Raw genomic sequence first — 57,671 nt, forward strand, 5'->3', positions numbered from 1 at the left:
CGGGGAGATAGTCTTTCTCATCGGTTTCAAAAATTTTCTTCTCTACTTCGCTCATATATACTCCCTATCGTACAACCTGTGTACCAACACCAGTCGACGTAAAAATCTCGAGAATGATGGCATGCGGCAGGCGCCCATCAATGATATGCGTCTTTGCCGCGCCGCGCTCCAGCGCCGTCAGACACGCCTCTACCTTGGGAATCATCCCGCCCGAGATGATGCCGTCGCGGATGTAGTCGCGCGCCTCCTGCAGATGGATGGTCGAGAGAAACGAACTCTTGTCGTTAAAATCTTTATAGATGCCCTCGATGTCCGTCAGGAGAAGCAGCTTCTCCGCCGCAAGGGCCCCTGCGATCTCCGCCGCAACGTAGTCGGCGTTGATGTTGTAGCTCTCGCCGTCCATCCCTACGCCGATTGGCGCAATAACCGGCACATAGCCGTGATCCAGCAGATCTTCAATTACAGAGACGTCGATTGTTTCCACTGCGCCCACGTAGCCAATGTCCACCTCATGCGCCGCATCGTTCTCGTATACGGTCGCCATCTTCTTACGCGCGCGGATCAGCCCTGCATCCTTTCCCGAGAGGCCGACGGCACGAACGCCGCGCTGGTTCAGGAGATTGACAATCTCCGAGTTGATCTTTCCGTCGAGCACCATCTCGGCGATCTCAACGGTCTCCTCATCCGTCACGCGGAGCCCGGCGACGAAAGAGGACTCCTTTCCGACCTTTTTCAAAAAACCCGTGATCTCCGGTCCCCCGCCATGGACGATGACAGGACGGATGCCGACATACTTCATCAGTGCCACGTCGCGCATGACGTTTTCCTTCAGCACATCGCTCACCATCGCGTTGCCGCCGTACTTTATGACGACCGTCGTGCCCGAGAACTCCTGGATGTACGGGAGGGCATCAACCAAGATCTCCGCCTTGTCCTTATCGCTATACATAGCCCTCACCTCAGGTATGATACTCGCCATTGATCTTGACGTACTCATAGGAGAAATCACAGGTCCAGACAGTTGCTTCCTGTGCGCCCATCCCCATGTCGATGTCAATCACAATATCATGTTCGCCCATGACCTTCTTGAGCGCTGCCTCATCGTAGTCTGCACCGACACCGTGCGCGTAGACGGGGATGCCGCCGAACTTCACAACGGTTGTCTCAGGATTCATCGGAACACCTGCATAGCCGACCGCACAGATCACGCGTCCCCAGTTCGGATCCTCACCGAAGAACGCCGTCTTGACGAGCGGACTCTTTGCCACGCTCATCGCAATTGTCTTGGCATCGGCAAAGCTCTTCGTCCCCGCCACATGAACCGTCAGGAACTTCGTTGCACCTTCACCATCGGAGGCGATGCGCTGTGAAAGACCTTTGCAGATCTCTGCGAGCGTTGCCTTGAACGTCTCGTAGTCCGCCCCCTCTGCCGTGATCTTCGCATTTCCTGCCGCACCGTTGGCGAGCACAACGGCCATATCGTTCGTGCTCATATCGCCATCAATTGAAATCATGTTGAACGAAATTTCAACGACCTCGGAGAGTGCCTTTTGGAGAAGCTTGCCGTCAATCGCTGCATCTGTCGTGATGAAGGCGAGCATCGTCGCCATATTCGGCTGAATCATCCCCGAGCCCTTTGCGATTGCACCAAACCGTACCTGCTTGCCGCCGAGTGTCACCTCCGTGGCACACGACTTGGAGTAGGTATCCGTCGTGATAATGGCGTTGCCCGCACTGGCACTACCGTCCGTCGAAAGTGCGGCAACTGCAGCTTTCAGTCCCGCCTCCATCTTGTCCATCGGAAGATTTACGCCAATCACACCCGTTGAGGCGACGAGAACGTCCTCCGGCGTGCAGCCGAGTGCTGCCGCCGTGATCTCCTGCATCGCGCGCGCATCCTTTTCCCCTTGTGCACCGGTACAGGCATTCGCACAGCCTGCATTTGCTGCAATCGCATGCGCTGCCCCCGTAGCAACGACCTTCTTCGAGGCGAATACCGGTGCAGCGGCAACGGCATTCTGCGTAAATACACCTGCAACAGCCGCCTCCCGCTCTGTATAGATCACAGCAACATCGAGATTGCCGCTCTTCTTGATGCCCGCCTTTACCCCCGCTGCCTTAAATCCCTGCGGGAATGTAACCCCGGCTTTTGCATTCTGCTCGCTGAACATATCAATATCCTCCATTCCCGTTTATGGATACATCGGCACAAGGTCGAGTCCTGTGCGTTCATCCAAGCCAAGCGCGATGTTCATGTTTTGAATCGCCTGCCCTGCCGCTCCCTTGACGAGATTGTCAATCGCGGAAAAAACAATAACACGATGCGTACGCGGATCAATATGCCATGCGATATCGCAGTAATTTGTTCCGCGCACATACTTCGTCGATGGATACGCGCCACGCCCAAGCAGACGGATGAAAAACTCATCTGCATACCGAGCTGCAAACACCGCGTCGACATCCTCTTCCGTTACGCCATCCGCAAGGCGTGCATAGCACGTGGCAAGGATACCGCGTGCTATCGGGGCAAGATGTGGCGTAAAGTTAATCGTAACCGGCTCACCTGCCTGCTCGGAGAGCGCTTGCTCGATTTCTGGGGTGTGTCGATGACTGACTGCGCCATACGCCGTGAAGCTGTCATAGAACTCCGGGAAATGCGTGCTCTCCTTCGGTGTACGCCCTGCGCCGGAAACACCGGAAACCGCATCGACGAGAATTGAATCCATCTGTACGAGATGCTTCTGCACGAGCGGGGTCAGCGCGAGGATACTTGCCGTCGTATAGCATCCTGCATTGCCGATGAGATGCGCCCCTCGGATTGCATCACGATACAGCTCGGCAAGTCCGTAGACCCGCTCTGCCTCCGGATCCGTGTGCGGGACATGATACCATGACTCATAGACCGATGTGTCGGCAAAGCGATAGTCTGCCCCGAGATCGATGATATGCACCGGCAGACCAGCAATCGCCTTGACCAGCTTCATTGCATGTCCATGCGGAAGTGCGATAAAGAGAACATCGCTGTCCTCCGCGATACGGCGGACATCCTCCATCGAATCCAGTATATTGTCATAAATATGCGTTAAGTGTGGATAAAGTTTCGATATTTTCTCGCCCGTATGGCGCTCCGACGTCAGATGTACAATCTCGGCATGCGGGTGACCGTGAAGAAGTCGGATAAGTTCTTCCCCCGCATAGCCAGACGCTCCGATGATACTGACCTTCATGACGGTTCCTCCATCTCCCTGAAAAGATGTTTATGATTATACATCTTTTATGTATATTTTTGCAAGCACTTTCTTAAAAAGATGATACCCCCACTTCCTCTATGGTACATGGAGTGGGGGCATATACTATGATTTTACATTCGCATTCCTGCGATGGAGGACGCGCGCTCCCTTCGTATCGAGACGGAGCTGCAGGGGGCGTGCCTCGATCTCGTGTGAACGAAATGCCTCGCGCATCGCATGGGCGACATCCTCGGTGCAGTTCCGTTTCTCCGGAACAAAGGCGATGAGACAGGGGCCTGCCCCGCTGAGCGCCGCGCCGCATGCCCCCGCCTTCTTTGCAGCGGCAAAGACATCAAACATCCCCGGGATAAGCGGCGCACGGTAGTTTTGATGCAGTGCATCCGCAAAGGCGTTGTCCAAATGCTTCTCAGATCCGCGCGACAGAGCCGCCACAAGCATGGCTACATGGCTGATGTTAAAGACAGCATCCTTCATCGGCACCTCGGCAGGGAGCACCTCACGTGCCGACTTCGTCGAGAGGTAAAAGTCCGGCACCATGACGACGAATCGGAGGAAGATACGCGGCAGGAAGGAAAAGCATTCCACCGTTCCATCCGTCACGGTATTTACCGTGAAACCACCATAGATCGCGGGTGCCACATTGTCCGGATGCCCCTCAATGGCCGTCGCGAACTGCAGCAGAGCATGGCGGTCAAACGGACTGCCAATGAGCGCATTTGCCGCTGTCAGTCCCGCGACAATCGCTGTCGCACTGCTGCCAAGCCCACGCGAGAGTGGAATGCGGTTGCTCATGCGAATCTGTGCACCGCGAAATTCCTCCGCACGCCCTGCTTTTTCCAAGAGATAGCGGATGGACTTCCAGACGATATTGCGCTCATCTCCCGGAATGTAGGCAGCGCCCTCACCACGTGCCGCGATCGACAGCCCGGTCTCGTGCGTCAGTGTCAGGGTCATTTCGTTATACAGCGTACAGGCAAGACCGAGTGCATCAAAGCCGGGACCGAGATTCGCACTCGTCGCAGGGACACGCACGCGTACACTGCGCTCTGTCATAGCGTATCCTCCTGCCCGTCTGCCACACGAATCAGGCTGCGCACCTCACGTACAACAGGCAGTGCTTGCAGCGCTGCAGCAGCGGCAGAGGCATCTGCATGCGTCACGACATGCGTCACAGCGACGATCTCCGCGTCGCCGCTCACCGTCGACCTCGCCTGAATGACCGACCGCAGACTGACCCCCGCACGTCCAAAGGTCGTAGCGATCTCACCGAGCACGCCCGGCTCATCGGCAACAACGAGCCGCAGATAATAAGAGGAGTGCGTCTTCTCCACAGGACAGAGCTTTTTCTTGGTACCAATCCGATACTTCATGCGCCCCGTCGTCCCTGCAACGATATCGCGCGCAACCTCAATGACGTCCGCGACCACAGCGGATGCCGTTGGAAGCGAGCCTGCCCCGCGACCGTAGAACATCGCCTCACCGATCACATTACCGCGCACAAAAACCGCATTGAACACGCCGTTGATTGAGGCGAGCGGATGTGTCTTGGGGAGGAACACGGGATGCACACGGACATCGATCCCCTCCTCCGTATTGCGTCCCACCGCGAGGAGTTTGATAACGTAGCCGAGGTTCAGGCCATACTCAATATCGTCTTCCGTAATATGTGAGATCCCCTCAACAGAGACATCCTCGAACTCGACGATGGTATCAAAGGCGAGTGACGCCAGAATCGCCGCCTTGCGCGCGGCATCCAGTCCATCCACATCCGCCGATGGATTTGCCTCGGCATAGCCCTTTTCCTGCGCACGACGCAGCACGGCATCATAGCTGATATGCTTCTCCGTCATTTTCGTCAGCATGTAATTCGTCGTTCCATTGATGACGCCCATGACCTCGGAGATCTCATTCGCCGTCAGGCACTCCTTCAGCGGCTTGATGATCGGGATGCCGCCGCCGACACTGCCCTCATAGAGGAAATCGACGTGATGCTCATCCGCTGCACCATAGAGTTCCCGCAGATGTTCGGCAATGACATCCTTGTTGGCGGTGACCACGTGTTTGCCCGCACGCATGGCACGCAGCATGTAGTCCTTCGCCGGCATGAGCCCGCCCATCACCTCGACGACAATCGAGATCTCCGGGTCGTTCAGGATCTCCTCAAAGTTGTCCGTGAGGGCAATTCCCTCTGCCTCCGGACGATATTTTTTCGCATCGCGGACGAGAATCTTCTTGATCTCGATGCGTGCGCCACAGCGTCCTGCGATCGTCTCCCCGTTCATAGACAGGGTGCGGATAACGCCGGAGCCGACTGTCCCCGCACCCAAAAGAGCTATCTTGACTGTATTCACAGAATCCCATCCTCCCTGACCACTGCTGCCGATGCACTATCTCAGTCCAAGTATATCATACCATACACACCCAGTATCACAAACGATAGCGTCAGATTTTATTTTCGGTTCCGTGCATCAGCCGTCCGATGTTCTCACGGTGACGGAGAATGACAAGGATCGCCGCCACGGCCGTAAAGAGAACATACTCCGTCGGATACCCGTAAAGTGCCGCAAGAAACGGCGCAAGAAATGCCGCGACGACAGAGCCGAGGGAGACATAGCGTGACACATAGACGATCGTCAGCCAGATGACAAAGATAATAAACGTCACCTGCCCCATCAGCATCGTCAGAACGCCAAGTGAAGTCGCAACCCCCTTGCCGCCGTGAAAACGAAGAAAGAACGAAAAGCTGTGCCCGAGAATGGCGCACAATCCACCGACGACGGCAGCGAGCGGTGTACCGACAAGGAGCAGTCCAAGCATAACGCCCGCCTGCCCTTTCAGGCTGTCCGCAATGAATACGGCAATGCCCGCCGTCTTCCCGAGCGTGCGCCACGCATTCGTCGCACCGGTATTGTGGCTGCCATAGTCGCGCAGGTCCTTATGCCAGATCAGTTTTCCAAGAATCAGCCCACTCGGAATCGATCCAATGAGATAGGCGGCGATGGCTGCAACGAGATACATCATTGTTCTTCCTCCTTGCGTGCGCGCACCACGAGGCGGATCGGCGTTCCCTCGAAGCCGAAGCTCTCGCGCAGACGATTTTCGATAAAGCGCAGATAGGAGAAGTGCATGAGTTCGGGGTCATTGACGAAAATAATGAACGTCGGCGGAACGATGCTCACCTGCGTGACAAACAGAATCTTGAGCTGCTTGCCCTTCTTCGTCGGCGGTGGATTGACCGAAACTGCATCGCGGACCAACTCATTGAGCACACTCGTCTTAATACGCATCGACTGCTGCTCCGCCACATATTTCACGAGCTCCGTCACGCGCTCCACGCGCTGTCCTGTCAATGCCGATGTATAGAGAACGGGTGCATACTGGAGAAAGCCGAGCTTTTCGCGCAGATCATCCGTAAAGCGCAGCGTCGACTTGTCGTTCTTCTCCGGGAAAATATCCCATTTATTCACGACGATGATGACGCCCTTGCCCGACTCGTGCACATAGCCCGCGATCTTCGTATCCTGTTCCAGAATCCCCTCGGCGGCGTTGATGACCATGAGGACGACTCCCGCACGGTCGATCGCACGCAGGGAGCGCATCACGCTGTACCGCTCCACAGGCAGTGTGATCTTGCCCTTGCGCCGCATCCCTGCCGTATCAATGAGGAGATACTTTGCTCCGTCTTTGGTAAAATGTGTGTCAATCGCATCGCGAGTCGTCCCCGGCACATCACTGACGATGACGCGCTCCTCACCGAGCAGACGATTCACGATCGATGATTTGCCGACATTTGGACGGCCGACGACGGCAATAGCGATCTCATCCGTCTCCTGTGCCTCCGCCGGCTCTTCCGGAAACGCCGCTACGACGGCATCCAGCAGATCGCCGAGATTCATTGCATTGGAGGCAGAGATGGGAATCGGGTCACCGAGCCCAAGCGAATAGAAATCGTAGATCAGCGCCTCACGCTCAAAACTGTCGATCTTGTTGACCGCCAGAATCACGGGTTTTTTCGTCCGCCGCAGAAGACGTGCGACCTCCTCATCCGAAGTTGTCAGTCCTGCCCGCCCATCGACGAGAAAGAGGATGACATCTGCCTCCTCCATTGCCAGCTCTGCCTGAGAACGCATCGAACGCAGAATATGGTCACTCTCATCGAACTCGATGCCGCCGGTGTCAATGATCGTAAACTCATGGTTCAGCCACTCCGCATCCAGATAGATGCGGTCACGCGTCACGCCCGGCATATCGTCGACAATGGAGACACGCTTCTTGCCGATCTGATTGAACAGCGTTGACTTCCCGACATTGGGGCGTCCGACCACTGCCACAATGGGTTTGCTCATGATGATTCACTCCTCTCCCTGCATCCTCAGCGATTTCCTGCCACAGGCTTTGTATAGCCCGCATTGCTCTGCCACGTATAACCACCGCTCGCACGCGTACGATGATAATGTACCCAGTCCGAAAGTGCCGCATAGTAGTCCGCACCCGTCGCCACCGGCTCGATGCGCAGAGTAGGAAATTCCGCCCGCAAAGCATCGAGGCTCATATCATCCAGAAAGACATCCTCGCCCTCGCGCAATGCTGATGCGGGAATGAGTACACCGTCAACCGTCTGGGGCATCTTTCGCAGGGCCGCTGCAATATCTGCACCGGTGAGGAGACCTGACACATTGACCATCGCACCGAAATGACGATTTTCAACGGGCAAGACGAAAATATTCTGCTCCAGAGGATCAAGCTCCCGTGCCTTTGCCGCCAGAACGGGAGCAACTGCCGTTCCACTCACGACAGCGAGGCGATCTCCACATGCAGCTCCGCGCTCCTTTGCCGCATCCCATTCCCCGATGAAGCTGCGCGTCAGCCCAATCCCATTGTCGAGCTGCGGAAAACCATCGTACATCGTGGCAGGCGGAACCTCGCGTCCTGCCAGAAAATAAAATTCATCGGCTAGGTAGATGAAGGTACGCCCTTCTTCCGCGCGCATTTTTTCCTGCCACGGCTCAACCTGGTCGATCACGCGCGCCGCACCGTCCCGATCAAACTGAACGAGCGGGAACGGATCCGTTCGATGTTTTGTCAGCCCAACGGGCACAATGGCAAGTGAGAGAGCATGAGGACGCCGCGCCGTAATGTCGCGAATCGTCCGCTCCAGCTCCTCTCCATCGTTCAACCCTGCACAGAGCACCACCTGCGTATGATACTCCACGCCCGCCGCTTCGAGGCGCGCGAGCTGTCCGAGAATATCCCCCGCCCACGAACAGCGCAGCATCTCTGCACGCAGGACGGGATTCGTACATTGCACCGATACATAGAGAGGGGAGAGATGCAGCCGTGCAATACGCGCGTAATCCGCCTCCCCCATGTTGGTCAGTGTCACAAAGTTCCCATAGAGAAAAGACAGGCGGTAATCGTCATCCTTCACAGAAAGGCTGTGGCGCATGTGCGGGGCAATCATATCGACAAAGCAGAAATAGCAGTGATTCGCACATTCACGAATCCCGTCGAATACGGCGCTCTCAAACTCTACGCCGAGCTCCTCGTCATAGTCCTTGTCGAATGCAATGCTCTCCTGCGTCCCATCAGCATGTTCAACGAGAAGCTCAATCTCCTCGTCCGCCATCGCAAAGCTGACGTCAATAATATCGCGCAGCGGCATATCGTTGATCGCAAGGATCTTATCCCCCGCCGCAAGCCCCAGCTCATCGGCAAGGCTTCCCTCCGGCACGCGAAGAATTACTCCTGGATATGCCTTTGCCACATTCCCCTCCCTTTCTCGAAGCAGCTATTTCAAAGTACTGCCAGCATATCCTTCACGCCCTTCAGGTACGTATCCCGCGCAAAGTTCACGAGTTCACCGGATTGGCGAATCTTCACCTCAATCGTTCCATTTTCTATGGTCTTGGGTCCGATCGCAATGCGCACAGGATAACCGATGAGATCACAGTCGTTGAACTTCACGCCCGCGCGCTCACGACGGTCATCGAGCAGTACATCGACACCTGCAGCACGCAGCTCCTCGTAAATCTCCTCAGCGTATGCGAGCTGTTCCTCCACCTTGGCGTTTACTGCCACGACGACGACTTCGTACGGTGCAATCGCACGCGGCCAAATGATGCCATGTGCATCGTGGTTCTGTTCGATTGCCGCCGCCATCGTGCGCCCGACACCGATGCCATAACAGCCCATCTGTAGGGGCTGCGTCTTCCCAGACTCATCGAGGAACGTCGCCCCCATTGCCTCACTGTACTTCGTGCCGAGCGCAAAGATCTGTCCTGCCTCAATGCCCCGTCCGATATGAAGATGTCCCACTCCGCAGGAAGGGCACAGATCGCCCTCTGCAACAAGACGAATATCCGTCACGGTCACTGAACCAAAGTCGCGCTGCGGGTTGACGTTAATATAGTGAAAGTCCTGTTCATTGGCGCCAGAGACCGCATTGTGCATCCGCATGGCCGTCTCATCAACCACGATACACGTGCCCCCTTTGATGCCAATCGGGCTCATAAAGCCCGGGCACCCGCCAGCCGCGCGTATGGCCGCCTCATCCGCCATACGCAGCTCCTGTGCCCCAACGGCATTCGCAAGCTTCACTTCATTGACTTCGTGGTCACCGCGCAGGAATGCGAGGACGAGTACATCCTCATCGGTCTGATAGGCGACTGCCTTGATCGTCTTCTCGACAGGAATCCTGAGATACTCAGCAAGCATGGCAATCGTATGGGCATCGGGTGTTGCCACTTTTTCAAGCGGCAGTACCTCCTCAGCAGCGGTATCGATGGGACGCAGTGCCGCCTTCTCGTCACTCGCAGCATAGCTGCACGCATCACAGCAAGCAATACGCGACTCCCCCTCAGGGGCAAGAACGGTAAACTCCTCGGAGTGCCCGCCGCCGATCGCACCGCTGTCGGCCTCCACCGCACGGAAGTTCAGTCCGCAGCGCGTGAAAATATTCGTATAGGCCACGGCCATCTTGCGATAGGACTCGTTCATCCCCGCGATATCCTTGTCAAAGGAATAGAGATCCTTCATGATGAACTCACGGCTGCGCATCACTCCAAAACGTGGGCGACGCTCATCACGGAACTTGTCCTGAATCTGATAGAGCAGGAGCGGGAGCTGCTTGTACGAACGCACCTCATCACGCACGAGCGCCGTAATCATCTCCTCATGCGTCGGTCCCATGCAGAACTCGCGGCCATGGCGATCCTTCACGCGAATCATCTCCGCGCCGTATGCTCCCCAGCGGCCGCTCTCCTCCCAGAGTTCGGACGGCTGCAGGATTGGCATCATGATCTCCTGTCCGCCTGCGGCATCCATCTCCTCACGGATGATCTGCTCAATCTTTCGGATGGTGCGCCACGCGAGCGGCAGATAGGTATACATCCCGCCGGCAGACTTGCGAATGAGACCAGCGCGGTACATGAGCTGATGGCTCGCAATCTCCGCCTCCGCAGGCGTATTTCTAAGGGTAGGCGCGTACAGATTCGTTGCTCTCATGACCGTTTCCGTTCCTCCAATATCGCATCAATCTCCCGAAAAAGTTCGGGCAGCAGTTCTTCTTCCTTTACCTTGCGAATGACCTCTCCCTTGCGGAAGATCAGCCCCTCGCCATTGCCGCCGGCAATACCGACATCCGCACCGCGTGCCTCACCGGGACCATTGACGACACAGCCCATCACAGCCACCTCGATGGGATCCTCCATGCCGCGCAGACGTTCCTCGACCTTCTCCGCGATGGAGGCGAGATCGATGCTCGTCCGCCCGCACGTAGGACAAGCGACGAGCGTTGGTCCATACTCCTTCAGACCGAGCGCCTTCAGAATCTCATTTGCCGTACGAACTTCGACGACGGGATCACCTGTCAGCGAGATGCGTATCGTATCGCCAATTCCCTCGGCGAGGAGAACCCCGACACCGACAGCAGACTTAATGATGCCCGTCCCCGCCGTGCCCGCTTCCGTGATACCGAGATGCAACGGGTAGTCTGTGCGTTCACTCATCAGACGGTAGGCCGCAAGTGTCAGCGGGACATCATGTGCCTTGAGCGAAATCTTCATGTCATGAAAATCCAGCTCCTCCAGAATGCGCACGTGTTCCATGGCAGATTCAACCAAGGCCTCCGCCGTGACGCCACCATACTTCTTGAGCATTTTATGGTCAAGTGAGCCGGCATTCACGCCGATGCGGATGGGGATCCCCCCCTCACGTGCCGCCGCGACGACCTTTTTCACGCGCTCCGTCCCACCGATATTGCCGGGATTAATGCGCAGAGCCGCAATCCCCTGTGCCATCGCCTCAAGCGCAAGCTTGTAGTCAAAGTGGATATCGGCGACAAGCGGAGTTTTCACCTGGCGAATGATATTGCCGAGGTTCTTTGCCGCCGCCATATCTGGCACAGCGAGACGTACGATATCACAGCCTGCCGCCGCGAGTTCGCGGATCTGCCTTACTGTAGCCTCCGTATCCGTCGTCTTCGTGTTGCACATGGACTGCACGGAGATCGGTGCACCACCCCCGATGGGGATATTCCCAATATGAATCTGCCGCGTGCGGCGGCGTTCAAATGTTGACATGACACGGGTCAGCCTCCTGCAAAAATACGTACGACATCATTCTTCATCGCGAGCAGCATCAACAGAATAATCAGCCCCACACCCGCATTTTGGATATAGTGCATGACCTTCGGGCTCAGTGGCTTGCCACGCACCGCCTCAACACAGAGCGTCAGAAAGTGTCCGCCGTCCAGTGCCGGTACGGGCAGAAGATTGATGATCGCAAGATTGAGACTGAGGAGTGCGGCGAAATTGAGGAGCGGGACAATGCCCATCTCTGCGACTTCTCCCGCCATCTGTGCCACACCGATTGGCCCCGCAAGTTCCGAGCCAGAGAGCTCCAGAACGATCCGATAGAGCGCATCGAGCATCATCACGACAATCATCGCCGTCCGCTCAAATGCCATCGAGATGGACTGGAAGAAGCCAGGATAGGTGCTGGTATAGGCATTCACAATGCCGATGTATCCACGCTGCTGTGAGGCATCATAATGTGGGGTCACACTGACCGTCAGCTCCTGCTCATTGCGCTCCACCTGCATCGTCATCGGAACTGTTCCGTGGTTTGTGCGAATGGCGTCCACCATCTCCTGCCACGTCTCGATGGGCTTACCATCAATTGCAATGATGCGGTCATTCGCCATGAGCCCCGCCTGTGCAGCAGGATTATCGGCAAGCACCTTGCCAAGAACAGGCGCAGGATTCGGCGTCTGCACCCCGGCAAAGAAAAAAATGCCGAAAAAAAGAACGATCGGCAGGATAAAATTCATCGCCGATCCAGCAAGAATCACAATCATGCGGGAGAGAATCGGCTTGCGGCAATAGCCGCGATCACCGGCATCGTTGTCATCTGCCGCCATGCCGGCAATATCATTGAACCCGCCCAGCGGAACCAGACGGATCGAATAGACTGTCTCTCCATAGCGAAAATGCACAAGACGCGGTCCAAAGCCGATGGCAAATTCATCCACGCGCATCCCGGTCAGTTTTGCCGTGATAAAATGCCCCAGCTCGTGCACAAAGACGAGCAGTCCGAAGACAAAGACTGTCGCAGCAATTTTCTCTAACATCCAAGCTCCTTTTGCCCCACTCAGCGCAGGACAATGTATACCGTATAGTAATAGACCAGCGGCGCCGTAAAGAGGACACTGTCAAAGCGATCCCATACACCGCCGTGCCCCGGGATAATCGCGCCCGAGTCCTTGATGCCCGTCTGTCGCTTCATCATGGACTCGACAAGATCACCAAGCGTACCGAGCACGGCAATCGCTGCGCCCAGTGCAGCCATCTGCGGCAGCGGCATTGCGAGAAGCCAGCCAAGCCCCACAATGACAGCAATCGTACCGATCAGGCCACCAAAGAATCCCTCGATCGTCTTATTCGGGCTAATGGCAGGTGCCAGCTTGTGCGAGCCAAACGCACGCCCGGCAAAATAGGCGAAACTGTCACTCGCCCATGTCCCGATAAACATCACCCAGACCATCGCTGCTCCGCAGGAAAACGTCTCAATCGGCGTCGTATAGACAGGCCCCGTCATATTCCGCAGGAGAATAAGCAGTGCAAATGGCATGCCGATGTAGCAGATCCCCGCCACAGAAACAGTCGCATCGTGAACTGACACATCGCCGCGCAGGAGGACGCAGGTCATCAGGGCAAGAATCGAGGAGGCGATCAAGGCAAGCAGAATCACGCTCTCCTGCCCGATGAACGCGCCATACAGCATCCCCCCGATGCCAAGAATACCGGAGAATAGGGCAGGACTGCCTCCACGGTGCGAAAATGCACGTGTATACTCAAACCACGCGAGAGCTGCGAGCACCGCTGCGGCAACCGTAAACGTTGTTCCGCCCGTCTGTATAACATATCCTGCAATGCCAATACCGATAATGCCGGAGATAATGCGTGTAATCAAAGACAGCCTCCATCTTTATTCTTCTGTAGTAAGCCCGCCAAAGCGCCGACTTCGTCCTGCAAAGTCCTCAATGGCACGCTTAAGTTCTTCCGGTGTGAAATCCGGCCAATGCGTCTCCGTAAAATATAGCTCTGCATAGGCAGACTGCCATAGGAGGAAGTTGCTCAGCCGAAGATCGCCGCTCGTACGGATGAAGAGATCCACGGGCGGATCGCCCGCCGTATCGAGTGCATTGGAAAAGAGTGCCTCGTCGATTTCCTCGGGGCGAAGCTCCCCCTCTGCGACACGCGTGGCCAACTTGCGAACAGCACGCACGATCTCATCCTGGCTGCCATAATTCGCCGCCAGATTAAAATGCACGCCGGTATTATGCGCCGTACGCTGCTCTGCATCCTCCATACGGGCAAGGAAACGATCAGAGAAGCGATCCCGCCGACCGATGAAGCTCATACGGACATTTTGCTCATGCATCTCCGTGATCTCCTTCTCCAGGAAAGAATCGAAGAGATTGAGCAGAAAATCGACTTCCCGATGAGGGCGCTTCCAATTCTCTGTTGAAAAGGCATAGACGGTCAGCACCTCTATCCCTATATGCGAAGCGGCACGAACAATACGCTTCAAGGTACGCGCGCCCGCCTCATGGCCTGCTGAGCGTGATTTTCCTTTCCCTTCTGCCCATCTTCCATTGCCATCCATCACGATGGCAACATGACGTGGCAGACTGGCACGATCGAGTGCAAGATTGGAAAGGCTGTGATCGCTGTCGATGTCCGGCGTATCATTTTTTTTGCCGAATATTCTCTTCCACATATCAAATCTTTCCCCTTCTCCTATGCCTTTACTCTTCTACCAAAACACCCCTTCGGCGGATGCCGAAAGGGGTGTCGCGCATTCAGCGGAAATGTTCTTCGTAGGCGGCGACAGTCGGACTGCACAGCGGAAGTTCCGTGAGCGTGACCTGATGCACAGCCCCATTCTGGCGAACACGAATGACATAGGACTGCGTCTCATCGACGGGAAAAAAAGGACGTGATGCACGCGATACCGATATCGTGTAGGATGCGCCTTCGGCATCCAGCTCCCGTCGCACCTCATCCCATGGACGTGCCGAAAAGGAATCCTCCATCAGATCTCCATGACCTCTTTTTCCTTTGCTGCACGCATCTCGTCCATCTGCTTGACGAACTTATCGACGAGCTTCTGCACAGAGTCCTGACCGCGCTTGGACTCGTCCTCATTGATCTCCTTGTCCTTCTCGAGCTTTTTGATCGCCTCGTTTGCATCGCGTCGGATGTTGCGCAGAGCGACCTTCGCCTCCTCCGTCTTCTTGCCGACCGTCTTGATCAGCTCCTTGCGGCGCTCCTGCGTCGGCTGAGGAATCGCAAGGCGAATCACATTCCCGTCAGAGTTCGGCGAAAGACCGAGATCAGACTTTGAGATGGCGATTTCGATCTCATGCAGAATCGACTTCTCCCACGGCGTAATGACGATCATGTGCGGCTCCGGCACCGTCACCTTGGCAAGCTGATTGACCGAGGTCGGTGTGCCATAGTAAGGGACCATCACCTTATCCAGGAGATTCGGTGTTGCACGACCCGCACGCAGCGAAGAGAACTCGCGGCGAAGCGCCTCGATCGCCTTACTCATACTCTCCTCATGCTTTGACAGAATATCCTTGATCATACTGCTTCGCCTCCTACTGTTGTACCAATCGGCTCGCCAAATGCTGCCCGTGCAATATTTTCATGCACATCAATATTAAACACCACCATGGGGATGTTATTCTCCATGCAGAGACTAGTCGCCGTCGCGTCCATGACCGCGAGTCCCTTGTTCAGAATATCAATATACGCCAGTTTCTCAAAACGCGTGGCATTGGGGTTCTTATTCGGGTCGGAATCGTAGATGCCGTCCGTCCCCTTCTTCGCCATGAGAATAACGTCCGCCTCGATCTCCGCAGCGCGCAGAGCGGCCGTCGTATCCGTGGAAAAATAGGGATTCCCCGTACCTGCACCGAAGATCACAACACGCCCCTTCTCCATGTGTCGGATGGCACGGCGGCGAATATACGGTTCTGCCACCTGACGCATCTCAATGGCACTCTGGACGCGCGTGTCAACGTCCTGATTTTCGAGAGCATCCTGCAGGGCGAGTGCGTTCATCACAGTCGCCATCATCCCCATATAGTCTGCCGTCGTGCGGTCCATCCCCTTCGCACTGCCCGCGAGTCCGCGCCAGATATTTCCTCCGCCGACCACAATGGCGACATCGATACCGTGATCGCGTACCTTCTTAATCTGCGCGGCAATTGCCTCGACAACCTGTGGATTGATCCCGAATCCCTGATCTCCCGCGAGCGCTTCTCCGCTCAGCTTCAACACGACGCGACGATATTTCGTTTCCAAGACAACTCCTCCTGTCACGCACATTCTCTGCGCCATTATAGCACATTTTTCCAAAAAAATCCGCAGACCATCTGCAAAAAAGAGCTGCCGTCGGGCAGCTCTCCTCTCTTCATATCATCTTACTTCATCTGAGCAGCGACCTCTGCAGCGAAGTCCTCCTGCTTCTTCTCGATGCCTTCGCCCAGCTGATAGCGCGTAAACGCCTTGATCTCTACCGAGCCGAGCACATCTGCAATCTTCTTCTCCGGATCCTTGACGAATTTCTGCTCAAGCAGGCAGACTTCCTCATAGAACTTATTGATACGCCCCTCAACCATCTTCTCGATGATCTTCTCGGGCTTGCCCTCCTCAAGCGCCTGTTTACGGAGGACTTCCTTCTCATGCTCGATATGATCAGCCGTCACGCCGGCACGATCAATCGCGAGCGGCGCCGCTGCCGCAATCTGCATCGCAATATCCTTGCCGAGCTGCTCATCCCCACCGGAAAGCTCAACGAGGACGCCGATCTTACCGCCCATGTGGATGTACGTTGCCACACGGCCTGCACCCTCATAGCGGGCGAAGCGGCGAAGGGAAATCTTCTCCCCGATCGTTGCCGTTGCCTCGGTAATGAGGGAGGCAACATCCTTGCCATCCAGCGTGCTTGCATTCAGTGCATCGAGATCTGCCGGGTTCGTCTCTGCAATGTGCTTTGCGACCTTCGCACTGAGCTCACGGAACTGTTCATTGCTGGCAGCAAAGTCCGTCTCGCAGTTGATCTCGACAATGACACCGACCTTCGCGTCGGACGAAAGATATGCTGTCACCGCGCCCTCAGCAGCGATGCGTCCCGCCTTCTTCTCGGCCTTTGCAATCCCCTTCTCGCGCAGATAGTCGATTGCCTGCTGCATATCGCCGTTCGTCTCTGCAAGAGCCTTCTTGCAGTCCATCATACCTGCGCCCGTGCGCTCACGCAGTTCCTTTACCATCGCTGCACTAATTGCCATTATCGTTCCTCCTATGATCGTTCCATAAAAAAGGGGTAAGGGGATAATGCTCCCTTACCCCACTGTCTTTGATTACTCAGCCGCTTCCTGTGCGCCGCCCTGATTTCCCTCGAGCACAGCGTCTGCCATGCAGCCCGTGAGAAGCTTCACGGCACGGATCGCATCGTCGTTGCCCGGGATCACATAGTCGATCTCATCCGGGTCACAGTTCGTGTCGACAATCGCGACGATGGGAATGTTCAGCTTGCGTGCCTCGGCAACCGCAATACGCTCCTTGCGCGGGTCAACGACAAAGAGTGCACCCGGCAGACGGCTCATATCCTTAATTCCGCCCAGATAACGCTCGAGCTTCTCCTTCTCGTGGCGCAGACCCTGTACTTCCTTCTTCGTGAGAACCTCGAACGTGCCGTTCTCCTCCATCTCCTCAAGTGCCTTGAGACGATGAATACGACGCTGAATCGTCTGGAAGTTCGTCAACATACCGCCGAGCCAACGCTCGTTGACGTAGTACATATTCGCACGGAGCGCCTCCTCGCGGATGGCCTCCTGTGCCTGCTTCTTCGTGCCAATGAAGAGCACAGTCTTCCCTTCCTGCGCAACGCTGCGAAGGAAATTGTACGCCTCATCCACCTTGCGCACCGTCTTCTGCAGATCAATGATGTAGATACCATTGCGCTCCGTGAAGATGTAACGTGCCATCTTCGGGTTCCAGCGACGCGTCTGATGTCCGAAATGGACACCTGCCTCCAGAAGCTGCTTCATAGAAATGACTGCCATAAAATACCTCCTGTTGTTCTTCCGCGCTTCTCATCCGCTGTACCACCGCGTAAATACGGCACAGAACAGCTATCGAAAACGCGTGTTTTTTACACTAGGGCGTATTATAGCATACCATGGGCGCCAAAACAACGCCCTGCAGAATTTTTTTACAAAAAAGAGCTCCTGCACGAAGACGTTGGTCTTCGCGTAGAGCTCCTCTGTCTATCATTCAGTTGGTCTTCGTCGCTGCAAGTGGGTCCGTCACATCAACACCCTTCGGTGCATAGAGAATGATCGTACTCGAGACGACATGTGCCGTACCATGCATCACATAGCAGGCACCATTCAGGAAGTCACAGACACGGCGGCGTTCCGGCTCGCTCATGCAGTCAAAATTCACGGCGATCGCAATCCCCTGCTTCAGCTGGACAACCGCCGGAGCTGCATCATCGTAACGACGCGGACGATGAATCCGCACGCGCAGTTCCGATACCTTCGTCGTATGTACCGTCAGCGGCGTCGAACTTCCCTCCCCTGTCACAGGCGTACGCGGAGACTGAAAGGAACTGGTGCTGCCATAGGAAGGCGATGAGAATGACGACACCGTTCCCCCATTGGCAACGCGTCGCTGGGAAGCAAAACTCTGTGCTGCCTGCGTCGTCTGAGCAGTCTGTGACGCCTGCTGCGCACGAATCTCCTCTTCCTCTTCTTCGTCCTCAGCAATCGGTATAAATGAGTCCACAACGTGTGAAACCATATCTTTCACACGTGAAAACAAAGATTCCGCACCCATATACCTCTTCCTTCCTTGATCTGTATCATCCGCCGAAAATTGGCGACAAATTCTCATCCTGCTAACGCAGACATACTATCATATTTCTTTCAGAAAAGCAAGTGCACCGACAAGAAAGTTGATGAAAAAACTTTTCAACGTTACTTACGCGCATTCTTCGCCGCGCGGCCGCGCGCCGTACGGTCGAGAATCGCCTTGCGCAGGCGAATATTCTCCGGCGTCACCTCAACGAGCTCATCATCATTGATATACTCCAGTGCCTGCTCCAGACTCAGAATACGCGGCGGCGTCAGGCGGATCGCCTCATCTGAGGCAGAGGTACGCATATTTGTGACATTCTTCTTCTTGCACGGATTGATGTCCATATCAATATCGCGTGAGTTCTCCCCGACAATCATCCCTTCGTAGACCTGCTGGCCCGGCGAGATAAACATCGTCCCGCGATCCTGCAGCGAGAAGATTCCATAGCCTGTCGTCTCCCCCTGCTCAAACGCAACAAGCGACCCATGCGAACGCCCCGTCATATCCCCCTTGTACGGAACATAGCCGTGGAAGATATGATTCATAATCCCATTGCCCTTCGTACTCGTCAGGAGCTCCGAACGGAAGCCGATCAGCCCGCGCGCCGGTATAAAGAACTCCATGCGGATATAGCCCGACAGCTCCGTCATATTCGACAGCTCCGCCTTGCGCGTACCGAGCGCCTCCATCACGGCGCCCATATACTCCTGCGGAACCTCAACCGTCAGATTCTCCATCGGCTCGCACTTCTGTCCGTTGATCGTCTTGTAGACAACCTCGGGCTTGCCGACCTGCAGCTCATAGCCCTCACGGCGCATCTGCTCGATCAGGATGGAAAGATGCAGCTCACCACGTCCCGATACCTTGAACACATCGGCGGAATCCGTCTCCTCGACGTGCATGGCGACATTCGTCTCGATCTCCTTGAACAGGCGATCGCGCAGATGGCGCGACGTAACGAACTGCCCCTCACGGCCTGCAAACGGACTCGTATTGACACCGAAGGTCATGGAGAGCGTCGGCTCATCAATATTGATCGTCGGCAGTGCCTCCGGATTCTCCGCGTCTGCCACAGTATAACCGATGCTCACATCGCCGAGCCCCGTCAGAGCGACGATCTCGCCCATCCCCGCTTCATCGACTTCGACGCGCTTGAGTCCCTGATACACATAGACCTTGCCGACCTTTGCCTTCGTCTCATGGTCGCCGCTGATCACAACCACATTTTGATTGGGGCGCACCGATCCACGAATCACGCGCCCAATGGCAACGCGGCCAACATAGTCGTCCGCTTCGAGCGTCGTCACCATCATCTGCAGAGGCCCCTCCGCATCGCCCTGCGGTGCCGGGATCTCCTTCACGATGGTCTGCATCAACGGCTCGAGATTATCGTTCGTATCCTCCATGTTAAACTTGGCGATACCGTCGCGCGCCGCCGCATAGATCACGGGAAAATCGAGCTGGTCATCGTCCGCATCCAGCTCCATAAAGAGCTCCAAAACCTCATCGTACACATCGTCCACACGCTGATCCGGACGGTCGATCTTGTTGATGACAACAATCGGCTTCAACCCTTGTTCGAGTGCCTTGCGCAGAACATACTTCGTCTGCGGCATCGGGCCCTCAAACGCATCGACGAGCAGGAGAACACCGTCCACCATGTTGAGAACGCGCTCCACCTCACCACCAAAATCCGCATGACCGGGAGTATCCACGATATTGATCTTAATCCCATCATAGAGGATCGCCGTATTCTTCGAAAGAATCGTAATCCCACGCTCGCGCTCGATATCACCCGAGTCCATCACGCGCTCGTTCACCTGCTCGTTCGAGCGAAACACGTGGCTCTGCTTCAGCATCGCATCGACCAGCGTCGTCTTACCATGATCAACGTGAGCAATAATCGCGATATTGCGCAGTTTTTCATTGATCGCCATATATCATATTCCTCCCCATAGTTCCGTTCAAAAGATAGTGTGTCTATCTTAGTATAGCAAAGCATCTTTGTCAACAGGTATTATGAGCAGATGCTACATTTTCCCACGCAAAACAAAAAAGCCGTGACACAAAGCCAATTAACTTCGTGCCACAGCCCCACTGTATGAAAGAGCTTACTTTCCTTTGCTCTGCGCCTCCACCGAACGCTGCCAATTCTTGTAGAACTGCTCAGAAAGCTTGGAGAACGTCGCCACCGTATTCCCATCTGACTTATTTGCACGCACCTCATACGTGTAGAGGAGCTCGTTCGTACCGGCACGGTAAACATCAAAGAAGAACACCGTACGGCTATTATTCGCAACGGTCAGAATGACATAAGCATCCGCATAGGAAGCAACATTATCCTTGAACGCCTTTGCTGCATCACGGCGCGGAAGAGCCTTCAGATCGATCCCCTTGCTCTGCTGGAGATCACTCGCAACCGTATCATAGCTGACCACATTGGCACGCGTCACATTGGACGCATCTGCCTCAATCTGCGTCAAAATATCAATGGAAGGAGCGGTATTCTCAACCTGCACATAAAGCGGAGCTCCGATCGCCAAACGATTGACATTTGTAAGCACCGCGCCCTCGGGCAGCGTAACCTTATCCGTAAAAGGGGAAGCACTCACCTGTACGGCAAGCAACGTGAGACACAAGACAAGCGCCATTTGGACGAATTTCTTCATGGATCGATCTCCTCCTTAAATAGACAGCAAAAGCTCTTTGCTGTTCGCCATTCTACACTATAATGGAATGTTTGACAAGAAAAAGAAGATAAAAGAACAAAAAAAACCGTATCAAATCGATACGGCTGAACCTCAATGGCAGGGGCAGTAAGACTTGAACTCACAACCTACGGTTTTGGAGACCGTTGCTCTACCAGTTGAGCTATACCCCTATGGGGCGACTTATGGGGATCGAACCCATGCATGCTGGAGCCACAATCCAGTGTGTTAACCGCTTCACCAAAGCCGCCATGTCATTTATAAATAGAACTCGTGAACACGTCATTCACGAGTTCTATCCTTTGCGGCAACTACCTACTCTCCCACGTCGTCTCCAACGAAGTACCCTCGGCCTGTGGACGCTTAACTACTGTGTTCGGAATGGGAACAGGTGGAACCGTCCAGGCATCATCACCGCATCTTGTTGAATGAGTCTTGCTCACTCAAAACTTCACAGAAGAAACTTCCTTGCAAATTAAAGCGAAATACTTGCTCTCTACTTAGCGAATCACACGATTGAGCCACGGTCGACATTTGCTGCGCAAACGTCGACTAAGTGACTCACACAAAACTGCTCGTTCGCTTTCGCTCACGCAGTTTTGGTTCGCTACTTAAGTCAAGCCCTCGACCGATTAGTGCTGGTCAGCTGCACACATTGCTGTGCTTCCACATCCAGCCTATCTACCTTGTCTTCTTCAAGGGGTCTTACTTCCTTTTAGGAATGAGATACTTCATCTCGGGACGGGCTTCACGCTTAGATGCTTTCAGCGTTTATCCCTTCCGGACGCAGCTACCCGGCCGTGCCCTTGGCAGGACAACCGGTACACCGTTGGTCCGTCCACTCCGGTCCTCTCGTACTAGGAGCAGCCTCCCTCATGTATCTTACGCCCGCGATGGATATGGACCGAACTGTCTCACGACGTTCTGAACCCAGCTCACGTACCACTTTAATGGGCGAACAGCCCAACCCTTGGGACCTGCTTCAGCCCCAGGATGTGATGAGCCGACATCGAGGTGCCAAACCTCCCCGTCGATATGGACTCTTGGGAGAGATTAGCCTGTTATCCCCAGGGTAGCTTTTATCCGTTGAGCGATGGCAATTCCACTCTCTTTCCACCGGATCACTAAGCCCTACTTTCGTACCTGCTCGACCCGTCAGTCTCGCAGTCAAGCTCCCTTCTGCCTTTATGCTCTGCGCGCGATTTCTGTCCGCGCTGAGGGAACCTTTGGACGCCTCCGTTGCTCTTTCGGAGGCGACCGCCCCAGTCAAACTGCCCGCCTGGTACTGTCCCGAACACGGTTAATGTTCCGGTTAGATCCTTAGCATATAAAGGCCGGTATCCCAACGGTGACTCCAATCGATCTAGCGATCGATCTTCCCAGTCTCCCGGCTATCCTGTACGTTATATGCCAAAGACCAATGCCAAGCTGCAGTAAAGCTCCATGGGGTCTTTCTGTCCAGTCGCGGGTAACCTGCATCTTCACAGGTATTTCAATTTCACCGGGTCCCTCGTTGAGACAGTGCCCAAATCGTTACGCCTTTCGTGCGGGTCGGAACTTACCCGACAAGGAATTTCGCTACCTTAGGACCGTTATAGTTACGGCCGCCGTTTACAGGGGCTTCAGTTCGCTGCTTCATCTCGAGGACTAACAACTCTCCTTAACCTTCCTGCACCGGGCAGGCGTCAGCACCTATACTTCAGCTTGCGCTTTCGCAGGCACCTGTGTTTGTGGTAAACAGTCGCTTGGGCCTCTTTTCTGCCGCCGACAATAGCTCCAACAGTAAATGTCTTCACCATCAGCGGCCATCCTTTTCCCGAAGTTACGGATGCATTTTGCCGAGTTCCTTAACGAGGGTTTTCCCGCGCACCTTAGGATTCTCTCCCCGCCTACCTGTGTCGGTTTTGGTACGGGCGGACGTCTTCTCGTTAGAAGCTTTTCTTGGCAGTGTAGTGCAGCTGAATTCAGATTGACCGTAGTCTTTCCTATCTATCGGTTCTCGGCCTTGTAGTATGGGGATTTGCCTCCATACCAGCCTACCGCCTTCGACGCGCTCTACCAGTCGCGCGCTCAGCTTCCTTCCTGCGTCACTCCATCCTCAAACGAAGACGCCCGGTACTGGAATTTTCGCCAGTTGTCCATCGCCTATGCTTTTCGCCTCGGCTTAGGTCCCGACTTACCCCGGGACGACGAGCGTTGCCCGGGATTCCTTAGGCTTTCGGTGGACAGGATTCTCACCTGTCGTTTCGCTACTCATACCGGCATTCTCACTTCTTACCCGTCCAGCAGTCCTTCCGGTCTGCCTTCGTCCAGATAAGAACGCTCCCCTACCCAGTGTGTACCTTAGTACACCCTGCCGCGGCTTCGGTTCTGTGCTTGAGCCCCGGATATTTTCGGCGCAGGGCCTCTCGACCAGTGAGCTATTACGCACTCTTTTAATGGTGGCTGCTTCTGAGCCAACATCCTGGTTGTTTTCGAAGTCCTACATCCTTCTCCACTTAGCACAGCATTTGGGACCTTAGCCGGCGGTCTGGGCTGTTTCCCTCTTGAATACGGGTCTTATCACTCGCATTCTGACTCCCAGGCTGCCCATATGAGCCATTCGTAGTTTGACTGGGGTCGGTAGGCTTTACGCCCCCTTGCCCGATCAGTGCTCTACCGTCTCTATGGTGATTCGCCTGAGGCTAGCCCTAAAGCTATTTCGGGGAGAACCAGCTATCTCCACGTTCGATTGGCATTTCACCCCTATGCACACCTCATCCCAACGTTTTTCAACACGCACGGGTTCGGTCCTCCACTCATTTTTACCTGAGCTTCAACCTGGACATGCATAGATCACTGTGGTTTCGGGTCTAATCCATGCTACTTCCGCCCTCTTAAGACTCGCTTTCGCTTCGGCTCCGCGTCTCCCGCTTAACCTCGCAGCATAAATTAACTCGCCGGTTCATTCTTCAATAGGCACGCCGTCGCACATGTAAAGTGCTCCGACTGTTTGTAGACATACGGTTTCAGGTTCTATTGCACTCCCCTCCCGGGGTTCTTTTCACCTTTCCCTCACGGTACTTTTCGCTATCGGTCGTTTCGATGTATTTAGCCTTGGATGGTGGTCCACCCTGCTTCCCACCGGGTTCCTCGTGCCCTGTGGTACTCTGGATCCCTGCACGCCTTTCACTCTTTCGTGTACGAGGGTCTCACTCTCTTTGCCGCACCTTCCCAGATGCTTCCACTAAAGTGTCCAGTTTGTTGCAGGTCCGCAACCCCGGAGAACCGAAGTCCTCCGGTTTGGGCTCCTCCCGTTTCGCTCGCCGCTACTCAGGGAATCTCTTTGATTTCTTTTCCTCCGACTACTTAGATGTTTCAGTTCATCGGGTGTTTTCTCCCTACCTCTAGGATAGGGTGACAAGACGTTACTCTTGCCGGGTTGCCCCATTCGGAAATCCATGAGTCACAGCTTACTTGCAGCTCGTCATGGCTTATCGCAGCTTATCGCGTCCTTCTTCGTTTCGAAACGCCTAGGCATCCGCCGTATGCCCTTCTTCACTTGACTTAACGTTCCGCTTCGATGTTAGGGACACCGCATATCCTACCGTCTGCTGTGTCGGCTCAGTCAACGTAGCGAACTACGTTTCCTTGTGCCTCCTTGCATTCGGCAGAATCTTCGGCGTCAATCTCACATTGGCGCAGAACTCATCTTAGTGATTAAGGTATTTTCGCTTTATCCTAATTTGCTTGGGAAAATCTTTCAGTGTGGAAAATATCGTGACATGAGTTCACCATATCTCCCATGTTTAGATTTTCTTGTTTCTTCTGTGCAGTTTTCAGTGAACAATAAGAGCTTCATCGACTATCCAACAAATCGTTGGTTTCCAGTAGATGCGCCCTCAAAACTAGACAATGCAAAACTTTAGCCAAATGACCGACCTAAGATTGTGAACCGTAGTTCATCTTAATCCTTAGAAAGGAGGTGATCCAGCCGCACCTTCCGATACGGCTACCTTGTTACGACTTCACCCCAGTCACCTTCCCCACCTTAGACGGCTGCGCCGGCTTCGGGTGTGAATGACTTCCGTGGTGTGACGGGCGGTGTGTACAAGACCCGGGAACGTATTCACCGCAGTATGCTGACCTGCGATTACTAGCGATTCCGACTTCATGCAGGCGGGTTGCAGCCTGCAATCCGAACTGGGAAACGGTTTTTGAGGTTCGCTTGCCCTCGCGGGTTCGCTGCTCTCTGTCCGTTCCATTGTAGTACGTGTGTAGCCCAGGCCATAAGGGGCATGATGACTTGACGTCATCCCCGCCTTCCTCCGCGTTCTCCGCGGCAGTCTCCTTTGAGTGCCCACCTTTACGTGATGGCAACAAAGAACAGGGGTTGCGCTCGTTGCGGGACTTAACCCAACATCTCACGACACGAGCTGACGACAGCCATGCACCACCTGTTTTCCTGTCTCCGAAGAGAGGGCACTATCTCTAGCGCTTTCAGTCAATGTCAAGGCCTGGTAAGGTTCTTCGCGTTGCTTCGAATTAAACCACATACTCCACCGCTTGTGCGGGTCCCCGTCAATTCCTTTGAGTTTCAGCCTTGCGGCCGTACTCCCCAGGCGGGATACTTATTGCGTTAACTCCGGCACGGTAGGGGTCGATACCTCCCACACCTAGTATCCATCGTTTACGGCCAGGACTACCGGGGTATCTAATCCCGTTCGCTCCCCTGGCTTTCGAGCCTCAGCGTCAGTTGCAGTCCAGAAAGCCGCCTTCGCCACTGGTGTTCTTCCCAATATCTACGCATTTCACCGCTACACTGGGAATTCCGCTTTCCTCTCCTGTACTCAAGACCGATAGTTTCTCTCCCATCACGGGGTTGAGCCCCGCACTTTTAAGTAAGACTTACCGGCCCGCCTGCGCTCCCTTTACGCCCAATGATTCCGGACAACGCTCGCCACCTACGTATTACCGCGGCTGCTGGCACGTAGTTAGCCGTGGCTTCCTCGACAGGTACCGTCATTACCTAATACTATTTGCACTAGGCACGTTCGTCCCCGTCAACAGAGCTTTACGATCCGAAGACCTTCTTCACTCACGCGGCGTTGCTCCGTCAGGCTTGCGCCCATTGCGGAAGATTCCCCACTGCTGCCTCCCGTAGGAGTCTGGGCCGTGTCTCAGTCCCAATGTGGCCGTTCATCCTCTCAGACCGGCTACTGATCGTCGCCTTGGTGAGCCGTTACCTCACCAACTAGCTAATCAGACGCAGACCCATCAACAGGTGATAGCATGTTCAGAGGCCATCTTTCATCAGAGAAGGATGCCCTCCTCTGACTTCATTCGGTATTAGCATTCCTTTCGGAATGTTGTCCCCATCCTGTCGGCAGGTTGTCTACGTGTTACTCACCCGTTTGCCACTAGATTCTCTAAAAGCAAGCTTTAAGATCATCCCGTTCGACTTGCATGTGTTAAGCACGCCGCCAGCGTTCGTCCTGAGCCAGGATCAAACTCTCCATAAAAGACCGTAGTCTATCTGAGAGCCTGTTGGCTCAAAATGTCATTCTTGTAAAAGAATTGTGTTCGTTGACCGAAGGTGTTTCCACCTTCACAACGATGTTGCATCTGGCTGTTAGAGTTTCCTCTAACTTGTTTTGCATTGTGTAGTTTTCAGGGTACATCCTGCGCCGCTCTAGTGCTGGGGCTTGCTTGCGCTCGCCCGCCGCTCTCATCGGCGCGACTGTCATAATATAACACACGTCACGAGTCCCGTCAACCCCTCTTTTTCGTTTTTTTCGCTTTTCGTCAAAAAAGCCGTGTGATATAATCATATTCTATCATAAAACTCGACAAAAGGAACTATTGTCATGCATGAATACAAGCACAATCTTATCCTCCCAGCGCTCCACGCAGCGCTGCCCTCCCCGCCGTCACAGGAGGTCGTCTGTATCGGCGGAGGGCGGACACCGGCAAAAGATTGGATGGCACAGCTCGTGCCAGAATCCGAAAAGGGCGGTACCGACCGCCCCATCTGGGCGATTGATCGCGGAGTGAATATCTGCCATACTCTTTCGCTCCCCCCTGCACATTTGATCGGCGATAGGGACAGCGCGGCTCATGATGCATGGGCGTGGGCAGAGGAACACGGCGCACGTGTGCATGCCTTTCCACCCGCAAAGGATTTTACCGATACAGAGCTTGCGCTCAGGATCGCCGCAGAGCTCATGCCCCGTGCGCTCGTTATCCTGACTGGCGCATTCGGTGGCAGATTCGACCACCTCATGAGTGCTGCCTCCGTCGCGGCACACGCTGCTCTCCCCTGTATCCTCGCTGATGAACGTGAGGCACTGTTCTTCCTGCATGGCGACGAATCCTTAACCATTACATGTGACAGTCCTCCGCAGGCCGTCTCCCTTCTCCCTTTCACCGAGGAGTGCACCGGCATCACGACAAATGGACTGCGATGGGAGCTGAACGGTGCAGAGATACACACGCACTCTTCCACGACAATCAGCAACGTCCTCGCCGAGGGCAACACAGAGCATTGCTTCTCCGTCGCACTCAGACGCGGTATCCTCGGCGTCTATCTCTGTCATAAGGAATAAAGGAAGCAACTCAATTCTATGAACATCAACATCCCGCAGACCTATTTCAGCAAACTCATACGTGCCGTCGTCGAGTTTGAACTCATCGACAACGGTGACCGCATCCTCATCGGTGTCTCCGGCGGCAAGGACAGCATCTTTCTCACCTACGCACTCGCCATCCTGCGCGAACGCCTGAAGAAAGACTTCACCATCGCCGCATTCACCGTCAACCCGCAGTTCGACGATCCCTTTGACACCGATGCGATTGCGGCGTTCTGCAAGAGCCTCGACGTTCCGTACGAGGTCGTTGACGTTGACATTGCCGGGGCAATCGCAGAGCAGGAGGAAAAAAGTCCCTGCTTTACCTGTGCCTTCTTCCGCCGCGGTGCAGTCAACCGCTACGCAAAGGAACATCACATGAACAAGGTCGCCTACGCGCACCATCATGACGATGCGGTGGAGACCTTTCTCATGAGCCTGTTCTACTCAGGACAGCTCAACACCTTCCGTCCCAAGACCTACCTTGACAAGACGGGCATCACCGTCATCCGCCCGCTCGTCTACTTCCGTGAGCAGGAGATCATCGATGCCATTCCCCTGCACGGCTTCACCCCCATTCCGTCGCCCTGTCCGCACAACGGCAATACCACACGGCAGGCCGTCAAGGAACTCATCGCACATCTCAGTGCGGAGAATCCAAACCTCTACAACCACCTCGCCGCAGGGATGCGCGAGGGCGCCCTCGGTGAGCTCTGGCCCGCGAGCAAAACGCGCAAGGAGATGGAGCACACCTACCGCGCCTTTATGGCGAATATATAAGAAAAATTTCTAGAGGGTAAAATGAATATCGACAACATGTTTTCCTGCCAATCATTTTTATATCTTTCCAAGAAAGCAGCCAGGGCCTTGGACAATATTCCCGCCAGCAGATTCATCTCCATTCACGACACAGAAGCGCTGTGTAAAATTGCAAAATACATTGGGTATGAGGATATCGAAGGAGCGATTCTGCTGGATTATTATGATCAGCATATATTGACGATACACGAATGGGATTACATCGACGTGTTATGGAATAATATGGCTGAATCAGTGGATGAATGCCTGCGCAAAGGTAAAGCGGTGTGCACATTTTGGGGATGTCCGTGCGAAATACATCTTATCGCCCATGAAAATAATTTTATCAAGGTTTATACGAATTGGAACAAGAAAAATTACTGGCTGCCGAAAAAGGAGTTTTTCACGACGATCCTCCTCGGAGCCAATGAATTCTTCCGTTGTTTAAGCTCTCCTCCATGGCAGCACAGAACGTACGAACCAACAATTTCCCATAATTTTGACATCATGGGCAAAGTCGCAAAATACGGTGACAGTCGGTGGAGTGATGGTTAGGATAATCTGTAACATCTGTGCAAAATTTGATGGATAGCTTCCCCCCACTCCGCACTTTTTTCAATAAACAAGAGCTCCGCAGGTCGGTTTCTGTTGCCGATATGCGGAGCTTTTATTCTGTTATCCCTCTCCGTTTCCTGCGCCGAGGGTGCGCGTGACGCGGTAGACGTCCTTGAGCTGACGGACACGCGTCATGACTCGCTCGATCTGGTCGATGTTGCTGACGCTGAGTCCGAGCTGGACGGTGGAGGTTTTATTGCGGCGGTTCGGTGTGGCGTTGATGGTCTGGATGTTGATCTTCATCTCAGACGGTACGGCGAGGATCTCGGCGAGCATCCCGTTGCGGTCGTTGCAGATGATCTCAATGCCGACAGTGTACTCCTTGTCCAGACCGATGTCCCAGCTCACCTCGATCATGCGCGTAAACTCGGTGTCGTTGAGGACGTTCGGGCAGTCGGAGCGGTGCACGGAGACGCCGCGTCCGCGCGTGATGTAGCCCGTGATTGGGTCACCCGGAACAGGGTTGCAGCAGCGCGCGAGGCGGACGAGGTAGCCGCCCTCCCCTTCGACGAGGACGCCATGACTTGCCTTTTTGCGCTTGCCGCGCCGTGGCGCCTTGAGCTCCGAGAGCATCTGAGAGACCTCGGGCGGTGTGCTGTCCTTGATCGCCTGCTGATAGAGCTCTATCAGCTTCGTCATCGCTCCGCGCAGGCTGACACCGCCGTAGCCAAGTGCGGCGAGCAGATCGTCCTCGCTCTGCACATTGAGTTTTTCCGCGACCTTGGCAAGTCGCCCATCCGTCATGAGATCCTTTGCCGCATAGCCAAGACGCTTTGCCTCGTCGCGGATGAGGGTCATGCCGCGCTCAATGTTCGCCTCGCGGTTCTCTCGTTTGAACCATGCGCGTATCTTGCCGCGCGTCGCCGAGGAGGCAACGGTGTTCAGCCAGTCGGGGCTCGGCCCGCCGCTCGCCTTGTTCGTGACGATGGAGACGATGTCGCCGTTCTTCAGCTTGTATTCGAGCGGCACGATTTTCCCATTGACCTTTGCACCGACGCAGTGATGCCCGATCTCCGTGTGGATGTGATAGGCAAAGTCGATGGGGTTCGAGCCTTTTGGCAGGTCAATGACATCACCGCGCGGCGTAAAGACAAAGACCTCGTCGGAGAACACGTCGAGCTTCAGCGCCTCAAAGAATTCCTTCGGATCGTCGTATTCCTTCTGGAGGCTGACCATCTGACGCAGCCACGACATCTTTTGATCGTTCTCATCGCCCGCACCGACGCTCCGTCCCGCCTCCTTGTACTTCCAGTGCGCCGCGATACCGAACTCGGAGATCTGGTGCATCGCCTTGGTGCGGATCTGGATCTCGAGCGGATCCCCCTCCGTCATGACGGTCGTATGCAGGGACTGATAGCCGTTGGACTTCGGCATGGCAATATAGTCCTTGAACCGCCCCGGGATCGGCTTCCACATCGCGTGGATGACGCCGAGCACACCGTAGCAGTCCTTAACCGTCGAGACGAGGACGCGCACGGCTGAGAGGTCGTAGATCTCATTGATGCTCTTGTTGTCCCGCTTCATCTTGCGATAGATGCTGTAAAAATGCTTCGCGCGCCCCTTGATCTCCGCCTCGATTCCCGCCGCCTCAAGCTGGGCACGGATCTTTTGAACGGCATCCTGAATGAATTCCTGCCGCTCACGCCGCTTCTGCTTTACCTCCTCCACCAGAGTATAGTATGCCTCCGGTTCCAAGTACCGCAGGCAGAGATCCTCAAGCTCTGCCTTAATGCCGGAGATGCCGAGGCGGTTGGCAAGCGGCGCATAGACTTCGAGTGTCTCCCGCGCGATGCGCTGGCGTTTGTCCTCGCGCATATACTTCAGCGTGCGCATATTGTGCAGGCGATCAGCGAGCTTTATCATGATGACGCGGATGTCCTTCGCCATAGCGAGAAACATCTTGCGGTAGTTCTCGAGTTTGACGTCCTCCTTGGACATGGACTCAATGCGCCCGAGTTTTGTCACGCCGTCGATGAGCGTCATGACGTTCTTTCCGAATACCTCCTCGATCTCCTCGAGGGTGGTCTGCGTATCCTCCACCACGTCGTGCAGGAATGCGGCGCATATCGTCTCATCGTCAAGATGGAGTGTTGTAAGGATATAGGCGACGTGCATGGGGTGGACGATGTACGGCTCGCCCGAGACACGTTCCTGTCCCCGATGGGCGTTCGCCGCAAATTCGTAGGCGCGTACGATTTTATTGATATCCGCGTTTGGCTGATATGCGGCAATCTTCTCCAAGATCATATCGAGTGTCACGGGTTTCAGTTCATCCGACATCTGCTGCCGCCTCCTTTCTCTCCTGATGCCGACGATAGGTCGGCGCATCCATCAGCTCCATTTTACCCCGCGGCGGAATAAAATTCCACCCCTCAGGTGATACATTCAGCACGCCGAGCTCCAAAAATATCTGCAGGGCGCAGTCCATCGTGTAGTGCGAGACATGTTCCATCATGGATGAATAGCGGTGGGTAAGCACCGGTGCACTTCCCCGTATCGTCCCATCCTCCGCCGCAAGAGAACGCAGGAAGGCATAGATCCTGCGAAGCAGTTCCCGCTCCGGAAAGATGCGCTCGTGTACGGCGGGCGTGACACTATCCACCATGCACTGCACGGAGCGTTCACCCTGCCACTCGTTGATGCTCGGCGTATAGGCGAGGTCGCTGTCCTCCTCCGTCAGCACTGTCACGAGATCGCCTGCGTTCCAGTATAGTGCTGTGATATGATGCTCCCGCGTGCCGATGTCCATGCGCAGATGCTTTCCCTCCGCACCGATGGACAATGCCCTCTGCGGACGCACGTTCCGCACGCCGAAGATCGGGCGCGGATTTCCCATCCCGTACGGCTCCAGCAGAGCCAGTTCCTCCACTGCCCCGATGGTCCAGTCCGCGGGAGCGGCAAGGGCCGAAATGGAGACCTTCGGGATAAAGTCCTGCGCGGTCAGTCTGGTGCGCACTGCCTCCGAAAAGGCACGACGAAAGTCCGAGAGACGCTCACAGGAGAGTGTCAGCCCTGCCGCCATTGCGTGTCCGCCGAACTGGATGAGTGTGTCACGACAGGTGGAAAGTGCCTCGTAGAGATGCAGTCCTGCAATGCTGCGGCATGAGCCCTTATAGACATCGTCCCGACGCGTGAGGACAATGCTCGGTCGATAATATTTTTCGACCAGGCGAGATGCCACGATGCCGATTACGCCCGCATTCCAGTCCTCTCCTGCCACGACGATGGCAGGAACATCGGGGGTGAAGTCCGCCAGCTGCAGCTCTGCCTCCGCCAAGATGTCCTGCTCCAGATCGCGCCGCTCCGTATTGAGCGCATTCAGCTCCCCTGCCATGCGGGCAGCACATGCCGTATCCTCGGTCAGGAGGAGCTCTGCCCCATGACGCGCTGTCTCTATACGGCCTGCCGCATTGAGACGCGGAGCAAGCTGGAATCCGACCTGCCCCGTGTTGATGCTCTTGTCCCCCAGTCCCGCGACCTCGATGAGGGCGCGTATGCCGACACAGGGATACTCTGCCATCTGCTGCAGTCCCATCTGCACGATTTTTCGGTTCTCGCCGACGAGTGGCACAAGATCGGCGACCGTGCCGAGTGCCGCAATGTCCAGATGCTCTGCAAAGGGCTCCTTTCCCTCCATCTGCCAAAGTGCCTGAACGAGCTTAAACGCGACACCGACACCTGCGAGATTCTTCTCCGGGTAGGAACAGTCCGCACGATGCGGATTCATCACGGCATAGGCAGGCGGGAGCGTCTGCCCCGGCAGATGATGATCCGTGATGACGATGTCCATACCGCCCGCCGCCTCTGCCACAGTATCCACCGAGGCGATGCCGCAGTCCACGGTCACAAGGAGGCGGCAGCCCTCCCCTGCGATCTGTTGCAGGGCATCTGCGTTCAGCCCATAGCCCTCCGTGAAACGGTTCGGGATATAGTAGGAGACATTGCCGCCGAGCGCGCGGATGCTCCGCATCAGGAGGGCGGTTGCCGTCATGCCGTCCACATCATAGTCCCCGTAGATCACGATCGGCTCGTCACGGCGGATAGCACACAGGACGCGCTCTGCCCCGCGCTCTATATCCGCCATGAGAAAGGGATCATGAAACGGCGTATCCGCGGGGTGGAGAAAAGCTCGCGCTTCCTCTGCCGTGCGGATGCCGCGCTGCCAGAGGAGCTGTCCGATGATGGGCGTGACGCCGATCTCTGCGGCGAGCGCGTCCCCCTCGTCTGTATGCTGTGCGACGATCCATTCTTTCAGCACGTTTTTCTCCTCCTCTTCCCACCTCATCAAAAGAGCCTGCTCAGCGATCCGAGCAGGCTCTTTCCCTATGAAATCACTCCGCCGCTGCAGGTTTTACCGCGGGGCGGTGATGCTCCGTCCGATTGCGCAGCTCAATCCAGAGCTGGCTCGCAATGAAGATGGAGGAATAGCAGCCGACCGCAAAGCCGATGAGCAGCGCAAAGGCAAAGTCCTTCGTCGTCTCGCCGCCGAACCAGTACAGGGCGAACGTCGTGAACAGCACCGTGAACACCGTATAGAGCGAGCGGGTCAGCGTCTGATAGATGGAACGGTTGACCAGCTCGTTCACATCCCCGCCGCGGCGGAAATGCAGTTTCAGATTCTCACGGATACGGTCAAAGATAACGATGGTATCGTTGATGGAGTATCCGACAATCGTCAGCAGAGCGGCGATAAACGAGGAGTCAATCTGCCGCTGTGTGAACGAAAAGACTGCCATGACGATGATGATGTCATGGATGAGCGCGAGCACGGCCGACACACCAAAACGCCACTCGAAGCGATACGCAACATAGAGGATGATGAGTGCCCATGAGATCACGAGTGCAAGCACGGCGTTCGTGATTAGCTCGCCGCCGATGGTCGCACCGACCTTTTCCTCGCGCAGCACCGTATAGGGACCAACATCCTGCGTGAGTGATGCCATGACCTCTTTGCGCTGGTTCTCCTCGAGGTCGATCGTGCGGATCATGACGTTCTCAGAGGCATCAATTCCCGCCTCTGCGCCTGCAAACTGGATCGTGCTGCCGTCCAGATCATACTTTGCGAGGCTGCTGCGTACCTCCTGCAGGGTCACAGGCTGCTCAAAGCGCAGATCCATGATCGTACCGCCCGTGAAGTCGATGCCGAAGTTGAAGCCACGCACGCACATGCAGATAATCCCCGGGATAATGACGAGCAGCGAGATCAGAAACCATATTTTGCGATGTCCTGCGATATCGAACTTAGGCATTCTTCTCAGCCCCCTTCTTCCCCCCGAGCATGAAGCCCGTCGCACCATAGAGGCGCGGATTCTCTGACAGCTTCGAGTTGATCATCAGCTTGAGCATGAACTGCGTCAGCGTGATCGCCGTGAACATGGAGAGAATCGTGCCGACGCCGAGCGTGATGGCAAAGCCGCGTATCGTCCCCGTCCCGAGGAAGAAAAGTACGCCCGCCGCGATCAGCGTCGTGACATTCGAGTCAAAGATCGTCGTGAATGCACGCTTGAACCCCGCGTCCATGGAAAGGCGCAGAGACTTTCCGTTAATCTGATACTCCTCTTTGAAGTGCTCAAAGATGAGCACGTTCGCATCCACCGCCATACCGATGGAGAGGATGATGCCCGCGACGCCCGGCAGGGTCAGGGTCGCATCCATCAGGTAGAGGATACCGAGCAGCATGATCGTATATGCCATCAGTGCCACGTCGGCGATGAATCCCGAGAAATGGTAGAAAAAAATCATGAAGATGACGACCGCGCCAAGGCCGACCGCAAAGGCGAACTGGGACTTGTCCTTCGAGTCCTGTCCGAGCGTCGGGCCGACCGTGCGCGTCTCGATGATCTCGACCTTCACGGGCAGTGCGCCGCTGCGCAGGACGACAGCGAGGTTCTGTGCCTCCTCGAGCGTCTTCTGTCCCGTGATCTCCGCACGTCCGCCGAGAATCGGCTCGCGTACATTCGGCGCGGTGAGCACCTCACCGTCAAGCAGGATCGCAATCGTACGCCCGACGTTTTTCATCGTCAGGTCGGCGAATTTCTGTGCGCCCTCATCCGAGAACTCGAGGTTGACGACGTTCTGCCCCGTCTGCGGATTCGTCGATGCCTGTGCATCCTTCAGATCGGTACCGGTCAGGACGGTGTTGCCGTCCTCATCACGGAACTCGAGCATCGCCGTCTTGCCGATGGTCTTGATTGCCGCATCGGGATCCTTGACGCCCGGAAGCTCGATGATGACGCGCCGCTCCCCCTCACGCTGGATGATCGGTTCGGTGAGGCCAAGTGCATTGACGCGCTTCTCCATGATCGCCACCACGCGGTTCATCGCATCGTCGTTGACCTGCGCCTGCTCCGTATCAACCGCCTCCAAGACGACATGCGTACCGCCCTGCAGGTCAAGCCCCTGTCGGATGGAGCTCGCAAGCGGCCGAACGCACACGAAAAAAGCTGCGATGATGACGGCGACCGTAATCACCAGCTTTAACAGACTATGTTGTCTCAACAGCCTTTACCCCTCTTTCACTCTGCCGTTTCGGCAGTCCATGCTGCGCTGCTCGGTCAGAATCCGATCGACGCGTGCATCCCATACCGCCATGGGAACGGCAGGAACGATCTGGAAATCGAATGCCAGAACGAGACGTTCCGCATGCACTGCACGCGGAAGGAAGCGGTCATAATATCCGCCGCCCAGTCCCAGCCGCCCGCCATCTGCATCAAACGCTGCACCGGGGACGATGACGACATCGATCTCCTCGGGCAGAATCCGCGCCCCACGTGCAGGGTCAGGCGTCGGTATATCAAATGCACCGTGGGTCAGAGCATCCATGGCAGGAAGTTCCCGTGCCTCCATCGTGCCGCGCCCCGTGATCTCGGGCAACGCAATGCGTTTTCCTGCAGAGATCAGCGCCTCCATCAGCGGAAAGAGGTCGATCTCCTCCGGCATGGATGCGTAGAGCATGACCGTCCCTGCCTGCTTTAGCTTCGGCAGGACCTGCGCCGTGATGACGCTGCCCGCGTGCGTCCGCTGTTCCGGTGATAATGTACGGCGACGGCTCAGCATCTCCTGCCGCAGCGCCTTTTTTTCAGCACGTATATCCTCTGCCATCACAGCGGATTTACTCCTGCCCCTCATTCACGCCGCTGATCGCAGAGCGCTCAAAGACGATGCTGACGTTCTCGCCGACACAGAGGGTAACGGTTTTCTCATCAATCACCGTAATCTTGCCATGCATCCCGCCGAGCGTAATGACCGCATCGCCGACTTTTAGGCGGCTGAGCATCTCCTCACGCTTCTTCTGTGCCTGCTTCTGCGGGCGGTAGAGGAGGAAGTAAAAGAAGAGCACCAGTATAACAATCGGGCCCCACGAACTCAGCTGTGCCATCATTTCTGCATCCATAAAGACAACTCCTTCACTTATTTCTATGATAGTGACTCATAAAGTCCTGATAAAACGATAAAAACGACCCATCCAAAATTGACGCACGCATCCGCCGCATGAACTCCTGCAGGAAGTAGAGGTTGTGCAGGGAGAGCAGCCGCAGGCCGAAGATCTCCTGCGCCCGTACAAGGTGACGGATGTACGCACGCGTGTACCCATTGCGGCAGGCATAGCAGCCACAGCCGTCCTCCATGATGGTGTGATCGTGCGCATACACAGCGTTCTTCATCACGAGCCGCCCCGTCCATGTCATCGCCATGCCGTTGCGCGCCACACGTGTCGGGAATACGCAGTCAAACATGTCGATGCCGTGCCGTACCCCCGTGAGGAGGTAGTCGGGTGTCCCGACGCCCATGAGGTAGCGCGGTTTCTCCTCAGGCAGAAGCTCTGTCGTATAGGAGAGGATCTCCTCCATCAGCTCATGCGGCTCGCCGACGCTCAGCCCGCCGATGGCATAGCCCGGCAGATCGAGCTCCGTTACGGCAGCGGCGTGCCATGCGCGCAGGTCGCGGTACATCCCGCCCTGCACGATGCCGAAAAGGCCCTGCTCCTCCGCGCCCGCCATCGCATCACGGCAGCGAATGAGCCAGCGCTGCGTGCGCTCCGTCGAGGCCTTCGCATAGTCATGATCGGCAGGATACGGAATGCACTCGTCGAACGCCATGACGATATCCGAGCCGAGTGCGCGCTGCACCTCCATCGACACCTCGGGCGAAAGGAATTTCTTCGATCCGTCAATATGCGAGCGGAACGTCGCCCCCTCCTCGGTGATCTTGCGCAGGTCGCCGAGGCTGAACACCTGAAATCCTCCGCTGTCCGTGAGGATCGCACCGTCCCAGTGCATGAAGCAATGCAGTCCGCCCGCCTCCCGCACGAGCTCCATCCCGGGACGCAGGAAGAGATGATAGGTATTGCTGAGGATGATCCCCGCGCCGAGATCACGCAGCTCATCGGGCGAAACGCCCTTGACGGACGCCTGCGTCCCCACCGGCATGAAGATTGGGGTCGGAAAACTCCCATGCGGTGTGTGAATGACACCGGCACGCGCCCCCGTCGCAGGATCTTTCCGAATCAACTCATAGGTAATCGCCGCCAATCATCCACCTCCACGCCTGCCAAATTCTCTCTATGGGCGCAAACTCGTCCCATTCGCAACACTACTATATTATGTGTCGTGCCCGACATTGTCAAGCCGATTCGCGACAATTCAATGAGTAAATCCAAATTTTATCATAGCGCCGAAATCGGTCAAAATATGGCATCATGCCATGCAGTGTGGTATACTTGCCATGATTTATCGTGTGCAGGAGGTAGGAATGTGCGAATCGTAGTAGCAGGCGCGGGACAGCTCGGATACAGTATCGCCTCGCTGCTCTCGGAGGAGGGCATGGATGTCGTCGTGGTGGACGGCGTGTCAAAACAGCTGGAGGCGGCAAAGACGACGCTCGACGTACTCACGGTCGAGGCAAATATCGCGAGCCCCATAACGATGAACGATCCCGACATCAATAGTGCGGACATTCTCATCGCAGTGACGGAGAGCGACGAGGTGAATATTGTCGCCTGTGTCCTCGCGAAGAAACACGGCATTCGTCATACGATTGCCCGTATCCGCGATATGAAGGCCACAGTGGAGGCAGGCAAGTATCTCAAGGAAAATTTTGACATTGATCTCGTGCTGAACCCCGAGCTCATCACGGCGAACGAAATCAACCGTATCCTCATGACCCCCGCCGCACTCAATGTGGAGGATTTTGCACAGGGCAAGGTGCAGCTCTTCGAGACGCGCATCCGTCGCCATGCGCCGATCGCGCGCATTCCGCTCAAGGACTTGACCTTGCCGCAAGGTGTTCTGGCAGGACTGATCTTCCGCGACCATCGGATGATTATCCCCCACGGCGACGATATGTTCCTCCCGGGTGACAATGCCTACTTCATCGGTCTGCAGGAGCGGATCGAGGAGTTTAGCCAGAGCCTCGTGCCCAGCGACACGAAAAAGCTCGCACGCGTCGCCATCATCGGTGCGGGGCGAACGGGGCGCGCACTCGCGCTTATGCTGGAGCGCCAAGGGGTACAGGTAAAGGTGATCGACCGCAGCCGCGAGCGCTGTGAGCTGCTCGCGGGGATGATGTCGACAGGCCTCGCGATCTGCGGCGACGGCACGGACATGGACCTCCTGATGCAGGAGGGGATCGCCGAGGCAGATGCCATTGTCTGCCTGACGGAGGACGACAAGCTGAATCTGATGCTTGCCCTCCTCGCGCGCCATCTCTCAAACAGCAGCATCAAGTCATTGGTGCGCGTCAACCGCAACGAGTATATCGATCTCATGGAGAAGGTCGGCGTGACCATTGCGCTCTCGGCGCGCCTGCTCTCTGCGAGCGAGGTGCTCGCCTTTGCGCGCGGCGGCGACGTGGCGCGCGTCACCCTGCTCGAGGGCGCACGTGCAGAGGCGCTCGAGGTGATCGTCCGCCCCGGTGCTCCCGTCGCAGGAAAAAAACTGATGGACGCGCGCCTCCCACGCGAATGTCTCGTCTGTGCCTATGTGCGCGGAGAACAAGCGGCGATCCCGAACGGCATGACGGAGCTGCAGCCGGGAGACCGTGTCATTCTCTTCGTCCTGAAGAGTTTTGCCAATAAGGCTCTCACCTACTTTGGAGATGACTGATGCGTTTTGATCTCTTTTGGGTGCTCATGGGGCGCACGGCGTACGTCTTCGCTCCGCTCTATCTTATTCCCTTTGCCTATGGGATAATCGTCGGCGATGCCTCGACCGGTTTTTTTCTCGTTCTCAGTGTACTGACCTTTATCCTCGGCATGGTGTTCGGCAATATGGGGCGCAGTCACATGCGCCAGTTATCCGTGCAGGAAGGGACGCTCTTTCTGCTCGTCGTGTGGTTTTTCCTCGCGCTGCTCGGCATGCTGCCCTTTCATCTGGCGGGGCTGCATCTCTCGCCGATCAATACCTTCTTTGAATGTATCTCAGCACTTACGACGACGGGTCTGACGGCACTGCCCGAGGATCTGCCGCCCGCACTCCTCCTCTGGCGCGGACTCATGAGCTGGTTCGGCGGACTGCTCTTTGTCGTCATTCTTGTGACGGTGCAGCCCGTTGTCAGCGGCTGCTTCGGCGTGGATTTTTCGGTGCGGCAGGAGCGGCTCTTCAGCCCTCTCTGGAACCGCATGACGCGCCCCATGCACGAGATGACGCTGCTCTACATTGCCATCACAATTGCTGCGGCTCTCCTCTATCTTGCGGCGGGCGACACGGTCTTCTCAGCACTGCTGCTCGCCCTCTATACGATTGCCTCGGGGGCAGGGCCGATGGCGGGCGACCTCCCGCCAACACCATCTCTGATGCTCGCCGGCGGTCTCAGCGCTCTGCTCTCAGCACTGCCGCTCCTCACGATCCGACAGCTCCTGCACCGACGCGGCGAGGTGGACGTACTGCGCCACACAGAGCTGCAGGCCTTTTGCCTGCTCTTTCTCTCCGCCGGGCTGGTGCTCACCATTCCAGCTCTTCTGTGCAGCACATCCTCCCCATCGATGCCATTGCCCACGGATTTTTCTACGCCATTTCCTTTCTCTCCACGAATGGGCTGCTGCTCGCAGGAGCGATCCCTGACCACGGCGGTGCCGTACTGCTCTTGACACTTCTCGCCATCATCGGCGGCTGCATGGGCTCGGCAGCAGGCGGTTTCCGCATTTCGCGCCTGCTTGTACTGCTCTCGCTCTCGTGGACAGAGCTGCAGCGCACCCTCCACCCACGCATGGTATTCGCCGTGCGGCAGGGGGGAATGCCGATCCCCATCCACTCGGTCGGACGGGTGCTCGTCCTCTCTTTTTTCTTCGCCGCCGTCTTTGCGGTCAGCAGCCTCCTCATCTCTCTGGCGAACCTTGCCCCCATCGAGACGATTGCCCTGACGGTCTCCTGTCTCACAACGACGGGCGGTGTCGCGGGGCTGGTACACATGGACACAGCAGCGGCACTCCCGGCATGGACGAAGATCGTCTGTGCCTTTCTCATGATCCTCGGACGCATCGAGATCTTTGCCTTTTTCCTCTTCGTCGGTGCGCTGTTCAAGGACACAGGCCATAACTGGTAGGACACTATGAATATCTATGCGGTCAACTATATCCTGTCACGCCTTTCCTTTGCGATGGCGACGGCACTCGCGATCCCCCTTGTCCTCGCCATCGTCGGCAAGGAGGCAAGCCGCGAGGCGTTCATGCTGTCCGTCTTCGTCAGCATCTTTTTCGGCATCGCCTTTCGCCGTTACGGGAGCCCCTCCGACGATCTGACCCCGCGCGAGGGGATCGCTATTACGGCGTTTGGTTGGTTTACGGGGACTTTTCTCGGGATGCTTCCCTACCTCCTCGGCCACTACCTCGGTTTTCTCGACGCGCTCTTTGAGAGCATCTCAGGCTTTACCGGTACGGGCGGGACGGTCTTTGTCACACTCGATGGGGTACCGTACAGCATCCTCTTCTGGCGTATGATGACAGCGTGGATCGGCGGCCTCGGCATCATCGTGATCTTTATCGCGCTGCTCCCGCAGGCCGGGGCAAGCACAATCTATATGTACAGTGCCGAGGGCATCGGTCCGACGCTCGACCGCGTCATGCCGCGCCTGCATGAGATGACCGTCGCACTCTTTAAGATTTATTTAACCTTCACCGTCATAATAACGGCTGTTTTTATGCTGTGCGGCGTTGATTTCAGTATTGCTCTTGCCCATGCAATGTCCACCATTGGAACCTGTGGATTCTCCACCTACGACGACGGGACGATGCACTTTCACAATCTCCCATTCGAGCTGTGGACGGCCCTCTTCATGTTCCTCGCAGGCGGCAGCTTCTCACTCTACTACCGTGCTTATGTCGAGGGACCTGCGGTCATTCTGCGCAACACAGAGTTTCGCACCTATCTCGGCATCGTGCTCGTGGCGATGCTCCTCATCGCGCTCAACCTCATCCTTTCGATGGGAATGGACGGCGGCATGGCGGCACGTGTCGCAGTATTTCAGGTGACCTCGCTGTCGACGACGGGATTCGTGTCGGCGGACTTTGAGACGTGGCCGACCTTCTCCAAGATGGTACTGCTCCTCCTCATGGTGATTGGTGGCTGCGCAGGCTCGACAGCAAGCGGCATCAAGGTGGTACGCCTCATCCTACTTGTGCGCAACGCACGTGCCGTCGTCCTCCAAAAGCTGAATCCGAACCGCGTGGTGGATATCACGCTCACGGGCGCACACGTCGACGGCGCAATGCTGCTGCGCGTCGGGACATTTTTCTTTCTCTACCTCGCCGTCATCTTCGTCACGGCATTCCTGCTCGCGATGGACGGCCTCCTCCCATTCGACGCTGTCGCCGTCGCCATCACAACCATCGGCAACATCGGCCCCGCGTTCGGGATCGTGAGTGCGACCTCTACCTATGCACCGCTCTCCGACTTCTCAAAGGCAATTCTCTGCCTCACGATGCTTCTCGGCCGCCTTGAGATCTTCACCCTGCTCATTCTCCTGCAGCCGTCGTTCTGGCGCAGGACATATCGGTGGTAGAAAAGGGACTGTCCAGCGAAACAGCTACGCTGACAGTCCCTATTTTTTACGCCGCAGTTCTTCGAGCCGCGCCAGTGTCGCTCGGTCGATCCGTTCGTGCACCTCGATGCGCCCGAGCGGTTTTGTATGCGTGCCGATGTACTCCGTACGCATCAATTTTTTTGTCTTTTTTACCGAACGGCGCAGCTCGGGCGAGGTAATGCGATAGGCGCCTGCCCCGAGGATGAGACTCTGCTCTGCTCCGTCCGAGGTGACGACGTGCACCTCACGCCCCATGCGCACTGCTGTGTAGGCAAGCCGCTCGATGCAGCTGTCCGCCGTCTCGCCCGTCGCTGTATAGATGACGCGCATGCGGCTGCTGATCTCCACGGCATGTTCCTCTTCGTCCGTAGCAAATGCGTCAAAGACGACGGTCATCTCGTAGTTCTCAAATGCACCGTACTCCGTCAAAATACGAACGAGGACATCACGCGCCTCGTCGAGGTTGCTGCGCAGGCGGATGAGCTCCGGCCACGCGTTGATGACATTGTAGCCGTCGATGAGGTAGTACGCGGGCTCCCGCTGCATTGCCATGTCACACCGCAGCCTTTGCCCTGCGCTGCCGCTGTGCCTCGTACATGAGGATCGCCCCCGCAACAGAGGCATTGAGGGAGTTGATCTTCCCCATCATGGGCAGGCGTACGGTAAAGTCACAGAGGTCACGCGTGAGACGGCTCATGCCGCGTCCCTCGCTGCCGATGACAAGGACAAGAGCCCCCGTGAGATTGGCACGGTCATAGATCTCCTCGCCGCCCATATCCGCCCCCGCAATCCAAAAGCCCTGCTCTTTCAGTGCGCGTATGGTCTGTGCAATGTTGCCGATACGCGCGACGGGTACGTATTCGAGTGCTCCTGCCGAGACACGCGCAACGGTCTCCGTCAGGGGCACGCTGTGACGGCGCGGGAGCAGAATCCCGTGGACGCCGGCCGCATCTGCCGTGCGGAGCAGGGCGCCGAGATTCTGCGGATCCTCGATGCCGTCGAGGAGCAGGAGAAGCGGATCTTCCCCGCGCGCCCGCGCCCCTGCGATGACCTCCTCCACAGCGACGTAGGCGACGGGTGCGACATAGGCGACTGCCCCCTGATGCCGTACATCCTGCGACACGAGAGCATCGAGTTTGCTGCGGCCGACCGTGTCCACCATGATGCCGTGCTCGCGTGCGAGATCCCGCAGTTCGTTGACGCCGCTGCCGCGCACGCCGTCGGCGAGCAGAATGCGGTTGATGCCGCGCCCCGCCTTGATCGCCTCGATGATGGCATGCCGTCCCGCCAAGATGGGTGGTGTCTTTTCTTCCTGAGGCACAGCGGTGCGCTGTGCATGCTTTTCTTTCATCGGATCCACCTTCTGCATCATCAGCTGCGCGGGACAAATTGCTCAAGCCACGGCTCCTCTGCGACGATGAGATCGCGCATCCGCAGCATCATCTCTTTGATTTCCCACTGCGCCCCAGGAGTTGTGACGCGCTTTTCATAGACGTCCATAAAAGAGCGCAGATTGAGCGTCGTGACGAAATTCGTGCACGCTCCGCCCGGCAGGACAAAGCGCGCATCCTGCTTCGCGACACCGAGCGCGAGAAGCTCGTCGTATGTCTTTTGGATCTCCTTCATACAAGCCATATAACGTGCATACGCCTCCGCGTTTTCCGCCACGGTCTGCGGGACGACATGCCCAAAGAGCCCGTCCGCCTGCTTCGCGGACTGCTCCGAGACATAGCGCTGACTCTGCACGCTCAGTGAAACGCCGATGCGATGACGGCTGTATTGGGCGAGGAGCGTGCGCGACACATCCTTAACGGCAAACGTCATGGAGCAGTGCTCGACGACAGAGAGGTGCTTGCTCGTCATAATGCGCGTGAGAAGGCGCAGCATCTCCTCCTCCGTCTTTTCCTCGGTGAGCAGTTCGATGGGCGAGTCTGCGCTGTAGCAGGTGCGTGCCGCTGTCCAGCAGGTTTTAAGGTAATTTGGCGTCTTCGATATCAGTTTGATTTCCATGCTTTTTTTCTCCCTGCATCTGTTCCATCATCGCCTTGGCAATGATCTGAAATGCCGTTTCCGTAATCTCCTTGAGTCGCTCTGTCTCATGGCGGATGTATAGGCTGCCGAGGAGCGCCTCAAATCCCGTACTGGCATGATAATCTGCCACAGAAGCACTGCGCGGCGCATGGCTCTTCGTATTCCGTGCACGGCGGTAGATCGTCTGCTCCTCCTCGGTCAGCATATCGGCAATATCGCGGTAGGCGCGTGCCTGCCAGACCGCCGAGACGATCTGAGCGCTGAATGCATGCAGCCCCTGCACCTGCGTCTGTTCGTACGAAAGGAGGCGCATGCGCACATAGAGATGAAAATATGCGTCGCCAATGTAGGCAAGCACGAGCGGATGCACCTGTGCGGCATCCACATGATCATAGCGCACGGCTGGATTCCCGTTGTCATCCGGCAGGAACATCGTATGGACAAGCTGCTGAAAGCGTTCAAACTTCATGCGCTTGTTACGCCCGCTTCCAGCGCACACCGGTCGGCGTGTCCTCGATCAGAACGCCCGCCTCCTTCAGCCCGTCGCGAATCTTATCCGCAAGCACCCAGTTCTTCTCCGCGCGTACTTCCTGCCGCAGGGAGATAACAAAGTCCATGACAGCATTAGTTAGGCCATCGTCTGCGGGAGCCGCCTCATCCTGCTCAAAGATGCCGATGATCCCGGCCATTTTGCGATATGCCTCGGCTGCCATGCGGAAATGTGCCATGTCAAACGCTGCGCCGCGCTCGATCTCCTGATGATAGCGATTGATCTCCTTCGCGAGCCCAAACATCTGACTGATCGCAAGTGCCGTGTTGAAATCGTCGTCCATCGCTGCATCAAAGTCGCGCAGAAATGTCTCCGCCTGCGCGGCAAGATCCGCCGCCGTGTCCGCTGTTCCCTCCCGTTTCAGGAGCTCGTCGATCACGTCATTCGCGCCTTTCAGACGCGCAAGAGCCGCCTGTGCCTCCTTCAGCCGCTCATCGCTGAAATCGAGCGGGCTGCGGTAATGGGTCTGGAGGATGAAGAAACGGATCACCTCGCCCGGATATTCCTTCAGAATGTCCTTGACCGTAAAGAAGTTATTCTTTGACTTCGACATTTTCTCGTTGTCGATGGTGATAAAGCCATTGTGCAGCCAGTAACGTGCAAATTTTACGTCAGCGTCGATGCATGGATCTGCCTGTGCAATTTCATTCTCGTGATGCGGGAAGATCAGATCGCTGCCGCCGCCGTGGAAGTCAAACGCCTCACCGAGATACTTCACAGACATTGCCGAGCACTCGATGTGCCAGCCGGGGCGTCCCTTCCCCCATGGGCTGTCCCACGAGGGTTCGCCCGGCTTTGCCGCCTTCCACAGAGCAAAGTCCATCGGATGATGCTTCGTCTCGTTGACCTCGACGCGCGCACCTGCCTCCATGTCGTCAAGACTGCGTCCGCTGAGGCATCCGTACGGAGCAAATGCCTCGACGCTGTAGTAGACGTCGCCCGCCTCCGTAACGTAGGCATAGCCGCGCTCGATCAGCGTCTCGATCATGCGGATGATGTCGTCCATCGTCTCGGAGACGCGCGGGAATACATCGGCACGATGCACATTCAGCGCATCCATCGCCGTGAAGTAGGCGGCGATATAGCGGTCAGAGATCTCCTTCCACGTCACGCCCTCGCGATTCGCCGCATGGATGATCTTATCATCCACGTCGGTGAAGTTCTGGATGTAGCGTACGCGATAGCCCTTGTGCGCGAGATAGCGGCGTATGACATCCCACGTCACAAAGGGACGTGCATTTCCGATGTGCGGGTCATTATAGGGAGTTACACCGCAGCAGTAAATGCTGACCTCGCCCTCACGCAGCGGGTGAAACTCTTCTTTTTTTCGGGTCATTGTATTGTAAACAGTAATCATCGTATCTCCTTATTCACGCTTTTCAAGGACATCCAGCCGCGCCTTCAGTGCGGCGATCTCCTGACGCATCTGTTCGATCATCTCCGCCTCCGGATCGGGCAGCATGTCATGATCGAGGTCAACATCCAGCTCACACGCGATCTCCTCGGCACTCTCCTCACAGTCTATGGAGTAGGCGCGTGCCCTCAGCAGCTCTGCCTCTGTACGGACACGCTGTCCCTTCATCACGACAATGCGCCCCGGGATGCCAACCACTGTGGCATGTGCGGGAACGGGTCGCAGGACAACAGAGCCCGCACCGATCTTGGCGTGGTCGCCCACCGTGAACGAGCCAAGCACCTTGGCACCCGATGCCACGACGACGTTGTTGCCGAGCGTCGGATGGCGCTTTCCCTTTTCTTTGCCCGTTCCACCGAGGGTCACCCCCTGGTAGAGCGTGACATTCCGCCCGATCTCCGCCGTCTCCCCGATGACAATGCCTGTCCCGTGGTCGATAAAGAGCCCCTCGCCGATGCTCGCTCCCGGGTGGATCTCAATCCCCGTCAGGAAGCGCCCGAAGTTCGAGATCAGGCGCGGAATCAGCACCCAGCCGCGCACAAAGAGTGCGTGGGCGATACGGTGCAGCCAGATGGCATGCAGCCCGCCGTAGCAGAGCACCACCTCGATCACGCTCTGCGCCGCCGGGTCACGCTCAAAAACGACGCGAATATCGCGCCTGATCTGTGCGAACATGAAAGAATCCTCTCTGTGATAAAACACAAAAAACAACACGGGTAACATCGAAGTTTGTGCCGTGCTTTTTTATTTTATCAAAAAAAGAGCTGCCGCGCAACCGCAAGAAAACACCCGCAGAGCCACGCCCCACGAGTGTTTTCTTGCAGCTGTCGGCACGCTCAGAGCCCCTCCTCATCACGGCCATGATGCGGCTGTCCATCGACGATCTGCATTGCGCGCACCGTCTCTGTGAGCACCTCCACCTCGTATTGGAGCTCCATGCCCTCAGCGCGGTTCAGGACGTCGCCCTTATGCGTCGACACATAGCGCGGGGGCAGATTGTTGAGGGCAATCATCATCATATCCGTCCTGCACCGATCGCACATACAGATGTCGGGGTACTGCGGCGCAAGACGCTTCAGCATGTGATCGACGGCATCCTCCATGTAGTTCTTAAATGGCAGATGATTCATCGCATCATTCCTCCCCACCGTGGGTTCAGCCCAGACGAACGGTATAGATGGTTCCCTTGTAGTTCTTTGCCATGAGCGCCTTTTCCGCAGCAACCGTATACTCAATCGTATTCGGAGACTTCTTGCGGATATAGACACCGACATCGTCGTCGTCGCTCACATCGCTGTCGTCGATCATGCACCGCACCATGCGCACCTCAGCCGCCTTCATGTGCCCCTTGAGCGCACGCGGTTCCTGCGTGTAGTACAGCTCGAACTCATCCTCATCCGCATACGTAAAGTAGGTCCATACACCGTAGTCGACGCGTGCGTCGATGTCCACATGGAAGCAGCCATGCTCGTTCAGGCTGCCGAGAAAATACGGGAACAGCAGCTCGTCATGCGCATCGACATTCTTGTTGATGATCTTGACATCCTTCCCGCCCTTCCGGCAGCGGAGCAGACCAAAGGCCACGCCCGTCTTTCCCGTGCGCAGGCGGTCAAAACCATCGAGGAGCTTTTTGCCCATCTCCTTCTCCTCATGCTCCATACCGAGCGGGAGGTAGAGGATGAAGGGTGCGTCCTTGCGCTGCATCGTAGACTTTGTATGCTCTTGCTTCTTTCCGTCCGTTTTCTCGCCTGCCGTTTTCGCTGCGGGCGATATGGCGCCGATCTGACGATCAATGTACTCATCGAACAGCTTCCGTACGATGGGTGCCTTACAGGAGTTGCCCGCGAGGAAGATGTGTACCTGCCGTACATCACGTCCCTTGAAGGCTGCCGCCATCGCCTGGAAGAAGTTATCTACGCCGCGCCGTATGCGGTTCTCAAGTGTGCGCTCGAGCTTTTTCACGTCGATGTGCAGGCGGACATCCGCACGGTTTCCTGCATTCCCCGTTTTTTCCGAGGAGAACAGTGTCATCTCCGTATCGAACGCATCCCCAGCCGCGAACTCCTCATAGCCTGCGCCATGTTCCCAGAAGGGACGCAGCCGCTCGGCGAGGATCTTGTTGTTGAGATGCGACGCCGCATCGCGCGTCTCGCGCACGAGTGCCTCCGCCCCCGCAAATGTCTCACTCTCGGGCGGGAGCGCAAATGTGATCTTATGCTGGCGCATCTCGGGCAGATTGTCCTTAAATACCTCGTAGGCAAGCAGCTCGAGGATGTTCTCTCCGCCGAGATACATATCGCTGCCGAAACCAAACTGCTCGATGATGAACTTGCGCCGCCCATTCTCCGGTACGGACTCCACGCCGAAGTCAAAGTCCGTCGTGCCGCCGCCGAAGTCAAACACGCCGTAGGCGACCTCCTCGCCCGCACGCTTCGGCTCAAGCCCGTATGCTTCAAGGGCACTGATCGCGTACGCAGCGGGCTCATTTGCCCCATCGTACACGCGGAAACGGCGCATCATATCCGCATCGTCGAGAAGAGCCTTCGGCAGCGTCTTTCTGAGTCCGCGCTCAAAGCTCTGGCGGATGTGCTCGCGTACGCTCTTCTCATAGCCCACGGGGAAGGAGAGGATATAGTCGAGATAGATGCTGCGATGCATATTGTTGATATAGAGTCCGAGATAGTAGGCGTAGATCTCGATGGGGTCGAAGCCGCCCGCATCGAGCGGCTGCGTCTCCGCATACGGCTTTACCTCCTGAATGTAGCCGTGCCGATCCTTCAGGATCGGGGAGTTCGCCGTGTCCCTTGTCCAGCGTTTCAGCTCGCTGAACACGGAGTAGTAGACAGCGATCCCCTCCGTCGACTGACGCTTAAAGATCGCATCCGCCGCCTGATGCGACGCGGTCACCTGCGCCCACTCCGTATAGGGGCGTCCCTCGCGTGCACGGTAGAGCTGCTTGAACTTTTCAATATCGATCAGCTCAATCGCCGTCGGATTCTCATAGTCCTGAATCGTCGGCTCATTGGAGTAGTCGCCCTTGCCGATGCGCAGGAGACGTGCCTCGCGGTCACGGCAGACGACGACCGTACTGCGCGTACCGAAGTCGATCGCGCAGGTTCCGTTCATGATCACGTCCATCTGGGGCGGACGTGCCACGAGGAAATCCGTCGGTGGCAGACGCAGACAGACGCTGTCCTCACGCCCTTCATCCGTCAGTTCCTCGTAGAGATCCCAATGCCCCAGGCTCATATCCGTCAGGATGCGCTCCGCATAGGGCTGGATATTGGCGCGGACATGGTCCGTATACAGGAGAGATTTCTTGAACGGCTCGATGGAAAAATCGAGGGCAACCGAGCCCGTATTGATCGCCGTCTCAATAACGCTCTGGATGTCAAAGGTCGTGCCGAAGATCGTCTCCTTGAACCGCCCTGCCACCACATCCTCGGCAAAACGCTCATGGTCAAAGATGAGCTGATCCTCCTCGATGCGGATGTAGGCACGGATCTTCGGATACTCCGCCACCAGACGGCGCAGACGCTCCTCCTGCTCGTGCGAGACATCCTCGGCGTTGAACTCATCCGAAATCCATTTCAGAAAGCTCTGTGCGCCGCTCGTCTCCATCCCAAGGGAGAACATATACTTCTTATTGACAATGGAGGCTGTCTCATCTTTGAGCGCAGCAATATCGCTGCCGATTTGCTTTCCAAAACGAAGCGTACTCTCGTAAAAGAATTGCCGAAATGCGTTCTTTTTCAGATGTAAGCTGCGCATGAGCACCGGACGCGCCGTCGCCTGCACCTCTTTTCGCGTCATTCATTCATCTCCTAACGAAAAACAAAATTCCTTTATATAAATATTCTTCGTATTTCAGAAAAATCCTTTTCTTCTCTGCATGAAAAAACCCCGCGATATTTCGCGGGGTGATGGATCATCATGGTGCGCTCGGCGGGAGTCGAACCCACGCTTTCAGCTCCGGAGGCTAACGTCCTATCCACTGGACTACGAGCGCAAAGCACATGGTGCATTATAACGCAAAAGTATCTATTTGTCGATATTTTTTTCTTGCTCCGCGCGTGCGCCATCCTCCTCATCGGCACGATGTGCTGCCGAGATGGGTGCAAAATAGTCGCGAACCGCAATGATATCGTCCTCGATGAAGAGTGCTACAGGCGATTCACGCAGCATGACGAGCTCCAAAAGGCGTGCCTGCGCCGCAGCATCCTTCTCCTTCATCGCTGCAGACTCGGCGGCTGCACGCGTCAGCGTCACTGCCTTCTGCTGCGCCGCCGCATAGTCATCGGTCTTGCTGAGAATGGACGCGAGATGGTCGTAGACATCATCCGACAGTTCCAGCGGAGGTGCATTTTTCTCGATGCGGCTGCGCTGTTCCTGCATGTCCTGTTCGAGTGACGAAAGCCGCTCGCGCGTCACCGACAGGCGTACATTCCCCGCCTTGGCATCGGAGAGGATCTGATGATAGCGCGTCCAGCCGCGGTCGAGCTCTGCGACCTGCTTCTGATACGCCGCCCACCACGGCATGAAGTAGTCCTGATCCCGCGCAATCGCGGCGCGCTGCTCCTGCGTCAGCGGAGCAGGAGCACGCTCCGGCAGCTGCATGTGGACAACGATGGCACAGAGTACTGCAGCAAGCGCGACAAAGACAATAAAGATCCGATGCGGCAGATAGCGAAACAGCAATATGAGCAGCAGCAGGACAAGGACGACAAGAGCATAGATCAGCATCGCTTACGATCCCCCACGCCTTCATCAGCACGGCGACGGAGTGCCGCACGGTCAAGAATGTGAATACAGCCACGCGAGGCACGTACCATGCCCTCCTGCGCAAACTCACCAATCAGACGGCTGACGACCTCACGTGCCGTACCGAGCGCCTGTGCCGTCTGTTCATGGGTCAGGCGAATCTCACTGCCCGCCGTGCGTTCGGTCTCTGCCAGCAGGAATTTTGCCAAACGCTGGTCGGCGGGAGTAAAGAGCATCTGCTGAAACCGCCACAGCATCTCTGAGAGACGGTGAACGGCACCCTCATACGCCAGCAGCCGCGCGTGGATGTTCTCCTCGAGAATCTTATGGCAGACGCCCATCTCCGAGCTGAACAGCTCCGTATCTTCCGCCGCCGTAATCGTGACCTCGCAGGAAACACTGCCGAGAAATGCTGCGCTCGAAAGGAGGGCGACTTCGCCGACGCGCATGAAGCAGAGGGTCAACTCGCGCCCCTCATCCGTGACGACGTAGACGCGCAGTGTGCCGGATACGATGTGCAGTGTTCCGAGATGCCCAAGCGCACCGCGATGAATGATCTCCCCTTTGGTGCAGCGGCGATAGTGCGTATGAGCAGCTAGGAGAGCACGCTGCTCTGTCGTCAGCGGCTTCCACAGATCAAATGTATCGATATAATCCTGAAAAGGACGTGCCTTTGACACATGTTCCGACATAATCATCCCCCCTTTTCGTTTCATTTCCTTTCCACGGCTATGCCGTTTTTACAGCGGACAGTCCCGCCTGTGCCCCCTCGTACACAGCCTTGGCGATCTGCAGCAGACCGCCCGTGCAGTCCCCTGCTGCATAGACGTGAGGGACATTGGTCGCCATGTGTGCATCGACGGCGATCCTGCTGCCGTCAAGCCGAACGCCCAGTTTTTTTGCTAGCGCTGTACTCCCCGCCACACCGACGGCAAGAAAGATTCCGTCCACGTCTAGCGGCGTCTCATCGGCAAAAACAACGCGCTCCACGCGGCGCTCCCCCTCGACATGAAGCAGACGGCGCGTATCGACGGAGACGGCAGGAGGAAAGGAAACCTCTGGTGCGGCGCCATTCGTCAGGAGTGTCACGCGTGCAGCATGCGGGAGAAGGATCTGCGCCTCATGCTGCGCGTATGCCCCTGCCCCGATGACGGCGACATGTCGTCCGCGATAAAAGAACGCATCGCAGACCGCACAACTGCTGACACCGTGTCCCTCGAACGCGCGGATGCCCGCGACGGGTAGTCCCGCACGCTGTGCTCCGGCGGCCAGAATCAAGGCGTCTGCTTCATAGCTGCGCTGCCGTCCGACGACGATATAGCCGTTGCCTTCCGGGGGCAGGGCAAAGCCCAACACCTCATCGCGTTCAAATACAACGCCCAGACGACGGGCACCCTCACTGCCGCGACGCAGAAGCTCCGCCCCGGAGATAGGCTCCTCGAAACCATAGTAGTTCTCGATCCGATCAACGGCGGAGAGTGCCCCGTCGTCCTTGGCGACTACCGTCACATCGGCACCGCCGCGCCGCGCATAGAGCGCAGCCGAGACACCGGCGGGACCGGTGCCGACAATCACAACATGCATACCTCTCTCCTATATAGGAAGCACGAATAAGTCCAACATTGCCATCCTGACGCATTATTTTATCAGCAATTTCTACAGATGCGAAAAAGGGACGTCTCAGGGGACGCCCCTTCCTCCCTCCATCGGTATCGTCGGCTCAATGATGGTTGAAGAGCAGACTTACTGAACGATGACTTTGAATGCGCACAATCACATCGGCGAGCGACTGTGCGAGTGAGAGTACGACGAGTTTTTCCGACTGCTTCTCCGGTGCGAGCGGAATCGAGTCCGTAATGACCAGCTGATCGATCACGGACGCGTTGATCCGCTCCATGGCTGGATCGGTCAGGATCGCATGGGAACATGCCGCTAGTACGCGCTTCGCACCGCGCGCGGCAAGCGCCTTTGCCCCCTCACAGAGCGACCCGGCTGTGTCGACAATATCGTCGATCAGGAGTGCCGTCTTGCCCTCAACATCACCGATGAGGTTCATGACCTCGGCACAGCCAGGGCACGGACGCCGCTTCTCGATGATGGCAATCGGCGCACGGAGGAAGTCCGCCATGATACGCGCACGCGTCACACCGCCCAGATCCGGCGAGACGACAACGAGATCCTCGATGTTCTGCTCACGGAAGTAATTTGCTAGTACCGGTGCTGCGGCGAGGTGATCCACAGGAATATCAAAGAATCCCTGAATCTGTCCTGCGTGCAGATCGACGGTGACAACGCGCGTCACCCCTGCCGTCGTCATCAGATCGGCAATCAGCTTTGCCGAGATTGGCTCGCGGCCGCGCGTCTTGCGATCCTGTCGCGCATAGGCATAGTAGGGGACGACCGCCGTAATGCTGTGTGCCGACGCCCGCTTGCACGCATCCGTCAAGATCAGCAATTCCATGAGGTTGTCGTTCACAGGATAGCTGGTCGGCTGAATGATGAAAATATCCTTCCCGCGGATACTCTCCTCAATCATCACCTGGATCTCACCGTTGTTGAACTGTCCGACGAATGCCTCACAGAGCGGGATGCCAATGCGGTCTGCGATCGCTTGCGCCAGCTGTGGATTGGCATTTCCCGTCAGGATGCATACATTATCGGCCGGAAAACTCATCTCTCTGTTCCTCCCAAATACCGAGCGTGCGGTTATCAGTGAATACACAATTCATACTTAGTATAGCACGCACACCAGCATTTGGGAAGCCTAACAGGGGCTTTTTCATTTTTCTGTTATTAGCTACGCTTGTCGTGCCAGCCCTCAATCTCCTTCTGGCGCGCACGGGCGATGGAAAGTGTATCGGGCGGGACGTCGTGTGTGATGGTCGATCCCGCAGCGACGTAGGCATTCGTTCCGACCGTCACAGGAGCAACGAGGTTGGAGTTACACCCGACGAAAGCATGATCTCCGACCACCGTGCGGTACTTTTTCTTCCCATCGTAGTTCACCGTGATCGTGCCGCAGCCCATGTTGACGTGCGCGCCCATATCACAGTCGCCGATGTAGGAGAGATGCGGCAGCTTCGTCCCCACACCGATGTCGGAGTTTTTGACCTCGACGAAATTGCCAAGCTTAACGTCTGCAGAAATATGACTATCGGGGCGGATGTGATTGAACTGTCCGAGATCCACATCGTCGTCGATCTGTGCATCGTGCACATAGGCGTAGTGTGCCTTGACGCCGCTGCCGACCACGGTGTTCTGAAAGCGCACATGGGGGCCGATGCAGCAGTCTTCGCCGATCACCGTGTCGCCCTCAAGGAAGGTAAAGGGATAGATCACCGTGTCCATACCAACGCGGACATCGGCATCCACGAAGGTTGTATGCGGGTCGATAATCGTCACCCCGTCCGCCATCAATTCCTCTGTCTTGCGCCTCCGCAGGATGCGCTCAGCGATGGCGAGCTGACTGCGCGAGTTGATGCCAAGTGTGCTCTCGTAGTCGTCTGCCGTAACCGCCCAGATCTTCTCCCCCGCATCGCGCAGAATGCTGAGCACATCGGGCAGATAGTACTCACCCTGTGCGTTGTCATTCGTCACCTTGGCCAGCGCCGAAAAAAGCGCCTGTGCGTCAAAGCAGTAGATCCCGGCATTGACCTCGTGAATCTGACGCTCCTCCTCCGTCGCATCCTTGTGCTCGACAATCTTCAGAACCTCGCCATTGTCACGGCGCACGACACGCCCGTAGCCCTTGGCGTTCGGCATGATGGCTGTGAGCACACTCGCCTTTGCCCCCGCCTGGACATGTTCCTCGTGGAATCGTGCCAAGAGCTCTGCCGTAAGGAGTGGGGTATCGCCACAAAGCACCATGATCGTCCCGTGCTCCTCGCCGAGGAGCGGCTTTGTCTGCAGAACGGCATGCCCTGTCCCGAGCTGTTCTTTCTGCTCAACGTACTCCACGCTGTCCCCGATCGCCCTGCGCACTGTTTCGCCGCCAAATCCCGTGACGACAATATTGCGGCGTGCGCCCGCCGCATCTGCTGCATCTATGACATGCTGCAGCATCGGTTTTCCTGCTGCGCGGTGCAGCACCTTCGGCAGCTTCGATTTCATGCGCGTTCCCTTGCCTGCTGCCAGTATCACCGTTATAAAATCCAACATGACACGCCTCCCTTTTTCCATCGCTGCCTATTCGGCATCGCTGCCATTCCGTTTGGAGCGCCGCTTGAGCAAGGGCGTCCCCGTCTTCTTTTCCTGTTCCTCAATCGCACAGAGCAGCGTCTGCTCCGAGTTCTCCATGTGCTTCGCCGCCATTTTGCGCGCACGGCGGGCATCGCCCGAACCGATGGCATCGACAAGAGAGCGGTGCTCCTCCAGTGTCGCCTTGAGACGCCCGGGATACGACATGGAAATCGTGCGAAACCGCGTCAGCTGCTCGCGCAGATTGCCGATAATCGCGAGCAGGCGCTCGTTGCGCGCTGCCTGATAGAGCAGCTCATGAAACTCGATGTCCGTCTGCACGATACGCTCCATATCATGCTCCTCGATCGCGCGTCCGATGGCGACCAGGAGGCGTTCCAGCCGCTCCTGCTCCTCCTCCGTGATGCGCTCTGCCGCCAGCTCACAGGCCAGTACCTCAAGTGCGGCACGGATCTCGAAGATCTCGTTGATGTCACGGATGGAGACGCTCGCCACGTAGGCACCGCGCCGCGGAACGGTGACGACGTAGCCCTCCTGCTCCAGCTTGCGAATCGCCTCGCGCACGGGGGTACGGCTGACGAGCAGCTCATCGGCAAGATCGTTCTCCTTCAGCCACTCCCCCGGCTTCAAGACGCCACCGCGAATCGCCTCGCGCAGCACCTCACAGACGATCTCGCGCAGGGGCTGATAACTGTTGACCACAACCGGCGATAATTTTCCTTGCATAGCTATATCCCTCTGCCTACTGCTGACCGCCCCATCGTATGCGTCAGATGTACGTCAGCATCTGTCTCCTGCCGCATCATTTCTGCCGCACGCGCTGCATCATCTGCATCAGTAAATATGCCGAATACCGTGGGGCCGCTGCCCGACATCATCGCACAGACCGCCCCTGCCGCACGCAGGCGCGCGCGATAGTCGCCGACGACGGGATGTGCCGCCTCCGTTATGGGCTCGAGCACGTTTGCTGCCATACGCAGGCACGCCGCTATATCCCCTGCATGGAGCGCACGCAGGAATGCCGCACGATCTGGATGCTGCGTCGGCGGATTTGCATCATAGGATCGGTACGCCCACGGGGTTGAGACCGCCACAGGCGGCTTTGCGAGGACGACCGGCAGATCGAATGCAGCGGGCAGATGCTCAAGCACCTCGCCACGTCCCGTGGCAAGTGCCGTCCCTCCCATCAGGGAGAACGGTACGTCCGAGCCGATCTGCGCTCCAAGACGGCAAAGTTCTGCATCGGATTGTCCGAGCGCATAGAGCTCGTTCACGCCGCGCAGCGCAGCCGCCGCGTCTGCACTCCCGCCGGCAAGGCCCGCTGCAATGGGAATTCGCTTGTCGATGCGGATGTGAACGCCGCCGCGCACGCCACACTCCCGCATGAGAAGCGCCGCTGCGCGATAGGCGAGATTTCGCTCATCCGCCTCGAGTCCCGGCAGGTCAACCGTCAGCGTGATCCCCGACTCCTGCTTGGTGAGCGTCAGCGTATCGGCGAGTGCGAGGGACTGCATCACCGTCGCGATTTCATGGTAGCCGTCCTCACGCTGCCCGAGAATGTCGAGCAGCAGGTTGATCTTCGCATACCCATTTACCGCCACCATCGGCAGACCTTCTTCCATTGTGCAGAGGATTTGCACCACATAACGTCACAAACTCCTTCTTCTCTCAGATTAGCAGGATTTTGAATTATATTCAATAGTTTCCAATTAAAAAATAGTAATTGGATCGATATCTATGGCAACATCATCGCGCAGATGCATCCCCTGTTCCCGCAGGAAGTCCTGCACATCGACCAAGTCGGCTACCTTGATGAGTACGACAAAACGATACTCCCCACGTTCCTGTGCGATGAGTGCCGGGGACGGCCCAACCAGCATATATCCCTGTCGCCCATGAAACTCGTTCTGAAACACATCCGCGAACGCAGCTGCTGCATCCCATGCGCGCTGCCGATCCATCTGGTGAAAGAGGAGCTTGACGAGACGGCTCAGCGGCGGATAGAACAGCTCCCGCCGCAGCACGATCTCCTGTGCGTAAAACGCCTCGTAATCCTGCCGCAGAGCAGATTGCACCGCATAGTGCTCCGGATTGTACGTCTGGACGATGACCTCGCCGCGCGCACCATGGCGCCCTGCGCGTCCCGCCGTCTGCGTGATGAGCATGAAACATCGTTCTGCCGCACGAAAATCCGGAAGATTGAGGCTCGCATCCGCACTGATGATGCCGACCGTCTGAACGCCGGGCAGGTCGTGCCCCTTTGCCACCATCTGTGTGCCGAGGAGGATGT

General features: G+C 56.6%; 50 protein-coding genes, 3 tRNA genes, 3 rRNA genes and 1 pseudogene (2 of these 57 running past the window's edge). 6 read left to right on the forward strand and 51 right to left on the reverse strand.

The window, feature by feature from the left end; all coding sequences use genetic code 11:
* The 27 genes from ADJ74_RS10075 to ADJ74_RS10205 all read right to left on the reverse strand — a co-directional run.
* Positions 1–55 carry the beginning of an acetylornithine transaminase gene (locus ADJ74_RS10075; RefSeq protein WP_050343982.1) on the reverse strand. The gene continues 1,151 nt to the left of window position 1, outside the view, so only the first 55 of its 1,206 coding nucleotides appear in the window; the start codon lies at positions 53–55; the stop codon falls past the left edge of the window.
* A gap of 9 nt (positions 56–64) precedes the next feature.
* Positions 65–949 carry an acetylglutamate kinase gene (gene argB, locus ADJ74_RS10080; protein ID WP_050343984.1) on the reverse strand — a complete coding sequence of 295 codons (885 nt, stop codon included), beginning with the start codon at positions 947–949 and terminating at the stop codon, positions 65–67.
* Between the two features lie 10 nt (positions 950–959).
* On the reverse strand, positions 960–2,171 hold the full coding sequence (gene argJ, locus ADJ74_RS10085) for a bifunctional glutamate N-acetyltransferase/amino-acid acetyltransferase ArgJ (RefSeq protein ID WP_050343986.1): 1,212 nt from the start codon (positions 2,169–2,171) through the stop codon (positions 960–962).
* Between the two features lie 21 nt (positions 2,172–2,192).
* Complete coding sequence (argC, locus tag ADJ74_RS10090; protein WP_050343988.1) at positions 2,193–3,227, reverse strand: N-acetyl-gamma-glutamyl-phosphate reductase; 1,035 nt, start codon at positions 3,225–3,227, stop codon at positions 2,193–2,195.
* A 126-nt stretch (positions 3,228–3,353) separates the two neighbouring features.
* On the reverse strand, positions 3,354–4,304 hold the full coding sequence (gene thrB, locus ADJ74_RS10095; RefSeq protein WP_050343990.1) for a homoserine kinase: 951 nt from the start codon (positions 4,302–4,304) through the stop codon (positions 3,354–3,356).
* Entirely contained in the window at positions 4,301–5,602 is a 1,302-nt protein-coding gene (locus ADJ74_RS10100; RefSeq protein ID WP_050343991.1) for a homoserine dehydrogenase, read from the reverse strand. Before ADJ74_RS10100 ends, thrB begins: the two co-directional genes overlap by 4 nt.
* A gap of 91 nt (positions 5,603–5,693) precedes the next feature.
* Positions 5,694–6,272: a glycerol-3-phosphate 1-O-acyltransferase PlsY gene (gene plsY, locus ADJ74_RS10105; protein ID WP_050343993.1), complete on the reverse strand. Its 579-nt coding sequence runs from the start codon at positions 6,270–6,272 to the stop codon at positions 5,694–5,696.
* On the reverse strand, positions 6,269–7,597 hold the full coding sequence (der, locus tag ADJ74_RS10110) for a ribosome biogenesis GTPase Der (RefSeq protein WP_050343995.1): 1,329 nt from the start codon (positions 7,595–7,597) through the stop codon (positions 6,269–6,271). The genes plsY and der overlap by 4 nt, the downstream gene beginning before the upstream one ends.
* Positions 7,598–7,623: 26 nt before the next feature.
* Positions 7,624–9,015 (reverse strand): DUF512 domain-containing protein, encoded by a 1,392-nt coding sequence (locus ADJ74_RS10115; RefSeq protein ID WP_050343997.1) that lies wholly within the window; start codon positions 9,013–9,015, stop codon positions 7,624–7,626.
* A gap of 29 nt (positions 9,016–9,044) precedes the next feature.
* Positions 9,045–10,754, reverse strand: a complete 1,710-nt coding sequence (locus ADJ74_RS10120) for a proline--tRNA ligase (protein WP_050343999.1) — start codon at positions 10,752–10,754, stop codon at positions 9,045–9,047.
* Entirely contained in the window at positions 10,751–11,830 is a 1,080-nt protein-coding gene (ispG, locus tag ADJ74_RS10125; RefSeq protein ID WP_050344001.1) for a flavodoxin-dependent (E)-4-hydroxy-3-methylbut-2-enyl-diphosphate synthase, read from the reverse strand. Before ispG ends, ADJ74_RS10120 begins: the two co-directional genes overlap by 4 nt.
* Positions 11,831–11,838: 8 nt before the next feature.
* The gene (gene rseP, locus ADJ74_RS10130; protein WP_050344003.1) at positions 11,839–12,879 is read right to left on the reverse strand and encodes an RIP metalloprotease RseP; all 1,041 of its coding nucleotides are present in this window, start codon (positions 12,877–12,879) and stop codon (positions 11,839–11,841) included.
* A gap of 20 nt (positions 12,880–12,899) precedes the next feature.
* On the reverse strand, positions 12,900–13,721 hold the full coding sequence (locus tag ADJ74_RS10135) for a phosphatidate cytidylyltransferase (protein WP_050344005.1): 822 nt from the start codon (positions 13,719–13,721) through the stop codon (positions 12,900–12,902).
* 15 nt (positions 13,722–13,736) lie between these two features.
* Positions 13,737–14,531, reverse strand: coding sequence for an isoprenyl transferase (locus ADJ74_RS10140; protein ID WP_009442216.1), 795 nt, complete (start codon positions 14,529–14,531; stop codon positions 13,737–13,739).
* 82 nt (positions 14,532–14,613) lie between these two features.
* A complete protein-coding gene (locus ADJ74_RS10145; protein ID WP_050344007.1) occupies positions 14,614–14,847 on the reverse strand; it encodes a hypothetical protein in 234 nt (77 codons plus the stop codon).
* Positions 14,847–15,404, reverse strand: a complete 558-nt coding sequence (gene frr / locus ADJ74_RS10150) for a ribosome recycling factor (RefSeq protein WP_050344009.1) — start codon at positions 15,402–15,404, stop codon at positions 14,847–14,849. The genes ADJ74_RS10145 and frr overlap by 1 nt, the downstream gene beginning before the upstream one ends.
* A complete protein-coding gene (pyrH, locus tag ADJ74_RS10155) occupies positions 15,401–16,126 on the reverse strand; it encodes a UMP kinase (protein WP_050344011.1) in 726 nt (241 codons plus the stop codon). Before pyrH ends, frr begins: the two co-directional genes overlap by 4 nt.
* Positions 16,127–16,245: 119 nt before the next feature.
* Positions 16,246–17,112 (reverse strand): translation elongation factor Ts, encoded by an 867-nt coding sequence (gene tsf / locus ADJ74_RS10160; protein ID WP_050344013.1) that lies wholly within the window; start codon positions 17,110–17,112, stop codon positions 16,246–16,248.
* 72 nt (positions 17,113–17,184) lie between these two features.
* Positions 17,185–17,889 (reverse strand): 30S ribosomal protein S2, encoded by a 705-nt coding sequence (gene rpsB / locus ADJ74_RS10165; protein ID WP_050344015.1) that lies wholly within the window; start codon positions 17,887–17,889, stop codon positions 17,185–17,187.
* Between the two features lie 211 nt (positions 17,890–18,100).
* Positions 18,101–18,664 carry a cell division protein SepF gene (gene sepF, locus ADJ74_RS10170; RefSeq protein ID WP_050344017.1) on the reverse strand — a complete coding sequence of 188 codons (564 nt, stop codon included), beginning with the start codon at positions 18,662–18,664 and terminating at the stop codon, positions 18,101–18,103.
* A gap of 140 nt (positions 18,665–18,804) precedes the next feature.
* Complete coding sequence (gene typA / locus ADJ74_RS10175; protein ID WP_009442224.1) at positions 18,805–20,622, reverse strand: translational GTPase TypA; 1,818 nt, start codon at positions 20,620–20,622, stop codon at positions 18,805–18,807.
* A 174-nt stretch (positions 20,623–20,796) separates the two neighbouring features.
* A complete protein-coding gene (locus ADJ74_RS10180) occupies positions 20,797–21,354 on the reverse strand; it encodes a hypothetical protein (protein WP_050344019.1) in 558 nt (185 codons plus the stop codon).
* A 136-nt stretch (positions 21,355–21,490) separates the two neighbouring features.
* Positions 21,491–21,566, reverse strand: a tRNA-Trp gene (locus ADJ74_RS10185).
* A 1-nt stretch (position 21,567) separates the two neighbouring features.
* A tRNA-His gene (locus ADJ74_RS10190) sits at positions 21,568–21,643 on the reverse strand.
* Between the two features lie 52 nt (positions 21,644–21,695).
* Positions 21,696–21,812, reverse strand: a 5S ribosomal RNA gene (gene rrf / locus ADJ74_RS10195).
* A gap of 193 nt (positions 21,813–22,005) precedes the next feature.
* A 23S ribosomal RNA gene (locus ADJ74_RS10200) occupies positions 22,006–24,940 on the reverse strand.
* Positions 24,941–25,350: 410 nt separating this feature from the next.
* A 16S ribosomal RNA gene (locus ADJ74_RS10205) occupies positions 25,351–26,894 on the reverse strand.
* The 16S, 23S and 5S rRNA genes sit together here with 2 tRNA genes alongside, the layout of an rRNA operon.
* A 345-nt stretch (positions 26,895–27,239) precedes the next feature.
* On the opposite strand from ADJ74_RS10205, the gene ADJ74_RS10210 reads away from it, so the two are divergent.
* Genes ADJ74_RS10210 through ADJ74_RS10220 form a run of 3 tightly spaced genes read left to right on the forward strand, consistent with a single transcriptional unit; the run spans position 27,240 to position 29,351 of the window.
* Positions 27,240–27,977, forward strand: a complete 738-nt coding sequence (locus ADJ74_RS10210; RefSeq protein WP_050344021.1) for a thiamine diphosphokinase — start codon at positions 27,240–27,242, stop codon at positions 27,975–27,977.
* Positions 27,978–27,995: 18 nt separating this feature from the next.
* Complete coding sequence (locus ADJ74_RS10215; RefSeq protein ID WP_050344023.1) at positions 27,996–28,778, forward strand: tRNA 2-thiocytidine biosynthesis TtcA family protein; 783 nt, start codon at positions 27,996–27,998, stop codon at positions 28,776–28,778.
* A gap of 21 nt (positions 28,779–28,799) precedes the next feature.
* Complete coding sequence (locus ADJ74_RS10220; RefSeq protein ID WP_050344025.1) at positions 28,800–29,351, forward strand: hypothetical protein; 552 nt, start codon at positions 28,800–28,802, stop codon at positions 29,349–29,351.
* Between the two features lie 120 nt (positions 29,352–29,471).
* Here ADJ74_RS10220 and ADJ74_RS10225 read toward each other — a convergent pair whose 3' ends face one another.
* The 7 genes from ADJ74_RS10225 to tgt form a co-directional block, all read right to left on the reverse strand.
* Positions 29,472–31,691: a bifunctional (p)ppGpp synthetase/guanosine-3',5'-bis(diphosphate) 3'-pyrophosphohydrolase gene (locus ADJ74_RS10225; RefSeq protein ID WP_050344027.1), complete on the reverse strand. Its 2,220-nt coding sequence runs from the start codon at positions 31,689–31,691 to the stop codon at positions 29,472–29,474.
* Complete coding sequence (gene recJ, locus ADJ74_RS10230; RefSeq protein ID WP_172664531.1) at positions 31,681–33,669, reverse strand: single-stranded-DNA-specific exonuclease RecJ; 1,989 nt, start codon at positions 33,667–33,669, stop codon at positions 31,681–31,683. The genes ADJ74_RS10225 and recJ overlap by 11 nt, the downstream gene beginning before the upstream one ends.
* A gap of 73 nt (positions 33,670–33,742) precedes the next feature.
* Complete coding sequence (gene secF, locus ADJ74_RS10235) at positions 33,743–34,660, reverse strand: protein translocase subunit SecF (protein ID WP_050344031.1); 918 nt, start codon at positions 34,658–34,660, stop codon at positions 33,743–33,745.
* Positions 34,653–35,882, reverse strand: coding sequence for a protein translocase subunit SecD (secD, locus tag ADJ74_RS10240; RefSeq protein WP_050344033.1), 1,230 nt, complete (start codon positions 35,880–35,882; stop codon positions 34,653–34,655). The genes secF and secD overlap by 8 nt, the downstream gene beginning before the upstream one ends.
* Positions 35,883–35,915: 33 nt before the next feature.
* A complete protein-coding gene (locus tag ADJ74_RS10245; protein ID WP_050344034.1) occupies positions 35,916–36,512 on the reverse strand; it encodes a 5-formyltetrahydrofolate cyclo-ligase in 597 nt (198 codons plus the stop codon).
* 10 nt (positions 36,513–36,522) lie between these two features.
* Positions 36,523–36,804 carry a preprotein translocase subunit YajC gene (gene yajC / locus ADJ74_RS10250; protein WP_050344036.1) on the reverse strand — a complete coding sequence of 94 codons (282 nt, stop codon included), beginning with the start codon at positions 36,802–36,804 and terminating at the stop codon, positions 36,523–36,525.
* A gap of 13 nt (positions 36,805–36,817) precedes the next feature.
* Complete coding sequence (tgt, locus tag ADJ74_RS10255) at positions 36,818–37,942, reverse strand: tRNA guanosine(34) transglycosylase Tgt (RefSeq protein ID WP_050344038.1); 1,125 nt, start codon at positions 37,940–37,942, stop codon at positions 36,818–36,820.
* A 222-nt stretch (positions 37,943–38,164) separates the two neighbouring features.
* Here tgt and trkA point away from each other — a divergent pair, with 222 nt between their 5' ends.
* The 3 genes and pseudogenes from trkA to ADJ74_RS10270 all read left to right on the forward strand — a co-directional run bounded on the left by trkA (position 38,165) and on the right by ADJ74_RS10270 (position 42,407).
* Complete coding sequence (trkA, locus tag ADJ74_RS10260) at positions 38,165–39,514, forward strand: Trk system potassium transporter TrkA (RefSeq protein ID WP_050344040.1); 1,350 nt, start codon at positions 38,165–38,167, stop codon at positions 39,512–39,514.
* Positions 39,514–40,952 (forward strand): annotated as a pseudogene (locus tag ADJ74_RS10265) (potassium transporter TrkG). Before trkA ends, ADJ74_RS10265 begins: the two are co-directional and overlap by 1 nt.
* A 6-nt stretch (positions 40,953–40,958) precedes the next feature.
* The gene (locus ADJ74_RS10270) at positions 40,959–42,407 is read left to right on the forward strand and encodes a TrkH family potassium uptake protein (RefSeq protein ID WP_050344043.1); all 1,449 of its coding nucleotides are present in this window, start codon (positions 40,959–40,961) and stop codon (positions 42,405–42,407) included.
* A 39-nt stretch (positions 42,408–42,446) separates the two neighbouring features.
* Here ADJ74_RS10270 and ADJ74_RS10275 read toward each other — a convergent pair whose 3' ends face one another.
* The 17 genes from ADJ74_RS10275 to priA form a co-directional block, all read right to left on the reverse strand.
* A complete protein-coding gene (locus ADJ74_RS10275) occupies positions 42,447–42,980 on the reverse strand; it encodes an NYN domain-containing protein (protein WP_050344045.1) in 534 nt (177 codons plus the stop codon).
* 1 nt (position 42,981) lies between these two features.
* Positions 42,982–43,779 (reverse strand): 23S rRNA (guanosine(2251)-2'-O)-methyltransferase RlmB, encoded by a 798-nt coding sequence (rlmB, locus tag ADJ74_RS10280; protein WP_050344283.1) that lies wholly within the window; start codon positions 43,777–43,779, stop codon positions 42,982–42,984.
* Positions 43,780–43,799: 20 nt separating this feature from the next.
* On the reverse strand, positions 43,800–44,438 hold the full coding sequence (thyX, locus tag ADJ74_RS10285; protein WP_050344047.1) for an FAD-dependent thymidylate synthase: 639 nt from the start codon (positions 44,436–44,438) through the stop codon (positions 43,800–43,802).
* Positions 44,398–44,928 carry a Mini-ribonuclease 3 gene (locus ADJ74_RS10290; RefSeq protein WP_050344285.1) on the reverse strand — a complete coding sequence of 177 codons (531 nt, stop codon included), beginning with the start codon at positions 44,926–44,928 and terminating at the stop codon, positions 44,398–44,400. Before ADJ74_RS10290 ends, thyX begins: the two co-directional genes overlap by 41 nt.
* A 7-nt stretch (positions 44,929–44,935) precedes the next feature.
* The gene (cysS, locus tag ADJ74_RS10295) at positions 44,936–46,366 is read right to left on the reverse strand and encodes a cysteine--tRNA ligase (RefSeq protein ID WP_050344049.1); all 1,431 of its coding nucleotides are present in this window, start codon (positions 46,364–46,366) and stop codon (positions 44,936–44,938) included.
* Between the two features lie 9 nt (positions 46,367–46,375).
* The gene (cysE, locus tag ADJ74_RS10300; RefSeq protein WP_050344051.1) at positions 46,376–47,098 is read right to left on the reverse strand and encodes a serine O-acetyltransferase; all 723 of its coding nucleotides are present in this window, start codon (positions 47,096–47,098) and stop codon (positions 46,376–46,378) included.
* A gap of 161 nt (positions 47,099–47,259) precedes the next feature.
* On the reverse strand, positions 47,260–47,553 hold the full coding sequence (locus ADJ74_RS10305) for a late competence development ComFB family protein (protein WP_009442287.1): 294 nt from the start codon (positions 47,551–47,553) through the stop codon (positions 47,260–47,262).
* A 25-nt stretch (positions 47,554–47,578) separates the two neighbouring features.
* Positions 47,579–50,236, reverse strand: coding sequence for a hypothetical protein (locus tag ADJ74_RS10310; protein WP_050344053.1), 2,658 nt, complete (start codon positions 50,234–50,236; stop codon positions 47,579–47,581).
* Between the two features lie 121 nt (positions 50,237–50,357).
* Positions 50,358–50,432 (reverse strand) — tRNA-Arg (locus ADJ74_RS10315).
* Between the two features lie 32 nt (positions 50,433–50,464).
* Positions 50,465–51,166, reverse strand: coding sequence for a hypothetical protein (locus ADJ74_RS10320; protein ID WP_009442289.1), 702 nt, complete (start codon positions 51,164–51,166; stop codon positions 50,465–50,467).
* The gene (locus ADJ74_RS10325) at positions 51,160–51,876 is read right to left on the reverse strand and encodes a Crp/Fnr family transcriptional regulator (protein ID WP_039980826.1); all 717 of its coding nucleotides are present in this window, start codon (positions 51,874–51,876) and stop codon (positions 51,160–51,162) included. Before ADJ74_RS10325 ends, ADJ74_RS10320 begins: the two co-directional genes overlap by 7 nt.
* Before the next feature lie 37 nt (positions 51,877–51,913).
* A complete protein-coding gene (locus ADJ74_RS10330) occupies positions 51,914–52,768 on the reverse strand; it encodes an NAD(P)/FAD-dependent oxidoreductase (RefSeq protein ID WP_050344058.1) in 855 nt (284 codons plus the stop codon).
* 136 nt (positions 52,769–52,904) lie between these two features.
* Positions 52,905–53,858, reverse strand: coding sequence for a ribose-phosphate pyrophosphokinase (locus ADJ74_RS10335; protein WP_009442292.1), 954 nt, complete (start codon positions 53,856–53,858; stop codon positions 52,905–52,907).
* A gap of 119 nt (positions 53,859–53,977) precedes the next feature.
* On the reverse strand, positions 53,978–55,342 hold the full coding sequence (gene glmU / locus ADJ74_RS10340) for a bifunctional UDP-N-acetylglucosamine diphosphorylase/glucosamine-1-phosphate N-acetyltransferase GlmU (protein WP_050344060.1): 1,365 nt from the start codon (positions 55,340–55,342) through the stop codon (positions 53,978–53,980).
* 27 nt (positions 55,343–55,369) lie between these two features.
* A complete protein-coding gene (locus ADJ74_RS10345) occupies positions 55,370–56,107 on the reverse strand; it encodes a GntR family transcriptional regulator (protein ID WP_009442294.1) in 738 nt (245 codons plus the stop codon).
* A 2-nt stretch (positions 56,108–56,109) separates the two neighbouring features.
* The gene (gene ispE / locus ADJ74_RS10350) at positions 56,110–56,985 is read right to left on the reverse strand and encodes a 4-(cytidine 5'-diphospho)-2-C-methyl-D-erythritol kinase (protein ID WP_050344062.1); all 876 of its coding nucleotides are present in this window, start codon (positions 56,983–56,985) and stop codon (positions 56,110–56,112) included.
* A 105-nt stretch (positions 56,986–57,090) separates the two neighbouring features.
* A protein-coding gene (gene priA / locus ADJ74_RS10355; RefSeq protein WP_050344064.1) for a primosomal protein N' crosses the window boundary here: on the reverse strand, positions 57,091–57,671 show its 3' end. 1,834 nt of this gene lie beyond the right edge of the window; 581 of the gene's 2,415 nt are visible here — the last part of the coding sequence; the start codon falls outside the window, past its right edge; its stop codon occupies positions 57,091–57,093.

The sequence above is a fragment of the Selenomonas sp. oral taxon 478 genome (genome assembly GCF_001189555.1).
GTDB lineage: Bacteria > Bacillota > Negativicutes > Selenomonadales > Selenomonadaceae > Centipeda > Centipeda felix.

Excerpts from the sequence above, each read along its gene's own strand:
- argJ (WP_050343986.1), bottom strand. The coding sequence starts at position 2,171 with ATGTTCAGCGAGCAGAATGCAAAAGCCGGGGTTACATTCCCGCAGGGA.
- rseP (WP_050344003.1), bottom strand. The coding sequence starts at position 12,879 with ATGTTAGAGAAAATTGCTGCGACAGTCTTTGTCTTCGGACTGCTCGTC.
- ADJ74_RS10225 (WP_050344027.1), bottom strand. The coding sequence starts at position 31,691 with ATGTCGGATGAACTGAAACCCGTGACACTCGATATGATCTTGGAGAAG.
- glmU (WP_050344060.1), bottom strand. The coding sequence starts at position 55,342 with ATGTTGGATTTTATAACGGTGATACTGGCAGCAGGCAAGGGAACGCGC.
- secF (WP_050344031.1), bottom strand. The coding sequence starts at position 34,660 with ATGCCTAAGTTCGATATCGCAGGACATCGCAAAATATGGTTTCTGATC.
- rlmB (WP_050344283.1), bottom strand. The coding sequence starts at position 43,779 with ATGAAAGAAAAGCATGCACAGCGCACCGCTGTGCCTCAGGAAGAAAAG.
- sepF (WP_050344017.1), bottom strand. The coding sequence starts at position 18,664 with ATGGGTGCGGAATCTTTGTTTTCACGTGTGAAAGATATGGTTTCACAC.
- ADJ74_RS10140 (WP_009442216.1), bottom strand. The coding sequence starts at position 14,531 with ATGTGGAAGAGAATATTCGGCAAAAAAAATGATACGCCGGACATCGAC.
- thyX (WP_050344047.1), bottom strand. The coding sequence starts at position 44,438 with ATGGAAATCAAACTGATATCGAAGACGCCAAATTACCTTAAAACCTGC.
- ADJ74_RS10325 (WP_039980826.1), bottom strand. The coding sequence starts at position 51,876 with ATGTCGGAACATGTGTCAAAGGCACGTCCTTTTCAGGATTATATCGAT.
- ADJ74_RS10345 (WP_009442294.1), bottom strand. The coding sequence starts at position 56,107 with ATGCAAGGAAAATTATCGCCGGTTGTGGTCAACAGTTATCAGCCCCTG.
- ADJ74_RS10180 (WP_050344019.1), bottom strand. The coding sequence starts at position 21,354 with ATGAAGAAATTCGTCCAAATGGCGCTTGTCTTGTGTCTCACGTTGCTT.
- tsf (WP_050344013.1), bottom strand. The coding sequence starts at position 17,112 with ATGGCAATTAGTGCAGCGATGGTAAAGGAACTGCGTGAGCGCACGGGC.
- ADJ74_RS10145 (WP_050344007.1), bottom strand. The coding sequence starts at position 14,847 with ATGGAGGATTCCTTTTCGGCACGTCCATGGGATGAGGTGCGACGGGAG.
- ADJ74_RS10275 (WP_050344045.1), bottom strand. The coding sequence starts at position 42,980 with ATGGCAATGCAGCGGGAGCCCGCGTACTACCTCATCGACGGCTACAAT.
- cysE (WP_050344051.1), bottom strand. The coding sequence starts at position 47,098 with ATGTTCGCACAGATCAGGCGCGATATTCGCGTCGTTTTTGAGCGTGAC.
- argB (WP_050343984.1), bottom strand. The coding sequence starts at position 949 with ATGTATAGCGATAAGGACAAGGCGGAGATCTTGGTTGATGCCCTCCCG.
- ADJ74_RS10320 (WP_009442289.1), bottom strand. The coding sequence starts at position 51,166 with ATGCTGATCTATGCTCTTGTCGTCCTTGTCCTGCTGCTGCTCATATTG.
- plsY (WP_050343993.1), bottom strand. The coding sequence starts at position 6,272 with ATGATGTATCTCGTTGCAGCCATCGCCGCCTATCTCATTGGATCGATT.
- ADJ74_RS10210 (WP_050344021.1), top strand. The coding sequence starts at position 27,240 with ATGCATGAATACAAGCACAATCTTATCCTCCCAGCGCTCCACGCAGCG.
- der (WP_050343995.1), bottom strand. The coding sequence starts at position 7,597 with ATGAGCAAACCCATTGTGGCAGTGGTCGGACGCCCCAATGTCGGGAAG.
- ADJ74_RS10245 (WP_050344034.1), bottom strand. The coding sequence starts at position 36,512 with ATGGCAGAGGATATACGTGCTGAAAAAAAGGCGCTGCGGCAGGAGATG.
- typA (WP_009442224.1), bottom strand. The coding sequence starts at position 20,622 with ATGGCGATCAATGAAAAACTGCGCAATATCGCGATTATTGCTCACGTT.
- ispE (WP_050344062.1), bottom strand. The coding sequence starts at position 56,985 with ATGGTGGCGGTAAATGGGTATGCGAAGATCAACCTGCTGCTCGACATT.
- cysS (WP_050344049.1), bottom strand. The coding sequence starts at position 46,366 with ATGATTACTGTTTACAATACAATGACCCGAAAAAAAGAAGAGTTTCAC.
- ADJ74_RS10290 (WP_050344285.1), bottom strand. The coding sequence starts at position 44,928 with ATGAAGTTTGAACGCTTTCAGCAGCTTGTCCATACGATGTTCCTGCCG.
- ADJ74_RS10330 (WP_050344058.1), bottom strand. The coding sequence starts at position 52,768 with ATGCATGTTGTGATTGTCGGCACCGGTCCCGCCGGTGTCTCGGCTGCG.
- thrB (WP_050343990.1), bottom strand. The coding sequence starts at position 4,304 with ATGACAGAGCGCAGTGTACGCGTGCGTGTCCCTGCGACGAGTGCGAAT.
- rpsB (WP_050344015.1), bottom strand. The coding sequence starts at position 17,889 with ATGGCAGTCATTTCTATGAAGCAGCTTCTGGAGGCAGGTGTCCATTTC.
- ispG (WP_050344001.1), bottom strand. The coding sequence starts at position 11,830 with ATGTCAACATTTGAACGCCGCCGCACGCGGCAGATTCATATTGGGAAT.
- ADJ74_RS10120 (WP_050343999.1), bottom strand. The coding sequence starts at position 10,754 with ATGAGAGCAACGAATCTGTACGCGCCTACCCTTAGAAATACGCCTGCG.
- ADJ74_RS10270 (WP_050344043.1), top strand. The coding sequence starts at position 40,959 with ATGAATATCTATGCGGTCAACTATATCCTGTCACGCCTTTCCTTTGCG.
- ADJ74_RS10215 (WP_050344023.1), top strand. The coding sequence starts at position 27,996 with ATGAACATCAACATCCCGCAGACCTATTTCAGCAAACTCATACGTGCC.
- ADJ74_RS10310 (WP_050344053.1), bottom strand. The coding sequence starts at position 50,236 with ATGACGCGAAAAGAGGTGCAGGCGACGGCGCGTCCGGTGCTCATGCGC.
- frr (WP_050344009.1), bottom strand. The coding sequence starts at position 15,404 with ATGATCAAGGATATTCTGTCAAAGCATGAGGAGAGTATGAGTAAGGCG.
- yajC (WP_050344036.1), bottom strand. The coding sequence starts at position 36,804 with ATGGATGCAGAAATGATGGCACAGCTGAGTTCGTGGGGCCCGATTGTT.
- ADJ74_RS10220 (WP_050344025.1), top strand. The coding sequence starts at position 28,800 with ATGAATATCGACAACATGTTTTCCTGCCAATCATTTTTATATCTTTCC.
- argC (WP_050343988.1), bottom strand. The coding sequence starts at position 3,227 with ATGAAGGTCAGTATCATCGGAGCGTCTGGCTATGCGGGGGAAGAACTT.
- ADJ74_RS10305 (WP_009442287.1), bottom strand. The coding sequence starts at position 47,553 with ATGAATCATCTGCCATTTAAGAACTACATGGAGGATGCCGTCGATCAC.
- ADJ74_RS10335 (WP_009442292.1), bottom strand. The coding sequence starts at position 53,858 with ATGAGTTTTCCGGCCGATAATGTATGCATCCTGACGGGAAATGCCAAT.